A 57,671-nucleotide genomic window follows, 5' to 3' on the forward strand; every position below is an offset into this window, starting at 1 on the left:
ATTACTTTTTTTTCGGTTTGACACACTTTTTTGAACGTTCCCGAAAATTGCATAAACCTTTTCAATTTAGTGCTTTAATGTTTCTAACGCAGAGAAGGTACTATCTTTATTTTCTATAGAGGAAGGTAGACTATTTTGATTATCACCATCAATTGAAGTAATAGGGCGAGTTAAAGCAATTTTTATAACTTCATCAATATTCTTAGCAAAAATTACGTTGATCCCTTTTTTAATATTTGCGGGAATCTCTTGCATATCTTTCTCATTTTCACTTGGTATAATCACAGTTTTGATTGATCCTCTGAGCGCTGCAAGCAATTTTTCTCTTAAGCCCCCAATAGCTAAAACTCTACCACGCAATGTCACTTCGCCTGTCATAGCAACATTTTTGTTAACTGGTATATTCGTCATAAGAGAAACAATAGACGTACATACCGCGCTGCCAGCAGAAGGGCCATCTTTTGGCACAGCACCTTCAGGTACATGCAAATGTATATCATTATTTTGGAATTTTTCGGGCTTTATACCGAAAAATAAACAATTTGATCGCACATAACTATACGCAGCTCTTATAGACTCTTGCATAACTTCTCCAAGCTTTCCTGTATATTTTATCTCCCCCTTACCAGGAATTAGGACTGACTCTATCATCAAAATATCACCACCTGTTTCAGTATAGGCAAGACCAGTTACTATCCCTACCAAACTCTCATTTTCTGCAATGCCAAAGGTATACTTACGTACCCCTAGATAATCTTGTAAATTACCAACCTCTACGGATATTTTCTTATTTTTATCAGTTAATATTGCTTTAACTGCTTTTCTCATGAGTTTTGCAAGTTCCCTTTCCATGCTTCGCACGCCGCTTTCACGTGTATATAAACGTATCAACTCGTATAATGCTTCATTGCTTATTTCCCACTCCTTCTGATGCAAACCATGCTCTTTTTTTAATTTTGGAATAAGGTGATGTGTAGCAATACTGATCTTCTCGTCTTCGGTATAGCCAGATAATTGTATAATTTCCATCCTATCACGCAAAGGATGCGGTAAATTTAAGCTATTTGCTGTGGCTACAAACATTACACTTGAAAGATCAAACTCAACTTCCAAGTAATGATCTGTAAAATGTTTATTGTGCTCAGTATCCAAAACCTCAAGTAATGCAGATGCAGGATCACCACGCGAATCAGAACCCATCTTATCTATTTCATCAAGCAGGAAAAGCGGGTTGCATGAATTAGCTTTTTTCATGTGTTGAATGATTTTACCAGGCATTGAGCCAATATAAGTTTTTCTGTGTCCTCGTATTTCAGATTCATCATGTATACCACCAAGGGATATGCGAACAAAATCTCTCCCTACTGCTTTTGCCATAGACTTAGCTAAAGAAGTTTTACCAACACCAGGTGGTCCAACTAAGCAAAGTATAGGACCCTTTATCTCTTTTACTCTCTTTAATACTGCTAAAAATTCTATTATTCTATCTTTTACTTTCTCTATGCCATGATGATTTTCATCTAAGATTTTTTTAGCCGCATTTAAGTTAATTTTTGCATCTTTGTACTTTCCCCATGGCAAATCAAGCAACCAATGCAAGTAACTAGATATAACTGTTGCTTCAGGAGAAATGGGATTCATTTTCTTATATCTCTTTAAGTCAGTTATGGCTTTCTCTTTTGCTTCCTCAGAAAGCTTTGTTTCATTTATCTTTTTTTCAAATTCATTGAGTATATTCCCTTCATCTCCATTTTCAAACTCACCTAATTCTTTCTGTATAGCTTTTAATTGCTCATTAAGGTAGTAAACTTTTTGAGTACTTTCAACCTGTGATTTAATTGTCTTATACAAGCGGTTTTGTGCACTCAAAATACTTATTTCTCTCTCAATAAGAACAAAAACTTTTTTTAAACGCTCTTTTGGGTTATAAACTTCAAGTATGTTTTGCTTATCTGATACCTTTATATTTAAGTGCGAAGCTATCATATCTACAATTTGATTAACCTCTTTAACTTGATCAATGGGGTCAACAATAATCTCGGGTCGACTTTTCTTGCTTAGTTTACACCAATTGTCGAATGCATCTATAACAGAACGCCTTAAAGCTTCTAAATCAATATTATCTTCATTTTCTCCATACTCATAATGACCATCCAACTCTACTCTGGCCTGTAACAAAGTGTGAGAGCTAATATATTCTATAACTCTTCCCCTTCTTACCCCATGAATCATGACTTTTATTGCATTGTCAGGCAGTTTTATTAATGGTTGTATAATATTTGCTAACACGCCTACTTCATAAAGATTCTCTGGCTCTGGATTATCAATAGAACCATCTTTTTGTGCTATGAGAAAAATCTCGTTTTGGTGACTACTGCTACTTATTGCATACTCTAGTGCATGAACAGATTTTTCTCTACCTACGAATAAAGGCAACATTATATTTGGAAAAATTACTACATCTCTTAGAGGTAATACTGGTAACACAGTAGAATTAAAGTTTATAGCACGTCCAATACTCATAATATATGCCTCAAATTAATCATTAACCGTTATAACACTACCCTTATTATTATGATTAATCGTTGCTTTGCCTAATTCTACCATTTTCTTAGTAACCGTTATAGTGCTACCTTCAAAACCTCCGTTGCCGGATATATACATAACATCAAGCAAAAGTGACCCTAAGATAGTACGTAATATTCTTGCGCCTATTTTATAGCTCATAGCTTTTTTAGCAATAGCTGATATTGCTTCATCTGAAAACTCAAGGGTTACTTTGTTAAATGCAAGTAATGCTTTATATTGTTTTATTAGCGCATTTCTTGGTTCCGTTAACACATGTATTAAATCCTCATGATTCAGCTCATCTAAAACAGCAATTATCGGAACCCGTCCTACAAATTCGGGTATTAAACCGAATTTGATTAAGTCCTCAGGTTGAGCATCGCGTAAAGCATTTTTTTCCTTTTGTGCTTTAGACTGACTTATATCCGCTCCAAAGCCAACTGATGTTCCCTTTTTTCTTGCCTCAATAATTTTATTTAGGCCTTCAAAAGCTCCTCCACAAATAAATAGTATGTTACTAGTGTCTACTTGTATAAACTCTTGTTGCGGGTGTTTTCGCCCTCCTTGTGGAGGAACATAAGCAACCGTACCTTCCATGATTTTTAGTAGAGCTTGTTGGACCCCTTCACCTGAAACATCACGGGTTATTGAAGCGCTTTCAGACTTTCTTGTGATCTTGTCTATTTCATCGATAAACACTATACCATGCTGCGCCTTTGCAACATCATAATTTGCAGCTTGTAATAGACGTGATAACACGCTTTCTACATCATCACCTACATAACCTGCTTCAGTCAAAGTTGTTGCATCAGCCATAGCAAATGGTACATCTGAAACTTTGGCAAGTGTTTTTGCTAGCAAAGTCTTACCAGAACCCGTAGGGCCAATAAGCATTATATTTGACTTCTCGATTTCAACATCACTTATAGAATGAAGTTGCACCATGGATTGACAATGATTATACATAGCTACAGATAAAACATGTTGCGCATGTTCCTGACCTACAACATGCTTGCTAAGAAAATTTTTTATATCTTCGGGTTTCTTTATTGATAGCTTCATATCAGATATACGATCCGAATTAAAAGCCCTCTCTTTCTTTTGACTTATTGCTTTATGGGATAACTCTATGCATTCATTACAAATGAACACCTTTAAACCATCTGAAGAGTTAGTAATCAATTTATCTACTTCGTTTTGTGCCTTGTTACAAAAAGAACAGTAGTGTAAATCATTATTGTTATCCATTAAACTACCTTTTGTTTAACTTTAATATTTTCAATCTTCATATCTTTACGCTCAGCTATTACTCTGTCAATTAAGCCAATTTTCATTGCTTCTTCAGGACCCATGAATTTATCTCTTTCCATCATTCCTTCAATTTTCTTTAGTGAATTTCCAGTATGTTTTTCATAAATTTGATTTAGTTTTTTCTTAACTCGCAAAATTTCATTAGCATGTATCTCTATGTCAGTTGCTTGACCTCGATAACCACCAGATGGCTGATGTATCATAATTCTTGAATGAGGTAGCGAGTAACGTTTACCCTCCGCACCAGCTGTAAGCAACAAAGAACCCATAGATGCAGCTTGACCTATACACAAAGTTGAAACGTCTGGATTTATATACTGCATTGTATCGTAGATCGACAAACCAGCAGTTACAACACCACCTGGTGAGTTAATATACATACAAATGTCTTTATCGGGATTTTCCGATTCTAAAAATAAAAGCTGTGCTACTATTACGCTGGCCATGTTGTCTTCAATAGGGCCAGTTACGAAAATTATTCTTTCTTTTACTAGCCTTGAATATATGTCATAAGCCCGCTCACCGCGACTAGTTTGTTCAACTACAATTGGTATAAGAGTCATACCTTTTCCTATCAAATATTATCAAATAATTCCTTTAATTCTTTCACAGAAACAATCTGTTCTTCTTTACTAACTTTTTCTATCATATAATCTGTCACTTTATACTCAAGCGCTTGCCCTCTAACTAATTCCTGAAATTGTCTATCTGATTTAAAATGTTTAAATACTCTTTCAAATGATACATCTTTACTGACATATTGATTTACAATAACGTTCATAACATCATTTTGAGTTAATGATATTTCATGTTCTTTACTGAACTCCATAAATAGCATTGCAAGCTTTACACGTCTTTCAGCTTCTTTACAAGAATCACCTTGAGCATTCAACTCTCTTTCCACTCTCTGCTGTTCCTGTTTTACTACTTCTATAGGCAAATCAAAACTATAACTAGCATCCAAACAATCAAATAGCTCTTTCTTAATTAAGAGATCTTCCATTTCTTTACACTGATTATCAATTACTTCTTTTACATGATTTATTAGCGAAGAATGATCTTCAAAACCAATTCTCCTAGCTATTTCATTATCACTTTGCAAATCTTTGGCAATCTGAATATCATTAACTCGAACAGAAAAAGCAGCCTCCTGCCCCGCAAGGGAAATTACCTGGTAATCTTCAGGAAATCTCAACTTAAAGCTTTTTGTTTCCCCTTTTTTCATGCCAATTAATTGATCTTCAAAACCATTTATAAATGTTCCAGATCCTAAATTAACAGTAAAATTTTTGCCACTTCCACCTTGAAAGAGCTTATTTCTAATTCGCCCTTCAAAGTCAATTATCAGTTTATCCTCGTTTTTTGCTTGATAAGAAGCATCATCAACAGAGACAAAGTTAGGAAATTTTGTTTTTATAGAATCAATAAATTCTTTTATGTCTCCCTCTTTGATTTTTGCCTTAACTTTCTTCAAATTTATTTTATCAAGATCTATTACTGGCACTTTTGGCATCGATTCAAAAGATAATTTGTACAGAAAGTCACCTTTTTCATCCTTTTTATCCAGGTTTGGTAATGACATAATATCAACCTTAGGATGGATGTGAGACTTAACTTCGATTTTTTTCATTAAATCACTTGAGCAATAGTCAATCGTATCGTTTATCACATATTCCAAAGCTTCGTTTTTATAATTTGTAACAACAAGATCGTAAGGCATCTTTCCTGATCTAAATCCAGGCAATCTTGCATTCTTCGCTATTTCTTGTAATCTAGAGTTTATCTTTTGTTCTATATAATCACTACTAACTGTGATTTCATACTCATACTTTAGTTTATCTACACTAAGTTCCTTATAGGTATATATATTACTTAATGTATCTGCTTCGACTGCATTTTGAGGTATATTACTAGACATTACAACCTGTTATCAATATTTTATTTATGTTTTAATAAAGCCATTTTATCAGAATTTAAGTTAAATACAATCCTTAAGAACAGGTTCTTATACAAACAAAAGTGTACTTAGTGATTATAAATTTTCTCTTAAAACCTGAGTTACATGACTTTAAGTGCGGATAGAGGGACTTGAACCCCCACGAGCAAGCTCACCAGGACCTAAACCTGGCGCGTCTACCAATTTCGCCATATCCGCAAGAGCCCCTCATTAACTTATAGATAACCACTTCTGTCATCTTATGCAATTTAAAGATTAGATTTTAGTACCACAGACTGAACTTATAATACTGGTTAACTCCACTATGAATCTAAGCCCGAATTACTTTAACTAACACTATTAAGATAAGTACTGTCTTAGAAATATTCAAGGCTTATTCAATTTATAGTATTTACACAATAAAAAAAGCTTATTAATATTCTTTAATTAAGGCTCTAAACTCTGGAAATTAATAATGAGATTAATAGCAAGCTTCTTACTCGCAATTTTTCTGATTACACAGAGTGGCTGTACGACTCTTGTAAGTGGTATAGTGTTAACAGCAACTGCAGCGGCTACAGCAATAACAATGCAAGATAAATCCTTGGGAAACATTATTGATGATACAACTATAGTAATAAGAATCAATAAGGGACTCTTAAAACACGGACTGTTCTCATCTATAAAAGTTAAAGTGAGTGAAGGAAGAGTATTACTCATTGGAAATGTTGATAATCATGAAAAGCAACTCACAGCAGAGAAAATAGCTTGGCAGCAAAAAGAAATTAAAGAAGTGATAAATGAAATAAGAGTCACACCAATTAAAATGGCTTCTATGCTAGATGTTACTGTAGATGGTATGATAACAGCAGAGATAAGCACAAGGCTTTTGGGAAAAAGAAATATTAAATCAATTAATTATAGCGTTAATACAGTTGATAGAGTCGTTTATTTGATGGGCATAGCTCAAAATAAGGCAGAATTAAAAGCTGTAATAGCAATTGCAAGAAAAGTAAAAGGAGTAAAGCAAGTTGTAAGTTATGTGAGATATAGACATAGCAAATTGCGTCATTGATGAAAATTTACTTGAGTGTTAGTATCATGTAGCTAAGCCATAAAGCTACTTTACAAATTTCGTCAGTTCACTCTTATGGTATGTATAACAATGCTACAAAAAATAATATCATAGAATTCAATAGAATAATTTCTAGAAAATCTCTGCATACTAAAAAAAGTAAAATGCTATTTAAATAAGCTTAAGAATAAATAGCAAACATCTATATCTTGTGCGATATGGCGTTTTATTCCTGAGATTTTTTTACCAGCGTCATAGCCTTTTTCTTCATCAGTGTCTGCGTTCTTTACACTCTGAGCGTCAATTATGCAAAAGCTGTTTTTTCTTTCCAAACATTGTTTTGTCGGACCACACTAACTATTTTTTTTAACATGCACTCCAAAATACTTTTTTTTATTTCCTTTTACTTTTTCACTCCATTTTTGAAATAATCATAACAATTGCGCCGTTTTGGGAAACCCTTTTGGTAGCATCCTCCACTGATAACCACTTTTTAGGGCGTACAACACTCCGCAAAATATATCATACAAATCAAGTTTTCTTGGTTTTGTTTTTTCCACAAGACTCCAGATCTGGTGAAATAATCTCAAACTTCTCTCGACTTATGTCACTTGGGTATACACTCCTCATATGTCCTAATTTATACACTCTTTCTTACTTTATGCCTTTCTTGAGATTATGAACAGGTTCTTAGAAAGCTAGCGTTCTACTAGTCATGTTCTTTATCTTGCTTTACAACAATGCATCTTTTCATTCCAGCCAAGTCGTATACGTATTCCTGAAAAGCCAGTCCATATAAGGGTATTATTTTGTCAATATTGCTTTGATCTTCGCCTATTTCCAGTATCGCAAACCCATCTTTTTTAAGGCACTTTTTCAATATTGGAAAAATACTCAGGTAACAGCTCAATCCATCGATACCACCATCAAGAGCAATTCTTGGCTCTTTTTGCACTTCAGCTTGCAGATTTTTTAACTTACTTCTTTTAATATATGGAGGATTGCTTATTATGAGATCAAATAAATCTCTACATTCTGTCCACGAATTTGGAAATATTTTAGCTCTGTTGAGAAGATTATGTTTCTTTGTGTTCTGGCAGGTAATTTTGTATGCTTCCAGGCTTTTTTCAAAACCAACTCCAATAGCATATTCATACTCACTAAGTATGGAGATCAACAAACAGCCTGTGCCTGTGCCAAAATCTGCAATTTTTATTTTTTGCTTCTTATTTTGGTAATATTTTAACACTGTTGAAATTACTGTCTCACTATCTGGTCTTGGATCTAGAACATGTTGGTTAACTATAAAATTTTTACTCCAGAATTCACGATTACCTATTATTTGCGATATTGGATATCTTTCTGCTCTTTTTTTTGTTAATTTCCAGAATAGAAGCTCTTTGTTTCTTGGTACCTGATTGGTGTGATTCATGATTGTGAATGATCTTTCTACTCCAAGTACGTACTGCATGATGATTTCACAATCCAAATGTGGTGATTCAATTCTATGTGATGATAGTAGCTTTGACCCTTCTTTAATTAAAGCGCTGATTGTTTTCATTATTCTAAAAACGTGTTCCTTGTATGCAAGAACAGCAAAATTGAGTATAGAATTTTGAACTTAGGGTAGCTGCATTAAATCTAAGTGTCAAGAGTAGGATTGTAAAAATCATCTGGCTTTACTGGTAATTCGGTTAGTATTTTTGCATTAATGTTAGAAACTCTTGGCTCTATTATAAGGATTATTTTCTGCATATTCTTTGATAGCCATCACAGTATATTACTTGTTCCATATCTATATTAATTCGACCACAGCAAGTGATAATTTCTTAATATTAAAACCAATATGCGCTTTAGCATATAATTATCAGTAGCTTTCAAAGCAATTAGGTTGAGATTATTAGAGTAGTAATGTTTATTTTTATATTGACTATTGAGGTTTATTATTTTATAACTAAGACTTAGTTATTTTCAGAGTTTTAAATTTACAGTATATGCCTACGATAAATCAATTAATATGTAAGGGTAGATCAGGGTTAACTCGCAAGAAGAAGGTGCCAGCTTTGGGAAAATGCAATCCTCAAAGAAGGGGTGTTTGCACTAAGGTATATACTACAACTCCTAGAAAGCCTAATTCAGCACTACGTAAGGTAGCTAGAGTAAAGATTAGTGGATACGGTGAAGTGACGGCTTATATACCTGGCGAAGGTCATAATTTACAAGAGCATTCCGTTGTTTTAGTACGTGGTGGGCGAGTTAAGGATTTGCCGGGTGTACGTTATCACATAATAAGAGGTGCTCTTGATCTACGTGGTGTGCAAAATCGAAAGAAAGCCCGTTCAAAATATGGTGTAAAGAAATCTGGTTAAAATTTATGGCACGTCGTAATAAAGCAAAAAAAAGAACAAGCCCTGACTCTCGTTATGGTAGTGTCTTGCTTATGCGTTTTATTAATATAATTATGAAATGTGGTAAAAAATCTATTGCAGAAAAGATTGCTTATGGTGCTTTGTCCTTAGCTGAAAAGAAAATAGGCAAAGATGCCTTATCAATTTTTGAAACAGCAGTAGAAAATGTTACCCCTTCTATAGAAGTACGCTCTCGGCGTATTGGTGGTGCAACTTATCAAGTCCCTGTTGAAATTCGTCAAGATAGAGCAATTTCTTTGGCATTAAGGTGGATTGCTAGAGCAACTTCTGCTGCTCGAAAAAAGAGTGGTAGAACTACTGTTTATTGTTTGCAGTCTGAAATATTAGATGCTTATAATAAATGTGGTGGTGCATTTAAGATGTGTGAAGAAAAGTATAAAATGGCTGAAGCTAATAAGGCATTTTCTCATCTTCGTTTTTAATATTAGCTGATTGATTGTGGTATGGAAGTTTTAATATCTAGGTATAGAAATATAGGAATAATGGCTCATATAGATGCTGGCAAGACCACCACAACAGAGCGTATTTTATTTTATACTGGTAAACAAAATAGGATTGGTGAAGTGCACGATGGTGCGGCTTCTATGGATTGGATGGAGCAAGAGAAGGAGCGTGGCATTACAATTACCTCTGCTGCAACAACATGTTTTTGGAATGATCATAGGATTAATATAATAGATACTCCTGGTCATGTTGATTTCACTATTGAGGTTGAGAGATCTTTGAGGATTTTGGATGGTGCAGTTGCTGTATTTGATGGAGTTGCTGGAGTTGAGCCTCAGTCTGAGACGGTTTGGCGTCAAGCTGATAAATATACCGTTCCTCGTATCTGCTTTGTTAATAAAATGGATAGAATAGGAGCAAATTTTTATCGATGTGTCGATATGATAAAAACGAAGCTTGGCGCATCACCTTTAGTTATTCAGTTGCCAATAGGAAGTGAGAAAGATTTTAAAGGCATAATCGATCTTATTTCTATGAAAGCTATTATATGGCAAGAAGAAACATTAGGCGCTAAATTTTCTTATGAAGATATTCCTTCTGATTTGCTTGATAAGGCTCAAGAGTATCGAAATCTTTTATTAGATGCTGCAGCTGAAATGGATGATGAGGCGATAAATACTTACTTTGAATCTAACGATCTGCCAACTGATTTATTGAAAAAGTGTGTGAGAAGAGGGACCATTAAAGGAAAATTTGTCCCTGTATTATGTGGGTCAGCTTTTAAAAACAAAGGCGTGCAATCACTTTTAGATGGTGTGGTTGATTTTTTACCCTCTCCTATTGATGTTGATGTAATTATTGGAACTGATCCTAAAGATTCAGAAAAGAAAATTGAGATCAAACCTTCAGAAAAAGAGAAATTCGTTGCTCTTGCGTTTAAAGTGATGACGGATAAATTTGTAGGTAGCTTGACGTTTATTCGTATTTATTCCGGTAAGTTAAAATCTAAATCTGCTGTGTTAAATGCTGGAAAGAATGAGACTGAAGGAATTGGTAGAATGTTACTTATGCATGCAAATAACAGAGAAGATATAAACGAAGCTAAAGTTGGTGATATAGTTGCCTTAGTTGGATTAAAGAAAACAATTACTGGTGATACTTTGTGTTCATCTGATTTTCCTATACTATTAGAGCGTATGGAATTTCCTGATCCTGTTATTGAAACTGCTATAGAACCGAAAACTACCTCAGATCAGGAAAAATTAGGTGTTGCTTTGAATAGATTAGTTGCAGAAGATCCTTCTTTGAGGATGTCAGTAAATGCGGAGAGTGGGCAGACTATATTGAAAGGTATGGGTGAGCTGCATCTTGAGATTATTATTGATAGAATGAAGCGCGAGTTTAATGTTGAAGCTAACGTTGGTGCGCCTCAAGTTGCATATCGTGAAACTATCACTAAATCTGTTGAAATTGATTACACTCATAAAAAACAATCAGGTGGTGCTGGTCAGTTTGCTAAAGTTAAAATAAAATTCGAACCTCTTGAGCCTGGTTTTGGCTTTCAGTTTGAAAGTAAAATTGTAGGCGGTGCTATTCCAAAAGAGTATATACCTGGAGTGCAAAATGGCTTAGAGTTGATAAAAGAAGGTGGTATAATTTCTGGCTTTCCATTGATTGATTTTAAGGCTACTCTTCTTGATGGTGCTTTTCATGATGTTGATTCTAGTCCTTTGGCTTTTGAACTTGCTGCTAAAGGTGCTTTTAAGGAAATGGCAAATAAAGCTGGTCCAAAAATGCTAGAACCTATAATGAAAGTGGAAATCATTACTCCTGAAGAATATATGGGTGATGTTATGGGTGATATAAATGGTAGAAGAGGCAGTGTTGTTGATATGCTGGATTTAGGTAATAATAGCAAAATAATTACTGCTTCGGTTCCTCTTGCAAATATGTTTGGTTATATAAATGTTTTGCGTTCTATATCTCAGGGAAGAGCTCAGTATAGTATGCATTTTTCTTGTTATGAACAAGTGCCACAATATGTGGTTGATGAGTTAAAGTTAAAGTATAATTAAAGGTTAGTAATTATGACAGCGATAGTAGAAGCATTTGGAAAGCCGCATGTAAACGTGGGAACGATAGGACATGTGGATCATGGGAAGACAACGTTAACAGCGGCGATAACAAAGCATTATGGTAATTTTGTAGCATATGATCAAATAGATAAAGCGCCAGAAGAAAGAAAGAGAGGGATAACAATAGCAACAGCGCATGTTGAGTATCAAACAGAAAAGAGACACTATGCACACGTTGATTGCCCTGGACATGCTGATTATGTAAAGAATATGATAGTAGGTGCAGCACAGATGGATGCAGCGATATTGGTAGTGTCAGGGGTTGATGGGCCGATGCCACAAACGAGAGAGCATATATTGCTGGCAAAACAGGTGGGTGTTGGATATATCGTGGTATATATAAATAAAGCTGATGTTGCTGATGTTGATATGATAGATTTGGTAGAAATGGAAGTGAGAGAGCTGCTGAGTAAGTATGGATTTCCAGGTGATGAAGTGCCTATGATAGTTGGGTCTGCGTTAAAAGCATTAGAGGATGATAGTAGTGAGTATGGAAAGAAATCAATAGATAAATTGATGGAGAAGTTAGATGAGTATGTGGCAGTACCTCCAAGGCCTATAGATTTGCCGTTTTTGTTGCCAATAGAAGATGTATTTTCAATATCGGGCCGAGGGACGGTAGTAACAGGAAGAATAGAGAAGGGGGAGATAAAGACAGGGGATGAGATAGAGATAATAGGTCTGAAAGCGACGCAAAAGACGATATGTACTGGTGTTGAGATGTTTAAGAAGTTGCTAGATAAGGGAAGTGCAGGACTCAATGTAGGAATACTACTAAGAGGAACAAAGAGAGAAGAAGTGGAGAGAGGGCAAGTATTGGCAAAACCAGGGACAATAACCCCGCATAAGAAATTTAATGCGGAGGTGTATATATTGAAGAAAGAAGAAGGAGGAAGGCATACACCATTTTTTGGAAATTATCAGCCACAGTTTTATTTAAGGACAACGGATGTAACTGGGAGCATAAAATTGCTAGATGGAAAGGAGATGGTAATGCCAGGGGACAATGTAAGTATAGAAGTGGAGTTGCAAGTACCAATAGCAATGGATAAAGGATTGCGTTTTGCGATAAGAGAAGGTGGTAGAACTGTTGGTTCTGGCGTTGTTTCGGAAATTTTAGAGTAAACCCTTTGAATTATAGGAGTGTAGCTCAATTGGTAGAGCGCTGGTCTCCAAAACCAGAGGTTGTAGGTTCAATTCCTATCGCTCCTGCGTTAATATTATGGTAGAAATGTTAAAAAACCTGTATGTTTTTTTTTGCGATATAAAGCAAGAAATAAGGAGAATTGCTTGGATAAAAAAACAGCAGGTATTGTCATCTTTGTTTATTGTAATAACTGTTATATTATGCTTTTCGATTTTCTTTTGCTTCGTAGATTTTATGTCTCTTTACATAATTAAGACTTTATTTGGAATTATTTATGGAATATAAGTATAAATGGTATATCATTAAAGTCGATTACGGGTATGAGAAGGATATATGCGAGTTGGCAACCAATACTGTTTACTTTAAGGAGGTGTTTATTCCTTATCAGACAGTATGTGATGTAAAATCTGATATAAAAGAGTTATGTGAAGTATATATATGTATGCATCTGTGTGATGAAAGCAAAAATATTTTGAATCAAATGACTGGGTTTTGTGGTGATGAGTCTGGTCATTTTGAGATGATTTCAGATGATGAGGTAATTTTAAAACGTAAGGAATTTAATAGATATAAGTGGTACATTTTAAGAGTTGCCTCTAATTATGAAGAGAAAGTGCGCCAATATATATTAGAAAATTCTATGAGATTGAATATTAATAATTATTTTAATAGGGTTTTTATTCCTTGTGAAGAATTAAGTGAGATGGATTTAAAATCTAAGAAAAATGCTAAACGAAGGAAGTCCTTTCCTGGTTATGTCTTTTTATACATGAATTTATGCGATGAGGTATTAAATTTTATTAATAATATACCAAAATCTCTTAAGGTTTATGGATTTTTGAAAAATGGTAATGTTCCAAAGGTGATTGAGGATAATGAGATTCGCTTAATGTGTAGTGCGCTTTACAATGCTCAAGAAACGAAAAAGTTGAGTTATGGTTATGAGAAAGGTGAAAAAGTAAAAATTAATGATGGTCTTTTTCAAAATTTTACTGGTAAGGTAGATATGGTAAATGACGAGAAAAAAATTATTAATGTTGAAGTATCAATCTTAGGTAAGCCAACAATAATAGAGCTTGATTTGGCTCAAGTAGAGAAAATAGAGGATTAATTATGAGTAATATAGTTGCTAAGATTAACTTACTTATGGAAGCTGGGAAAGCAGTTCCAGGACCGAAAATTGCTTCAGTACTTGGCCCGCGTGGTATACCTGTTCCTAAATTTTGTGAAGCTTTTAATAAAGCTACTAGCGCTGCTAACGCTAGTTATAAAGTAGGTGATTTAGTAACGGTGAGAATTTCCATAAAGGATGATCGCTCTCATGATTTTACTGTCAGCGGTCCGCCTGTGGCTTATTTGCTTAAGCAGGAAGCTAAATTAAGTAAAGGTTCTGGTAATTCTGGTAAAGAATTAGTGGCTAAATTATCTATGTCTGCTATCATTAAAGTGGCAAAGTGTAAGATGGTTGATATGAAAGTGGATAATGAAGATTCAGCAGTGAAGATGGTTATAGGCACTGCAAAATCTATGGGTATAGAAGTTGTGGAAGGTTAGGTAAATGAGTACATATAATGATGATTCTAAGCAGTGTTTGGAGAAGATTGTTGAGTCTGCTTCAGCAAAATTTAATGAATCAGTTGATATCGCAGTCAATTTAGGTGTAGATTCACGTAAATCTGAAGAGCAGGTGCGTGGTACAGTAGTTTTGCCTAAAGGTATCGGGAAGAATATTAAAGTAGCTGTTTTTGCTCAAGATAAACATTTATTAGAAGCTGAAAAAGCTGGTGCTGATATTACAGGAGGAGAAGATTTAGTTGAAGAGATAAAAAAAGGTAGAAAGTTGAATGTTGATTGGTGCATCACTACTCCTGATTTCATGGCAAAAATCACTCCTATTGCAAAAGTATTGGGTGCTAAAGGGCTGATGCCTAACCCTAAATTTGGTACTGTGACTTCTAACATTGCGGAAGCTACTAAAACCATTAAGTCTGGTCAAATAAAATTCAGGACGGATAAAAATGGGGTTGTTCATGGTAAATTAGGAAGTATTAAATTTGATATTGATGATTTGCTGGAAAATTTAAAAGCCTTTCTTAAAGTAATTAGAGACAATAAACCTGCTTCTGTGAAAGGAGTTTACTTTAAAAGCGTTTTTTTAAATTCAACTATGGGTAAAGCTCATAAAATAAACAAAGTAGAAGATATAATTTAAGGGAGCGAAGTTGTGAAGCGTAAAGATAAGGATGAATTTATACAAAACATAATGAATGTGTTTGTAAATAATGATTTCTTAATATTGGTAAATTTCAAGTCTATGAATGTTAGCAATTCATTAATTCTTAGGAATAGTCTAAAATCTGTAATGGGTGGGATGTTAGTAGTTAAAAATACTCTAGCTTGCTTGGCTTTGGAAAGGACTGGTAAATTTTCTTATTTATCAGATAGATTTTCTGGTTCTGTTGCTATTATATACTCTAGCGCTATAGTAGAAGCTGCAAAGTTAATAGTTGATTTTATTAATGCTAACAAAGAAAAAATGTCTGTGATTTGTGCGGCTCACATAAATGAATTGTTAACAGTGGAAGATGTTAACAAATTGGCTAAGCTTCCCTCTTTGGATGAATTGCGTGTTAAAATTATGCGTTTAATATCTTATGATATTCCTGCTAGGTTAGCATTGTCTATTAATTCATCTTCTATGAGGCTTATGAGAGTTTTGGATTACTGTAGTTCTAAAAAATAAATTTGTTGTTAAATAAGGTGGTAAGTATGAATAATGTAACAAGTGATTTGGTTGATAAAATATTATCTTTAAATCTATTAGAGGCTTCTGAACTTGTAAAGGTTCTAGAAGAAAAAATAGGGTTGCCTAGTGGTTCTTTTCTTGGTGGAGCTGTTGGTGCTGGGGTGCCTATTAGTGATAATGCTACTGCTCCTGTTGCTCAAGAAAAAGCTGAATATAAAGTTGTAATCAAAGAGATTGATGCAAGCAAAAAAATAGGAGTGATTAAAGCTATTAGAGAAGTTAATTCTACATTGAATTTAAAAGAAGCGAAAGAATTAGTTGAGTCTTTACCCAAAGATTTGACTGCTAATGTTTCTAAAGACGAAGCAGAAAAAATAAAGCAAAAACTTATTGAAGCAGGAGCAACTAAAGTTGAGCTTGAATAAAATGTTAGTATATTAATTTTATGTTGATATAGCTCTTTTAATTAGTGAAGGTATTTTAATGGTTGATTCTTCTTATATGTGTGCTTCTAGTGCTTTTGTTCCTAGAGTTTCTTATTCCAGGTCGATTGATTTAAAAGATTCTTTGTTGGATTTGGTTAAAGTCCAAAAGGGGTCATATAATTCCTTTACTCCTAATAATGAGAGTAATGAAAGACTTGAAGCTATCTTTCATACAATTTTTCCAATATCTGATCCTTTGCATAGGGCTACTATCGAATTTTTGAATTGTAGGGTAGATGATCTTAAGTATAGTGAATCTGAATGTATAAAACGTGGTATAACTTTTTCTGCTCAGGTTATTGCTTCTATACGTCTTGTTATTATGCAGGATGGTGTTTCTCTTGAAAAATATCAAGAGATTAAAGAATATGATGATCATTCTAAGCTTGCAACTGTTATAAAATCTGCTGAAGAGCAGGAGGTTCGCTTTTGTGAACTGCCTATGATGACTGATAAAGGTACTTTCATCATCAATGGCGTAGAGAAAGTTATCGTTTCACAAATGCATAGATCTCCTGGAGTGTTTTTTGATAGTGATAAGGGAAAAACTTACAATTCTGGCAAATTGATCTATTCTGCTAGAGTTATTCCTTATAGAGGTTCTTGGCTTGATATTGAGTTTGATGTTAAAGATCATTTGTATTTTCGTATTGATAGAAAGAGAAAGTTGCCAATATCAGTTTTATTAAAGGCTTTAGGCTTATCAAATAATGACATACTTAATAAATTTTATGAAAAAATAGAGTATATAAAACATAAAAGTGGCTGGAAAGTACCTTTTTCCCCTGATAAATTCAAGGGAGTGAGGCTTCCTTTTGATTTAAAGAATGTTGAAGGCAATGTGTTACTTAAAGCTAATGTTCGTATTACTTCAAAATTAGCTAAAAATCTATATGATAACGGGTTGAAAGAGTATCTAATTCCTTATGATTCTATATGTGGTTTATTTCTTGCAGAAGATTTAATAGATAGTGCTAGTTCTACAAAAATCTTATCTGCTGGTGAATCTATAAAATTAGAGGATATAAAAAAGCTTGAATTATTATCTATAGATAAAATATCAGTGTTGAACATAGATAATGTTTCTGTTGGACCTTACATATTAAACACACTTTTCTTAGATGAAAACATGTCTTATGAGAACGCTCTATATGAAATATATAAGGTTTTGCGTCCAGGTGAAGTTCCTGTTTTAAAGATAGTAGAGGAGTTTTTTCGTAATCTTTTCTTCAGTCCGGAATATTATGATTTGTCTAACATTGGTAGATTGAAACTTAACTCTTGCCTTGGGTTAAATTATGAGGAAAATTTAACTACTTTAACACATGAAGACATTATTGAAATTATAAGAAAAATAGTATTGTTACGTGATGGTCAAGGATCTGTAGATGATATTGATCATTTAGCAAATAGAAGAGTCCGTTCAGTTGGAGAGTTTATAGAAAATCAATTTAGAACTGGATTATTAAAATTGGGACGGGCAGTAGTTGATTCTATGTCTACTTCTAGTTTAGATAAAGTCTCTCCATCTGATTTTATAAATCCAAAAGTGTTAACCAATGTCTTAAGAGATTTTTTCAACTCTTCCCAATTATCTCAATTTATGGATCAGACTAATCCATTATCTGAAATAACACATAAAAGAAGGTTGTCAGCGTTAGGTCCTGGTGGTTTAACAAGAGAGAGGGCGGGATTTGAAGTGCGTGATGTTCATCCAACTCATTACGGAAGAATTTGCCCTATTGAAACTCCTGAGGGGCAGAATATAGGCTTAATTAACAGCTTAGCTATATACGCTCGTATTAATAAATATGGGTTCATTGAAAGTCCTTATAGGAAAGTAGTTAATAAGGTTGTTACTGATCAAATTGAGTATCTGTCTGCTATAGATGAAGGTTTATATTATATAGCCGATACCAGCGCAAAGCTTGATGAGAACAACTGCTTTGTTGATGATATGTTATACTGTAGGTATGCTGGTACCTTTGTAATGGTAAATAGTAATCAAGTAAGTTACATTGATTTATCTCCTAAGCAGGTAATATCGGTTGCTGCTTCTTTAATTCCATTTTTAGAAAATGATGATGCTAATAGAGCGTTAATGGGTTCAAATATGCAGCGTCAAGCTGTACCTTTATTGAAGCCTACTGCTCCTTTGGTTGCTACTGGCATGGAGTCTTTCGTAGCTTCTGGCTCTGGTGCTGTAGTTTTAGCAAAACGTGGTGGCATAGTTGACAGCTCAGATAGTAACTCTATAGTTATACGTGCTTTTGACAAAGGAGGAATTAACTACTTGGATGTAGATATTTATCATCTAAGAAAATTTCAGCGTTCTAACCATAATACTTGTATTAACCAGAAACCACTGGTGCATGTAGGTGATTGTGTTAAGGAAGGTGATGTGATAGCTGATGGTCCTGCTATTAATAACGGTGAATTGGCACTTGGCCAAAACTTGCTAGTCGCTTTTATGTCTTGGCAAGGTTATAATTTTGAAGACTCAATCATTATTTCTAGTGAAGTTGTTAAAAAAGATCTATTTACTTCTATTCATATAGAAGAATTTGAATGTGTTGTACATGACACTCCTTTAGGGTCGGAAAAAATAACTCGTGCCATACCCGGTGTTAATGAAGAAAATCTTTATCACTTGGATGATAGTGGTATAGTAAAGGTTGGTACAAGAGTTGGTCCAGGTTATATTTTGGTGGGGAAAGTTACACCTAAGCATTCTCTTTCATTGCCTCCTGAGACAAAATTGTTAATGACAATTTTTGGTGAAAAGTCATTCGATTGTGTGGATTCCTCTTTATATACATCTCCAGATATTGAAGGGATAGTGATTGATGTGCAGGTCTTTACACGCAGAGGGGAAGAAGAAAACGAAAGGGCGTTTCTTATTAAGCAAAAAGAGGCAAACGACTTTGAGAAAGAACGAGACCATATAATCAATGTTATTAATCAATATTTCTATGATGAATTAAGAAAAATTCTTATTAATTCTGGCTCTCAAGATCGAGAAAGTATTAATTTTATTGAACGTGAGGGATGGTGGGATATAGGATTGAAAAACCAATCTATTTCTAAGCAAGTTGAGAGCTTAAAAAAAGATTTTGATGAAAAAGTATCACATGCAATAACAAACTTTAAGCGAAAAGTAGAAAAATTGCATGAAGGTTATGATCTGCCTCAAGGTGTGTCGATGTCAGTAAAAGTTTTTATTGCTGTAAAACATAGTTTGCAGCCAGGGGATAAAATGGCTGGTAGACATGGAAATAAAGGTGTGATTTCTCGAGTTGTTCCAGTAGAAGATATGCCTTATTTAGAAGATGGTACTCCTATTGATATTATTCTTAACCCTCTTGGCGTTCCTTCGCGAATGAATGTAGGTCAAATATTGGAAACGCATGTAGGTTGGGCTTGTAAAAAATTAGGAGAAAAAGTAGGCAATATTCTTGATGAGATCAATAAAATCAAACGTGCTTTTTGTGAGGCAATTAGATCTCTCAGTGATGATGATTTTGAAAAATTTGCAGCATTATATCTTGATAATAAAAAATTTGAGGATATTAATGATGATGAAATAACGGCTTCTATTTTAGATACGCCTAATAAGGATGAATTAAATAATGAATTGACTACATCAGTAGAGAATTATTTCAACTCTTGTAAAGATGCACACAGTAGTTTACGTCACTTCCTGATTGAGGTTTATAGTTGTGGCAGTAATTTATCTATTTGTAATAACATTCGCAATATTAATGATAATCACCTCATTGAATTTGCGTATAAGTTGCGTGATGGCATTCCTGTTACTGCACCTGTATTTGAAGGTCCAAAAGATGAACAAATAGTAAAGCTATTTGAACTTGCTGGATTGGATAACTCTGGGCAAGTTGTATTGTATGATGGTTGTTCGGGTGAGAAGTTTGATCGCAAAGTTACAGTTGGTTACATGTACATGCTTAAGTTGCATCACTTAGTAGATGGTAAAATTCATGCGCGTTCAGTAGGACCTTATAGTTTGGTTACTCAACAACCTCTTGGAGGAAAGTCTCATTTTGGTGGTCAGCGTTTTGGTGAAATGGAATGTTGGGCACTGCAAGCCTACGGTGCTGCTTACACTTTGCAGGAAATGTTAACTGTGAAGTCTGATGACATTAATGGCAGGGTTAAGATTTATGAATCGGTAATAAAAGGTGACAGTAACTTTGAATGTGGAATTCCTGAATCCTTTAATGTCATGATAAAAGAGTTGCGTTCCTTGTGTTTTAATGTGGATTTGAAGCAAAATGACATAGTAATTGAAGATATATCTCACACTAATATCGCACAATCTTTTAATGAGGTTAGCATTTCCATTGCTAGCCCTGAAAGTATTAAACGTATGTCTTATGGAGAGATAACAGATGTTTCAACTGCAAACTACCGTACATTCAAAGTTGAGAAAGGTGGATTATTTTGTCCTAAAATTTTTGGTCCTGTCAATGATGATGAATGTTTATGTGGAAAGTACAAAAAAAGAAGACATAGGGGCCGTATATGCGAAAAATGTGGAGTAGAAGTTACATCTTCTAAAGTAAGAAGAGAAAGAATGGGTCATATAGAGCTTGCATCTCCTGTTGCTCATATATGGTTTTTGAAGTCACTTCCTTCAAGAATTGGAGCATTATTAGATATGTCTCTTAGAGATATCGAAAGTATTTTATATAGTGATAATTATGTTGTAATAGATCCTCTTGTTTCCTCTTTTGAAAAAGGTGAAATTATTAGTGAGAAAGCTTATAATGAAGCTAAAGATAGCTATGGGGTCGATAGCTTTATAGCTATGCAAGGTGTTGAAGCTATAAGAGAATTGCTAATACGCCTTGATTTACATGAAATTAGGAAGAATTTAAGACAGGAGTTAGAGTCTGTTGCTTCTGAAATGAGAAGAAAGAAAATTATAAAGAGATTACGTATTGTTGAAAATTTTATCAAGTCTGGAAACAGACCTGAGTGGATGATACTTACAGCTATACCTATTTTACCACCTGACTTGCGTCCCTTGGTATCGCTTGAAAGTGGTCGACCTGCAGTTTCTGATTTAAATCATCATTATAGAACTATTATTAATAGAAATAATAGATTGAGAAAATTGTTAAGTTTAAATCCTCCTGAGATTATGATTCGTAATGAGAAAAGAATGTTACAAGAGGCAGTTGATTCTCTTTTTGATAATAGTCGTCGTAATGCTCTGGTAAATAAAGCTGGCGCTGCTGGATATAAAAAGTCTATTAGCGATATGCTGAAAGGAAAGCAAGGTCGTTTCCGTCAGAATCTTTTAGGAAAAAGGGTAGATTACTCTGGACGTTCTGTAATAGTTGTTGGTCCAACTTTGAAACTAAATCAGTGTGGATTACCGAAAAGAATGGCTCTTGAGTTATTCAAACCTTTTGTTTACTCAAGGCTTAAAATATATGGAATGGCTCCAACTATTAAATTTGCTAGTAAGTTAATAAGAGCAGAAAAGCCAGAAGTCTGGGATATGCTTGAAGAAGTAATAAAAGAGCATCCTGTTTTACTAAATAGAGCGCCTACGCTACACAGGCTTGGTATTCAGGCTTTTGAGCCAGTCCTTATTGAAGGTAAAGCAATACAGCTTCATCCACTTGTTTGTACAGCATTTAACGCTGACTTTGATGGTGATCAAATGGCGGTACATGTGCCAATTTCATTGGAAGCTCAACTTGAAGCTAGAGTGTTGATGATGTCAATTAATAACATTTTAAGTCCTTCTAATGGAAGACCGATTATAGTTCCTAGTAAAGATATAGTGCTTGGTATATACTACCTAACTTTACAGCAACTTAAGGAAGATGATTTACCGCTTCTCTGTGCTTTTTGTGAAGTTGAGCATTCCTTAAACAACGGTACTCTACGTATTCATTCTCATATAAAGTACAAAATGGAATACATCAATAGCGATGGAAACATTCAGTATAAAACTATTTTTACAACTCCTGGACGTTTAATATTATGGCAGATTTTTCCTAAACATAAGAATCTAAGCTTCGATTTAATAAATCAGGTATTAACAGTTAAGGAAATAACTAGCATTGTTGATTTAGTATATCGTAGCTGCGGTCAAAGTGCTACAGTGGTATTTTCTGATAAATTGATGACACTTGGCTTTGAGTATGCTACATTTTCTGGTACTTCTTTTAGTCGTTGCGATATGGTCATACCTGAAACTAAAGCTACACACGTTGATTATACAAGGGGTGAAATTAAGAAGTTTTCTGCACAGTATCAAGACGGACTAATCACTAAAAGTGAGAGGTATAATAAAGTTATAGATGAGTGGTCTAAGTGCACAGATATAATAGCGAATGATATGTTAAAAGCGATGTCTCTGTATGATGAAAATAGTAAGTACAATTCAATATATATGATGGTTAGCTCCGGTGCAAGAGGTTCTACTTCCCAGATGAAGCAGTTAGCAGGAATGCGAGGGTTAATGACCAAACCTTCTGGTGAAATTATAGAAACACCTATAATTTCTAATTTTCGCGAAGGATTAAATGTATTTGAATACTTTAATTCTACTCACGGTGCGCGTAAAGGTTTAGCTGATACTGCACTTAAAACTGCAAACTCTGGATACTTAACTCGTCGCTTGGTTGATGTATCTCAAAATTGCATAGTTACAAAACATGACTGTAAAACGAAAAATGGCCTTATTGTAAGAGCTATAGTTGAAGGTAGTACTATAGTTGCATCTCTAGAGAGTGTTGTACTGGGTAGAACAGCTGCAAATGATATATATAACCCAGTAACCAAAGAGTTATTATTAAAAGCAGGGGAATTAATTGATGAAGATAAAGTAAAGCAAATCAACATTGCAGGTCTTGATGCTATAAAAATTAGATCGCCTTTAACTTGTGAAATAAGTCCTGGTGTGTGTTCTTTGTGTTATGGAAGAGACCTTGCAACTGGTAAAATTGTTTCAATAGGTGAAGCAGTTGGTGTTATCGCTGCTCAATCTGTTGGAGAGCCAGGTACTCAGTTAACGATGCGTACTTTCCATATAGGTGGGGTAATGACTAGAGGTGTTGAATCCTCAAATATTATAGCTTCTATTAATGCTAGAATAAAATTAAACAATAGTAATATAATTATAGATAAAAACGGAAATAAAATTGTGATAAGCCGTTCCTGTGAAGTCGTTTTAATTGATAGCCTTGGTAGTGAAAAATTGAAGCACAGTGTACCTTATGGTGCTAAACTTTATGTAAATGAGGGTGAGTTAGTAAAAATTGGTGATAAAGTTGCGGAATGGGATCCGTATACACTACCTATTATTACGGAAAAGAGTGGTACAATATCTTACCAGGATTTAAAAGATGGAATTTCAATCACTGAAGTGATGGATGAATCTACAGGAATATCAAATAGAGTAGTAAAGGATTGGAAATTGCACTCTGGTGTAGCTAATTTACGTCCTCGTATTGCACTGCTTGATGATAATGAAAAAGTAATAACACTTTCAAGTGGTGTGGAAGCATGTTACTTTATACCAGTTGGTGCAGTGCTTAATGTACAGGATGGCCAAAAGGTTCATGCAGGTGATGTTATCACAAGAACGCCGAGAGAGTCAGTTAGAACTCGTGATATTACTGGTGGCTTGCCTAAGGTTATAGAATTATTTGAAGCACGTCGTCCTAAAGAGCATGCTATCGTTAGTGAAATAGATGGCTATGTAACGTTCTCTGAAAAAGACCGTAGAGGAAAACGCAGTATAGTAATTAAACCTGTAGATGAGCAAGCTTCTCCAGTTGAGTATTTAGTATCAAGAAGTAAGCATGTAATAGTCAATGAAGGTGATTTTGTGCGTAAAGGTGATTTATTGATGGATGGCGATCCTGATCTTCATGATATTCTACGTGTGCTTGGGTTAGAAGCGTTAGCACACTATATGATTTCTGAAATACAGCAAGTTTATAGATTGCAAGGTGTGCGCATAGATAACAAGCATTTAGAAGTGATCTTAAAGCAAATGCTACAAAAAGTAGAAATTACCGATCCTGGTGATACTATGTACTTAATTGGAGAAAATATCGACAGGCTGGAAATTGATAGAGAAAATGATGCTATGAATAACTCTGGAAAACGACCTGCTCATTATCTTCCTATTCTGCAGGGAATTACTAGAGCAAGCCTTGAAACTAATTCCTTTATTTCTGCTGCCTCTTTCCAAGAAACAACAAAAGTACTTACGGAAGCAGCATTTTGTGGAAAGAGTGATCCTTTGAGTGGGTTAAAAGAAAATGTTATAGTAGGAAGATTAATTCCTGCTGGTACGGGTTTAGTTATGAATAAGGTGAAAGCACTTTCGCTTTGTGAAAATATAGATAAATATGAAAAATATTTTGATATTGAGACTTATGACGAAAAATTGCTGAGTGATAATAGTTATCAATTACATTCTGATGAAGAAGAGAGTGTGGTGGCATCGCACTATGATCAGTCAAGTTGAATATAGCTAATGAGGTAGTATGTTTAATCTGTTTTTAACTAAAAAAATCAGTTATATTTTCTTTCACCTCTGTGCTGTCTATTATGTTATTTACTCTTACACGAAATTCAGATGAGTTTTGAAGCCCGCTACTGTACCATCCTATATGTTTGCGGGCCATCTTTATTCCTGTATCGCTTCCATAGTACTCAAGAATACTGTCATAATGCTTGAGTATTATGCTTAATCTCTCTGAGGCTGTTGGCTCAGAAACTTTATTTCCACTCAAAAAGTTTATTGCTTGATTAATCAGCCAAGGTTTGCCGTAAGCACCACGACCTATCATTACTCCATCTGCCCCAGATTCTTTAAGTGCACTTTGAACATCATTCAAACTCTTAATATCTCCATTTACTATAACTGGAATTTTTACCTGCTCTTTAACATTTCTAACGAATTTCCAATCTGCTTGACCATTATAAAGCTGTGCCCTTGTCCTTCCATGTACAGTAATCATCTTTGCTCCCAAATCTTCTGCAATTTTTGCCAAGCGCGGAGCATTACGATTTTCGTCATTCCATCCAGTACGCATTTTTACTGTAACTGGCACACTCACTGCCTTGACTACAGCTTCTATTATCTCAGCAGCCTTTTTTTCATCACGCATAAGTGCTGACCCTGCGTAACCGTTTACAACTTTTTTAACTGGACAACCAAAATTTATATCTATGATTTTTGCACCCATGCCCTCATTTAACTTTGCAGCTTCCGCCATAACATCAGGCTCACAACCAGCAAGTTGTACAGCGGTTAGTTCATCGACTTTTGCTTTTTGCATGCTCTGGCGAGTTTGCATGATCATAGCTCTGCTTGCAATCATTTCTGAGACTAGCAAACTTGCACCAAGTTTCTTTACAATACTCCTAAATGGATAGTCAGTCACTCCAGACATTGGCGCTAAAATAACTGGAGAATCAATAGTTAGATTTCCTACTTGGAGAGACACAGGCTTTCTAGTTGCTAAAAAATGTATTTTTGACACTGTTATAAGCCATTATTATAGCATCTTGCAGAGATGAACTTGTGGCAGGTTGTGTTTCCTCTTTCTTACTATCTTCAAGACTAAGCTGCTGTATAGTATCATGTAAAATTCCACCTTCAGCAATGGATTCTTTCCACTCTTCATCTTCCATAAGTGCTTTTGCGAACTCTCTTCTTTTTTCTTGCAATTCTTCTGGCTTAGGCTTGTACTTTGATAACTCTCTGTCAATTTCATCAAATGATTTATCCTCGTTGAGCATTTCCGTAATCCTATGAGCATTTTCTAAAGCAAATACTCCACAATTACAGCCATCTTTTTGCTGATCAACCGCAGAACTCTTTATGCTATCATTTCCTATCTCTAAGGTTTCCTGCAATATGCCCACTATATAACTAGTATCAATTGGCTTACTAACTAACTTATTTCTATCTTCTCTTGCATGACCTAATGTTTTTTCAACATCATCTTTTTTCTCTTTAAGGCTAGCATTATCTGGATTATTTTCTCTTTCCCGTATTAAACTTCCCACCTCATTACTTAAGGGTACTAGACACTTCTCAGCAATCTCATTAGCAAGACTTATATCGTCTTTTACCTTTCCTTCAATCTCATTTGGTAATAAATTACCAAATGAGTCACAATAATAAGCTCTAAATTGTCTGTTACCATTACATGTGACTATCAGTGTTACCCAGTGATTTCCTCCTAAATTAATAATCGAGGCAAAGATTTTTTTTGTGTTCCCTTGTTCTATTTTATACTCTTTCAGTTTTGAGTTTAAAGTACTCACATCACCAGGAATACAAAAAAGTACATTGCCACTTGAATTTTCTGAATAGTTATATACAGCTCTTGCAATATGAGAAATATCATGTTCTTGTAGCCAGTAATAGTAATTTTCTCTATTTGTCTGATGCATAAGAGTTTGTAAATCTTCATGAAACTCCTTGCCACCCAAACCACTATCTCCTGAAGCATTAGAATTTCTACGACTATTGTTACTTGAGGCAGGTTCACTTCCTGGTGCAATACCACTATCTGTAGATGGAGAATAGGAATTTCTACGTACCCTCTTATCCGAATCATTTGTTTGTCTTGATATAGTATCTAGTCCACTATCCAGTGATTTACTTCTTGTGAATTTTTGCTCTTTTGGACTCTTTTCTTCCTTTACAGTTCCTTTTTCATCAACATAATCTTTTACCAAGTAAAATAAAGGTTCAATAACCATCTTGTATGTTGCTGTAAGCACTATTCCCATTAAAATCCAAACTATAGGGTTGGAGATGAGCATAGCAAGTGGTAAGGTTAAGAGGAAAGATCCCATTATCAATCCCAAACAGCCAATGGTAAATGTAGTCGCCAAATATATACAAAAAGCGTAGACAGCAAATCTTCCACTAGCCTTAAGTTTAGTGAAGTGAGTACTCTCTTTAAATGTATTGTACTTTTCTCGGATGCCCAACATGTTATATTTTATGAATACTACGTTAACTAATTCTAGCAAATTATGAAGGTAAAATCAATATTAGCATTTATATGTAAAAATATTGAGCATTAAAAGCTTTTGAAGTACAGTAATGATGTTAGTAATAGCACAACATATGCATGATATAGAACATATACGCAAAAACCCTGAAGGATTTGAAAAAGCAATAAAAAGCAGAGGGGTGAAAGAATTTACTACAGAAGAAATATTAGAGATTGACCATAAAAAAAGATCACTGACTACTAAATTGCAAGCTTTAAATAAGCAACGCAATGAGATCACGGAAGAAATAAAGAGGCTTAAAATGAACAAAAGCTCCTGTGAAAATGAGGTAGAAGTGTCAAGAAACATAACAAATGAGATAGAAGCAATCAGCTTAAAAGAGCAAACGGAGAAAGATAACTTAATGAATATCTTATCTAACTTACCAAATATCTCTGCACAAAACGTGCCAATAGGTGAAGATGAGAGCTCTAACGTAGAAATCAGAAAATATGGAGAGAGAAGAAAATTTGATTTTACACCAAAATTTCATTATGAACTCGGAGAAAGGTTAGGCTTGATGGATTTTGAACAAGCAGCAAAAATTTCTGGATCAAGGTTTACAATATTAAAAGGACAGTTAGCTAAGCTTGGACGAGCATTAATAAATTTTATGCTGGAAACACATGTTAATGAATTTGCCTATACTGAGGTGCATCACCCAGCCCTGGTGAAAAACGAGGCGATGTATAACGTTGGTCAGCTACCAAAATTTTCTGATGACTCATATTTAACTACCGATAAATTAAGATTAATTCCCACAAGTGAAGTAGTTTTAACAAATTTAGTTGCTGACAAAATAATAGAAGAAAAAGAACTGCCTATTCGTTTTACTGCATATTCAGAATGTTTTCGTAAAGAAGCTGGCAGTGCAGGACGAGATACAAGAGGTATGATAAGGCAACACCAATTTGGTAAAGTGGAGTTGGTAAGCATCACAACTGAAGACCAGTCAAAAGACGAGCTTGAACGTATGACTAGTGTTGCTGAAGAGATATTAAAAAAACTAGAATTACCGTACAGAGTAATGCTACTTTGCAGTGGCGATATGGGTTTTGCTGCACAAAAGACTTATGACATAGAGGTATGGTTACCTGAGCAAAATAAATATAGAGAAATATCAAGCTGCTCAAATTGCGGTACGTTCCAGGCAAGAAGAATGAACACTAAATACTTCTTAGAAACTGACAGAAAAACAAAAAAATACGTTCACACTTTAAACGGCTCAGCTTTAGCCATAGGAAGAACAATTGTTGCCATAATGGAGAATTATCAAAATTCCGATGGGTCAGTTACAATACCAAACGTGTTGCAAAGATACATGAGTAATGATACTGTTATAAGCAAACAATAATTTTGACATATATAGAAAAGCGAGGAAATAAAGATGAAGGTTTTGGTTATAGGTTCTGGTGGGCGTGAGCATGCTTTACTTTGGGCTCTAAAGAAGTCTCCTACCTTGACTAAGTTATATGTTACTCCTGGTCGCCCGGCCATGGAGAATTTTGGAGTTCTTGTGAATATAAATATTCAAGATTCAGTGGATGTTACACAATTTTGCAAGAAAGAAAATATAGAGCTAGTAATTATTGGTCCAGAGCAACCGATAATTAATGGACTTGCTGATGATTTAACTGCAGAGGGAATAAATGTTTTTGCTCCAAGTCAAGCAGCTGCAAAACTTGAGGCATCAAAGTCTTTTACGAAGGAACTATGTAAACAATATGATATACCGACCGCCAAGTATGAACGTTTTATTGATGAAAGGTTAGCTAAAAATTTTGTCCGTAGTAATAAAATAAAATTGCCGCTTGTAATTAAAGCAAATGGAATTGCAGCAGGGAAAGGTGTCATAATATGCCACACAGAAAATGAGGCTTTTTCAGCAATAGATTCAATGCTAGTGGAGAAAAATCTTGGTGAGTCAGGTGAAGAAATAATCATAGAAGAGTTTTTAATTGGAGAGGAAGTAAGTTTTTTTGCTCTTATTGATGGGTTGAAGGTAGTAACCCTTGGGTGTGCAAAAGATTACAAGAGAGTTGGTGAAAATAACGAGGGACAAAATACTGGAGGCATGGGGTCATACTCATCACCTTCGATTATAAGTGAGGAGATGGAGCAAAAAATTATCCAAAAAATAATATATCCTACAATTCAAGCACTGACTAACATGGGAACATCCTATAAGGGAGTACTCTTTGCTGGTTTAATGATTTGCAAAGATAGTCCAAAGCTTCTTGAGTATAATGTTAGGTTTGGGGATCCGGAAATACAATCTATGTTACCTAGACTTGATCCAAATTGTGATTTGCTAAAGTTGATGTTGTCAGTTGCAGAAGGCAAGTTAAATACAAAAATGGTGGAGTTTAATCACAAAACTACAGTTTGTGTAGTTGTTGCAAGTAAAGGCTATCCTGGTGATTATCAAAAAGGAGAGGTAATTAAAGGATTGGATAAAATTGAAAACATTCCTGGTGTGCTAGTTTTTCATGCTGGTACTAAGCTAGATGAAAGTGGTAATTGGATTTCCGATGGCGGAAGGGTACTAAATATAGTAGGAGAAGGAAACACTGTGGAAGAAGCTAAAAGTAAAGTGTACTCAGCATTAAATTTTCTAGAATGGTCAGGTGGGTTCTTCAGGTATGATATTGGTAGTTAATTTAGCTCATGCAGAAACGAAAAAAGTCACTTTGCAAGCAGTAAACTAAAGAAAAACATGATATCTGTTCAGATTCATGTGAAACCAGTGCTTCTTTTCTTGTCATGAAAGTAGCTGACACTGGGATCCAGGTTGATGAAAGCACACTAGCATAGAAAGTGGTTACAATGTTTTCGATGAGATTATATGGAAAACTGGATTCCAGTGTCAAGCACTGGAATGACACCCTCTATTATGCAAATTACCTGCTAATTGCAATGTTCGTACAGATGTGGGTCACGCGCTGGAATAACACCCTTGGTGGTAACAACTAAAGAAAAATATCAACTAGGTTTATAGTCTATTACTACTGTTTTTGCAATTTTGTCGTGAAGAAATTGTTTACGCTGGTCAAGGATTGCAAATAATATGATTAAGATTGATACAACTATGAATAGACTAGAAATATTGAATAGTGTGTAGCAGATTATAAAATATAATACTCCAAAAACTGCTGTTCTGCTTATTGCTTGTATTAGAGTGATTTTTTCAAGTGTATTTTCGTCTTTTACACGCATGCGAAGTAACAATTGTCCTGGAGTACCACCAAATTCTATTATCGTAAATACATAAAATATTAATTCCAATATCAACCCTATTACTTGTATAGCTACTGCTTTATCTAAAATCATTTCAGTTACATTGAGTGATAGAGAATATGCTAAAGTAAATCCAATGATAAATCCGATAACAAACCCCATTCCCTGTACTAAAATATAATCGATTGCAAATGCAAAGATACGTCTTGTAATCCCTGCATAACTTATTTTAGTATCCATACACTTTCCATATTTTGCAATGCTATAACCAGTATAAAAGTTCATTATTAAATAACCGTAACTATACTAATTTGGGTAATATTAGCTACTTGTGTCACTCTATCATTTGAATTAACATTAAGTCATGTGTAATTAGGAAAGTTATGTCAACACCAATCACAGTTGCGTATGGTGACGGTATCGGACCAGAAATTATGGAAGCGGTGCTGTCGATATTGCGTGAAGCGAAAGCAGAGATCTCAATAGATATTATTGAAATAGGAGAGCGTGTTTATAGTAAGGAATGGTCTCATGGAATTTCTCCGAGTGGTTGGGAATCTATCGAAAGGACAAAGATATTACTCAAATCTCCAACAACAACCCCTCAAGGTAAAGGGCACAAAAGCTTAAACGTTGCGCTCAGAAAGAACTTAGGGCTGTATGCAAATATTAGACCATGCATTTCGTATCACCCTGTTATAGAAAATAAATTCGATAAATTTGATGTTGTTGTAATACGTGAAAATGAAGAAGACGTTTATACGGGAATAGAGCATAGGCTCACTGGTGATTCTTACCAATGCACTAAAATTATTACTAGATCTGGCTCAGAGAAGATATGCAGGTATGCTTTTGAATACGCGAAAAAACACAACAGAAAAAAAGTAACTTGCCTGACTAAAGACAACATAATGAAAATGACTGACGGCGCTTTTCATGCAGCGTTTGATCGTATTGCAAAAGAATACCCAAATATAAAGATAGAACATTATATAGTTGATATTGGAATGGCAAAAGTTGCTACAGAGCCCGAGAATTTCGATGTTATAGTAACTGAAAATCTATATGGCGACATATTATCAGATATAGTGGCACAAACCTCAGGTTCTGTAGGGCTTGCAGGAAGTAGCAATATAGGTAATGAATATGCAATGTTTGAAGCAGTGCACGGTTCTGCTCCTGATATTGCAGGAAAAAACATGGCTAATCCTTCTGGTCTTTTAAATGCCGCAGTACATATGTTGGTCTATATTGGTCAAGTGAGTACTGCAAAACTAATCTATGATGCATGGCTGAAGACTTTGGAGGATGGAATACACACTGCCGATTTATATAAGAAGAAAAGGAGTAAGCAGAAAGTTGGTACCAAAGAATTTGCAAAAGCTGTTATAGATAATCTAGGGAAAAAACCCACAACGTTATCTGAGCTTATAATTAGCAGTGATTCGGATAGTAAAATAAATAAAGTACAAGACAATTACGAACAAGATTACAAAGTTAAAAAGCTAGTGGGTAGTGATATAACGCTTGCCTGGGACAAATCCAACAATTTTGATCAAATAGTTAGGTTATTTGAATCGAGTAATCTGAAAATGATAGCAATATACTCAAAAGGACTTGCAATTTGGCCAGGAGGCTCAAAGTCTTCAAGTGACCAAATAACCTGCAGGTTCATTGCAAATAATGAAATTACAAATAGTGATGTGAATAACTTGCTAGTCAAATTTGAGGAACATAATTTTGATGTGGTGAGAATGGATAAGTTGTATTTGTATGATGGGAAAGAGGGTTTCTTCTCTTAGTGGTTGCTTGATATTTTTATGCTTGTGTGAAACATTAAATATATTATACTAATAGTATCGTGTATTTATGTGAGGCGTAGTAATGAGTCAACGTTTTAAGTTAACTGGTCAGGAGTTTTGTGATAATAATGATCTGTTTAACGTACTAGAGATAAAAGCTGAACAAATTGTAGGTAAGGATTATCAAGCTCTTAGCAAGTTTCTGAAAAAACAATATAATAAATTGATACTTGTAAACCATCCTGACAAAGGTGGAGACAAAAATAGATTTGATCAGATTTATAAAGCTTATCAAGGGCTAAAAAAGTACATTGAACCTTTGGAGTCAGGAAATCCTTGTGTTAAAGTCAGTGTTGGTGCTGAAAGTAATGGACGTTTAACGGCAAGAGAGTTTCACTATAGGAGAAAGTTGTTTAACGAGCTAAAAATCAGTGAGGAAGAAGCTATAGGTAAAGATTTTGATGGGTTGATTGCTATACTAAAAAGAAATGATTGTTCGTTTGGAGAAGACCTAAAAAGCTATAATGAACTTCAGGCTCAAATAGAGAGGATTTTGCTAAATCCAAATTTAGATAATTCTCAGAAGAGTGTACAAAGTGCAAAGTTAATGCAAGAGTTATATCAATATATAGCAAAGCCAAGCATACAATTATTCAATTATATTACTCCTCTAAAAGAAAAGAGAAGCCTAATTGAAGAAGATAAAAAGACATTAGCATTGAAATTTATAGAGCACAAAAATGCTCTAATGTTAGTACCAAAAATAAGTTTTCTGCCTTTAGCTATATTAACTACAATTACTATAGGTTGCTATTTTTCATGGTGGATCATAGCACTTAATATCATTATTAGTAACGCCTCTCGTTTATTAGTAGGTCATTATATGAAAAAGTATGCCAATTCAGAAATTTCTACTGATGAATTCATAAGTAAAATGAACTATATCGCGCTAGGCAGTAAGCTTCTTATCAACTATCCTTTAGCTGCTTTTTCTGTTTATTTAGTTACAATAAATTTCATTGCTAATGGATTAACTGTTGGTGGAGCTGTACTTGGTCCACTATTGTTATTGGCAGTATTAATTGAAATGTTAGCTCCTGTTTTCTCACAAGGCTGTGAAATATATGCTGACAAGCACACAAAAGATTTACTAGAAGAGGATCCAAGAGATAGAGTGCAAAAAAAGGAGACTGATCTGTTAGGACGGTATGATCCACGAAGGCTATTAATGCCGATAATTATGCCTCTTGTTAGAAAGTGTTTTGCAGAAGTGGCAAGCGAATTTGCTGAGAGGAATTTTGATGAGGTAAAAACTGATATGTCTGATGTTAATGCCGAAGGACTATCTAAGCCTAAAGGAATTGAATTTGCACAGCAACCAGTGTAGTATAAGCTTTTAGTTCTATGCATGGACTCAAAAAAAGTAGAATTAATATTTGAAAAATTCAAGCAATCAAATCCTGCACCAAGAATAGAGCTGAATTATACCAATGATTTTACGTTATTAGTTGCGATAGTTCTATCAGCGCGAACAACTGATATAAGCGTTAATAAAATTACAAAGGAGCTATTTAGTATCACTGATACTCCAGAAAAAATGCTGAATCTTGGGCAAAGTGAGCTGAGAAAATACATAAGCAGTATTGGTTTATATAATTCCAAAGCAAAAAATATAATCGGGCTCAGCAAAATATTGATTGAGAGGTACAATAGCAAAGTGCCTACTAATTTCGATGATTTGGTATCTTTACCAGGGGTTGGGAGAAAGAGCGCTAATGTGTTCTTAAATTCAGGGCTTGGTATTCCAACATTGGCAATTGATACTCATGTTTTTAGAGTAAGCAATAGAGTTGGGCTTGTGAAAGAAAAAGATATATTTAAAACAGAGCAATCTCTTTTAAATGTGGTTCCAAAAAAATACCTGCTTTATGCTCATCATTGGCTAGTTTTACACGGTAGATACATTTGCAAGGCACAAAAACCTTTGTGTGAAGCGTGCACAATTCATGATTTATGTGAGTTTGAATGCAAGAGGTATAAAGTCTAGCACAACACTTCGATATTTCTTGCTTTTATCACCCAAGTAGCTGATCTCTATGATGGTGTCAACCGAGTAGCTGACACTGGGATGGCTTTGTTGCATCGCTTATCGGATAGTGGGTAAAGGATAATAAATTCATGAAACTACCTCAAACTTAGCCATGCCAATATCAGTAAATTTATTGAGTAAGTAACATTTTATTAGCAACTCTTTTTCTCGATTTACTTCAGATCTATTTCTAAAACTAAACCCAAATATTTGCTTTAATCTTGAAAAAAATCCTTCAATATATGACCTTTTTCCATAAACTGCTTCCTTCTTCCACTCTTTCACACCGTCTTTACCACATAATCTAATGGCAGCATTCCTTTCAGCCATATAATCCAATTTTGTATGCTCCGCTGCACGATTTTTCGGTAAAATTTTTGTCTTTATATCATATTTTTTGCACAATTTATAAAGCTTGATAGGCTCTGTCTGCATATAATGCTTTTATAGCATGCTGAAAGCTGAGCAAGTCGCAAGCACCATAATGGTCGGAGTAGGCACCATTGCTATATTGTGCAGCTATAGCTTTTTTACTATTTATACTCAATATTACGTGTAGCTTTCTTACCTGTTTATAACTGCGATACTTCGCTATTTTCCTTACTGTGACCAGGTGTATTATCTGATACTTGTACTGTCTATGGCAATTTCAATATCTTCCATATTGTTTTTATCAACTCTGCAATCATTGATCTTAATATTGAAACCTTCTTGAAGCCTGCGAATAGCTAATGACTGCTAACTACTTGCTGCAAATATCCTTTTATAAACCCTACCGTTTGTCTTAAGCCAATTCTAAAGAGACTAGCGACTATATGCACTAAAATCACAACTTTATTACTATAAATATAATTTCCACCTCGCATTTTGGGGCTATTTTCGTACCAATTTTCTATTGCCTCATTAATAAAATGAAAAATATTTCCTCTTTCTTGCAGAAATCTGTTATATCCATGGCAGTTACTGACCTTCATTTTAGTTGGCATATTTTTCTTTCGTAGGTTAAATGCCTGTTTTATAGTGAATTTCGTCAGTAACTTCCAGTTCTTTTTATCTGAGCTATGCAACAAAGCCCACTGGAATCAAGAAATTTTTTGAGAACAAAAGTTATGCTAAGTTTTTGTTGGTAAGAAAGGCTGGTGTCTGGGCACTGGGATGACAGTAGTGTGAGATGGGGCTACTTGGATGATAGGACCTAATTTGCTATTCACAATCCAATTATTACCTTGTTTCAAATAAATATTGAATTTTTATTTTAATTATATAATAATTAAATATATCATTTAAGATTAAAGATGAGATTATGACAAGTGATCAATTACTAGCAGAAGTACTGAGTATAATTAACGATAAGACATATTTAAATGAAGATAATATAATTCAGGAAATACAAGAAGAACTAAAGAAACAGAATCAAGATCTACATGAAGAGTGGAGGAAAGTTGAATCTGATGTAAATCATTTATTTAGTCAAGAACTTACATTGTTGCACGTAGCTGCTAGAGGTGGCTTTGAAAACGCAGCAAAAGTTCTGGTAGTAGCAGGAGCTGATGTTAATAAGAAAGATAGTAGGCGCGAGAAGATTCCTTTACATTTAGCTGCTGAAAATGGTCATGTTGAAGTAGTAGAATTTTTCTTAAATAAAGGAATAAGTGTTAATGTAATGGATAAAGAGGGCAATACCCCTTTGCATTATGCTGCAGATAATGGAAGTAGAAAAACAATATCAATTCTAATAAGAAAAAATGCAGATCCTTGGTTAAAGAATTTTCATGGTAAAACTCCAGTGAATATTTATGCATTCAAGCATCCTAATGGCTCTGGATACTTAATGCAGCTGAAAAAAGCGAAAATTCAAGGTTATATCGTTTTTGGCTCAATGTTGTTGTTAGGTGCTGCTATGGCAACATCAATTGTTGCGGTTAATTTAATTGTACCTGATGTGCCTGTATTAAAGGTGTTATTGTGTGTAAGTATTTTGTATGCATTTGCATCTATAGCTAAATATATTACGTACAAAGCGGCTGAATTGGATGCTGAAAATGAGATTAAAAACGAGCAAGATTCAAACATAATAAATATTGAAGAAGTGAGTGATGAAAAAAAATCGGTTAATAAAGCAACGCGCTCAAAAAAATTAAATGATCTTGTTTGTGCAATAAAAGGCTCTTCTAGAATAGAGATAGTTGATCCAGACAAGCAGAAAAAAGTAACACTTGATGATGTTATTGTTTCAGATGAAGTAAGAAAAGAGTTAAAAATGATTTGTGGTCATATATCAGAGAAGAAGAAGAAAGCTCTTGAAATGCTAAGTTGCAAAATGCCAACAGGCTATATTTTATATGGTCCACCTGGAAATGGTAAAACTCTTATTGCTCGTGCAATTGCATGTGAAGCTAATGCTAAATTTATTAGCGTTTCTGGATCTGAATGTATGCAAAAATATGCTGGACACAGCGCACATTACATAAAAGATCTTTTTGCAAAAGCGAGAGAAAATGCTCCTTGCATAGTCTTTATAGATGAAATAGATGCTGTTTGTACAAAACGTAGTAATAGTGGACGAAGTGATGAAGAACACAACCGAATTGTAAATCAGTTTTTATGCGAGCTTGATGGTTTTAATCCTATAGAAGGCGTGACAGTCATTGCTGCAACTAATCGTCTAGAAAGTTTAGATGAAGCAGTAATTAGATCAGGTCGCCTCTCTAAACATATTGAAATTCTTTTACCAGATAAAAGCCTACGTGAAAAAATATTGGGTCTTTATACGAAGAAAGTGCCAATGGCACCAGATGTAAATCTAGCAGAACTTGCAGAAGAAACTAATGGTTTTTCAGGAGCTGATCTAGAAAATTTGGTAAATGAAGCAAAACTTCATGCTGTAGATCAGATTTGCGAAGAAGAGTCAGAAGATGAAGAGCTAAAAGTGACAGTGACCATAGATGATTTCAATAATGTACTTAAACGTCTTAAATCTAAAAAGATTGAAGTTGGGAATGAGAATAAAAAAGTGAGTAGCTTGATAGAAGGTTGGGGAAATATTTTGAATTTTAGAGAATTAAAAAAATATTGTGGCTTAGCTAAATAAAAAACATATGGATCTCCTTATTGTAAAGCAGGAAAGTGATTCAGCGAATGTAAATGCAAAAGTAGAGATAGAGTACAGAGAAAGCAGGTAAAATAGTGATTTTAATTGTGTTAGATAGATTTTGACTTTCTGTTCTTTTTCTTACTATTTATCACAAATCTCCCTAACATTTATCTCTCTCTTACAGATTCATTCAAACTTAATTAAGTGGGAGTATTGTTAATGCGAAAAGGGTTTAATTAAAATGGTATGGCGTGTGAGGAAGACATACATCAATTGGTAGAAAGTGGATTTGATATTAACTCAAAAGATGTAAGCGGAGTCACTCTCTTGCATAAGTTTACAAAAGAAGGCGATTTAGTTGGAGTAAAATCATTATTAGAGCACGAAGCTGACTTTAATGTTGTGGACAACGAAAATAGAAATCCACTCCATTATGCTATTATGCATGGACACAAAAAAATTGCTAAACTTCTTGTTAATCAACTGACAATTAATTCTAGAGATAAAAATGGATTTACTCCACTTCACCTTGCTACACTACAAGATGACACAGAATTAATGGATTTTTTAATAACAAAAGGCGCAAAAATTAATGAAAAAGATGCTGAGGAAGGCTATACTCCTCTTCACATAGCTTCATTATACGGTTCTAAAAAGAGCGTCCAGATTTTAATTGATAGCGGAGCAAATCTTGAATGTGAAGATAACAACTTTCGTACTCCTTTATTTTTGACCATTTATCAATGTACTACACATTATGAAAGTAGAGCAGAGATTATAGAATATCTGATAAAGAAAGGTGCAAACATAGAAGCAAAAGATGCAGAAAATAATACTACGCTTTTTCTAGCAGCATATAACAACAAAATGCAACTGGTAAAGCTTATTGTAAAGCAAGCAAAAGCTAGGTTAAAAGAGTTTATTTGCACAAAAAACAAACATGGTTTTGATGCACTGGATTGCGCTATTAAGCATAATAATAGGCAAATGGTAACATTTCTTGTTTCAAAGGGAATAGAAGCAGATGACCAAGATTGTAGCGGTAACACCAGGTTACATAAAGCTAGCTATAATGGTGATACTAAAGCAGTTAAGTTCTTATTGGAGCTTAAGGTAAACGTTAATGCCGTCACTAGATGCAACAGAACTCCTCTGCTACTTGCAGCTAAAAAAGGCCATGTAGAAATTGTAAGAATGTTGTTAGCAGTAAAAGCCAATATGAATATTTGTGATCAACAAGGTTTTTCACCTCTGCATCTTACTATTCAAAAGGATTATTTTGATATAGCTCAGCTATTAATAGAAAAAGGGGCAATTAATTGTAGTAATGATTATACTGCAATAGATATGTTTATTGACAAGGCTCATAGCAAAAAAAATATTGAAGAAAATTACAAAAAATTTTGTAGGTTTTTGATGCTTTACTTGAAAGAGCTACATAGTAAACACAAAGCCTTTTGTGTACTTTCAATCCTAGCTCTAAGCTTAACAATTATAGGCTTACCATTTATTTTCAAGCCTATTATTAAATATAGAGAAAGAAGTAAAATATATAAAAAAATTAGGGCTATGCTGATTTATATTTAAGTATAACAGGAGAACTAAGCTAATATATGACAATTATCTGCTCGATAAAAATGGAATTAAATGTATCCGTTTAGCAGAGTGGCAAAATAAAATAGACAAAACCATAAAAATAAATGGTGTCATGCAATTTGAGCTTCGGCATAGATCCCACATAAATTTTTTGGTACATATTTTTTCAACATTAATTTCGTATTCCATGCAGTCGAAAAAGCCCTCTATTTCTAAGCTTTATTGACTCAGATAATCCATAACTGGGGTATATAGCATTTCTGCTTACATTGATCCTGTCTAAATTTAATCCCTATATCTTTGTTTGATGCTTGTTGTTCCATAATATTCTTCAATTCAAAGAATATTAATATTGGCATATAAGTATGAATATTATGCTAATATAATTACTTTTTAGGTATACATGGCAAATTTATGCCTGGAAACAGTTTTTGGTTATTTCCTATACTTTCTTTATAAAAATCACAGGCGCCTGTTATTAGCTAAAGTAAAGGTCAAGTATCTGGAATTCTGGACATAAAATCCTCCTGTATAAAAAGATTAGAAAAAAATGCAGCGCACATATGACAGACGTGTGTATACGCTGAAAAAGATACGCTACGTTTTTTATTGAAAAGTTAACTGAAAGTCTGCAGACAAAGACAGATTTTGAGCTCTTAAAATATCTCTAATTGTCATTATAATCAGATTCAAAATATGCGGAAGTAATTTTTTTTGACAATAGATTTCTTGCATAACCAAGTGTCATTCTAGCTGGGATCCAACTAAGTTGGTAAACACTTTACAACGTTTTTTGCGCGAAAAGGCTGGATGCCAGTGTCAGCTACTTGCATGACATCGTCTTGGATGAAAATCAGTACGTGATGCACCAAAAATTGTGCATCAAAAGGGTGTCATTTGAGTAACTTTTTTGTTTGCCAGTGTCAGCTACTTTCATGACACCTATTTGTTCCTATGATAGTCTTATCTGTCTATCTTATTTTGCTACTCTGCTGAACAGATACGTTTCTTTTACCTTTTTTATTCTGTAAATTTTTTAGTATTTGTATGTTTAACATAAGAACTACACAAGACTACAAATGGTGAATCAGCATTACCTTAAAGAGAGTACCCATATTTTCAGTTAACCTTAAAAATTCACTGAAGATCTTATTCTTCTGTTCATTACTTGCATTTTCCATTAAAGCTTGCGCTCTTTCCTTTATACCAAACAAATATAAAAATTCTCTTTGAGTTAAAATCTCACAATTTAAGTATTTTAATGAATCTTTTAACGCTTGAAAGTTCACAAGTGCAGTGATGTCACTATTACCGACGTTTTCAAGAAAATTAGTATATTTATGCTGCCTTATCGATTGCAAAGTGCTCTTATATTCAGGATATACATAACCATAATCTATAATCAGGGCAGCTCCTCCGTTATTGACTATCTTATTCTCAAGTTTCTTTAATATTTCGATTCCGGCTAGGCATACTTCCACTACTGCACCATTGAAACCCCCTGTCATTCCAGTCTGGAATCCAGTTTTTGGTCTGGTTAAGCACTGGAGTGACAATGAAAGACTGCCATCATCTTGTTTTATTACTCTATTTTCATACCACTGCTCATCACGATAAATAAATTGGTCAATTGGAAGGGCGTCAAATAACTCATTTGCAAAAAAAATAGTTGGCTGATTTGGTAAGTTGTCGACATCTGTGTGCCAATTAATATCTAATCCCTTTAATTTTTCCTTTTGTATTTTCTGTAAAAGAGGACTTATTTCAACTAGGTGAATGTTCATTGAGCTAAAAAAACAGCTGTATTTTTTAGTAACTCTTATTATATCGTGAATGAGTGTTCCTTTACCTGGTCCAAGTTCAACTAGAGAAAATTTTGATGGCTTTCCTAATTTTTCCCATGTATTCATTATCCACACTGCAATTGTTTCACCAAATAGCTGACTAATTTCAGGTGCAGTAATGAAGTCACCATCTTTGCCAAGTGGTAATTTACTCATGTAATAACCATACTCTTTGTGATATAGAGCAGCATTCATAAAATCACTGATTGATATTGACCCTTGTCTTTTATCAATTAATTTGTGTATATAAGTGAGCATATTATTAATAAATGTTTAACTATAGTGTGCCATACTATAAAATAGTGGAGTATTTATGTACATAATATAAGTTTAAAGGCGATAGTGCTTTGGTTATGAATAGTCAAGATACGGATTATGTTACCCTTATACCTCAAGATGATGGTATTGAATATAAATTTAAAGAAGCTATCAATTTTGTAGAAAATAAGGTTGTAGGTGCCGACGGATTAACTTTAGCAGAAATATTTCAAGTACTAGTTCGAATGTTGAATGGTGACCTAGAGTTAGTAAAAAAAGTGCTAGCATATGCTAATATTATGGTAAAGCATGGAATGAGGTTAGCACAAGAGTCACAATTGAGCAGAGCTGATGTTCGCAGAGCTTTGGAAGGGAAAGAAAGTGTTTTCAATAGGCAAGATTTTATCAAAAAACCACCTCTTGTACCTTCTATAAAATCGGTCAAAAAGAAAAGCAGAGGTCTTTAAATGGTTGAGTCTATAAAAAAATTTACTGTACAGTGTGATTTCAAAGGGCAAAGTTCACCTTTTGCAATATACATAGGAGATCCAAAGGGTGATACTCATCCAATTCACCATCAAGATTCCTGGCTTGCAAAGGAGCGTGGAGGAAACATACCTAATAAAGTCAAAGAAAGTCTGCAAAAATTATATAAGTTATCTAAAGAAAATGGAGTCTCTTTTTCAGAATTATGTGCATATGCTATTACTGTAGTTAGTAATAATGATAAAAAAAATAATGGCAAATAGTTAGGTTCTCAATATTTCATTTATGGAGGTTTTTGATCTTGTCTTCTCGTCTACTTTTTTTACTATAATTGCGCAATAGGTTGAAATGTTATTTTTAGATGGAATGGATCCTGGCACTACTACAGAATAAGGTGGCACTTCACCGTAAGATAGTTTACTCGTTTCTCTATCAATAATTTTTGTTGATGCTCCAATAAACACCCCCATACTAAGGACTGATCCTTCCCTTATTATGACGCCTTCGGTTACCTCACTTCGTGCTCCAATGAAGCAGTTATTCTCTATAATGACCGGAGAAGCTTGAATAGGTTCAAGAACTCCGCCTATTCCCACTCCCCCGGAAATATGGCAATTTTTTCCTATCTGTGCACAACTACCAATTGTTGACCAGGTGTCTATCATTGTACCAGAATCAATATATGCACCAACGTTGATAAAGCTTGGCATTAGAACAACATTTTTACCTATGTAAGCAGATTGGCGGACAAAACACCCAGGAACTGCTCTAATTTTTGAATGGTAAAATTTTTCTTCATTCCATTCACTAAACTTACTACCGATTTTGTCAAACCAGCAATTGGTGTTGTCTATTATTTTGCTTTCCTCAGTGAGGAAATGTAATAATATTGACTGCTTTATCCACTTATGTACTATCCATTCTCCACTTGATAGCTTTTCTGCTACTCTAATTTTACCACTGTCAAGTAACTTAATTACCTCTTTGATTATTAATCTTGCTTCGTGTTTTAGATTATAGTCGTTAAGTTTTTCTTTATCTTTCCAAATATTTTCTATCTCATCTTGTAATTTTTTAGTTGCAAATTTTTCATTTATTATATACATATTGATATCAAATTTATATTATTTTATACGTAAGCACTATGAAAATACAATGTCATAATTGTACTAAAACTTACTTAGTATCTCGTGGGCAAATAGGTGAATCTGGAAGAAAAGTGAAATGTACAAACTGCAATCACATGTGGCATGAGTATCTAAAAGAAATGTCAAGTGAATTGTGCCCTGCTGTTATACAAGAAAAAAAAGCTAGCTGGAGGCAAAGTTTAACTCTAGCTTTTGCAACAGTTGCAGGGTTATGCGTTATAATTGTTGGTGGTATCTTTCCAGGAGAGGTAAGTAAGATATATAAAGCAGTTAGTTCATATAAAGATTCAATAAGCCATAAATTAGGATACAAAAAAGTGCAAACGGAAAATTCAAATGCGAGAGAACTTGTTGTAAATGAGTTTTATCAAGATTACCTTTTTCTATCTAATTTTAGATCTAGTTAAATAGGCATGAGTCATCAATGTTATGCAAGTAACTACACTTACTCCTTTATGGTAGTGTCAGCTACTTTCATAACACCCTATGGTTGTTATGAATCGTTTACTATAGGTTTGTTTTAGAAGCTTACATCCAGAAAACTTGTATAGATTTTTCCTACTTATGTGCTACTATAAGCCTGTAATGATAAAATAAGTGGATATGGATAAGTTAGCATACGAAATCATAGAACATGAATATGATGTGGTAATAGTAGGTGCAGGAGGAGCGGGACTTAGAGCAACACTTGGAATGGCTGCAACTAATTTTTCAGTTGCCTGCATTTCTAAAATTTTCCCTACACGAAGTCATACAGTTGCAGCGCAAGGCGGAATTAGTGCAGCTTTGAGCAATATTGCTGAAGATGATTGGCGCTGGCATGCGTATGACACAATAAAAGGTTCAGACTGGCTTGGCGATCAAGATGCAATAGAGTATATGTGTAAAAATGCTGCCAAAGCTGTTATCGAACTTGAAAATTTTGGCGTACCTTTTTCTCGTACGGAAGATGGTAAAATATACCAGCGTGCCTTTGGTGGAATGACAACTCACTTTGGTAAAGGAAAATCGGCTCAGCGTACTTGTGCAGCAGCAGATAAAACTGGGCATGCAATTCTTCATACTCTATATCAGCAATGTCTTAAATTTAACGCTGAATTTTTTGTCGAATATTTTGTAATCGATTTGATTATGGACAAAGGGACATGCTGTGGGGTGATAGCTTGGTCGCTGTGTGATGGTACGTTGCATAGATTTCGCGCACACTCTGTGGTAATAGCAACAGGTGGTTATGGACGTGTTTATTTCTCTGCAACAAGTGCACACACCTGCACAGGTGATGGTAATGGCATGGTGGTAAGAGCTGGGTTGCCACTTGAAGATATGGAATTTGTGCAATTTCATCCAACAGGAATATATGGCTCAGGGTGCTTGATGACGGAAGGATGCCGCGGTGAAGGTGGGTACCTCGTTAATTCTCAGGGTGAGAAGTTTATGGAACGTTATGCGCCAAAGGCAAAAGATTTGGCTTCTCGTGATGTAGTAAGTCGAGCAATGACAATTGAAATTAGAGAGGGAAGGGGAGTTGGGCCAAAGAAAGATCACATGTACTTGAATATAGCTCATCTTGATCCGGAAGTAATAAAGCTCAGATTGCCAGGTATTAGTGAAACAGCAAAGACCTTTGCAGGAGTTGATGTTACTAAAGATCCGATACCTATTATTCCAACTGTTCACTATAACATGGGAGGTATTCCAACCAACTATCATGGGGAAGTGATCACGTTGCAAAAAGGTAAAGAAGAAGTGGTAGAAGGATTATTTGCAATAGGAGAGGCAGCATGTGTTTCTGTACATGGTGCAAATCGACTAGGTTCCAACTCGCTTCTTGATCTTGTGGTTTTTGGTAGAGCTGCCGCGCTTAGGGCAAAAGAAAAATTGAAACCTGATACACCACATAAAAAATTGCATTCAGACTGCACAGACTTGATAGTAGATAGATTTAATAAAATGAGATTTGCTTCCGGAGAGTTCAAAGTAGCAAAAATACGAAGTGAAATGCAGAACACTATGCAGAAATATGCATCGGTATTCCGTGTTGCTGAAGTTTTAGAGGAAGGTAAAAAAGCTATAAAAGAAGTAGCAAAAATGATGCCTAACATTGCAGTTGAAGATCGTAGTATGATATGGAATAGTGATTTGGTTGAAGCTCTGGAGCTTGCCAATATGATTCCACAAGCAGTTATTACCATGGAATGCGCATCTAATCGCGAGGAAAGCAGAGGTGCTCATGCTCGTGAAGATTTCCCTGAACGTGATGATAAAAACTGGATGAAACATACTATGGCATGGCTTAAAGAAAAGAAAAACCAAGTCAGTGTAGAGATTGACTATAAAAAAGTTGCTGAAAAAACTCTGAGCGATGAGATTGATTTCATCGCCCCGGAAAAGAGAATTTATTAGTTAACCCATCTGGTTTATTTATAAATTGACGTAGTATTGATACATGGCTCATTTGAGTAGCTGGGCTTTCTGTATGCTCCGATTGATTTGACGATCTTTGTACTTCTTGCTCTGCTGAGTTGTTAGCTAAATTTTGTTGTTCAGTAATATTTTCAGGTTGTTTTGCAGCTAGGTGATCATCTTTACGGCTTTGCTTATCGTTGGTTAATTCCTTAACGGACTTCCTAATGCCGCTAAGTCCCAAAGTGAATATCAGACAGACCACTCCTGTTATAGCTATGATGGGTAACGCTGCTCCCATTGCAATTTGTCCTTGAAAGCAAGAAAATGTTACCATTGTAATAATAGTAGTTGCTACTGTGATTGCTAACAATACACTAGCTCTTCTGCCAGGATCAATGCATTTCCATGCAGCTTTGAGGCCATCTCCTGTTTTGTGTAGAATATGCTGACATTTTTTTGAAAAAGTTCTAACGTTATATTTTTTTTCAAGTTTTTTCCTTAGTTCTTTAGCTTTTACCTTTCCTTCTTGTGGAGTTTTTGAGTAATTTTCTAAATTACGTAAAGTGCAATAATATTTTTCAGTATGAAATTCTCGATCTTTTAGTTTCAGAGAACGGGAATCAGCACCTATTTCTAGCAGCTTTGCACAAAACTTTGTTGTATTGTCGTACTTTTTCCCTAGATCAAAAATTGTTTTCATTTGCGAAAGGTGGTTGCCTTTTTCTGCTTTTTTTGTTAGTGATACTTGTAGCGGTGTTTGTCCTTCTTCGTTAATGGCCTTTATGGCCTTACCCAACTGATCTTCAGATATTTCTTTTTCTTTTACTAAACTGGAAATCAACTCCAAACATGCAACCTTTTGTTCTCCTTTTAGCGAAGCAATGTGATGCAGAATATTATTACCCTCTTTATCTTGAGCAGTGATATCAGCGCCATTTTGGAGAAATAACTCTAAGGCTTTATATCTATTTGTTTTTTTCAAATTTTTTATCTGTACATGATCGATTCTCATTTTTTTCTTTTATATGCTGGAATAACTGATGTAGAGGTGTTTGTTTTGCTGTATTTTCAGCATTTATAGCTTTTTTAAACTGTGCTTTAAGATACTCTTTTTCTTCCTCCTTACTTACATTTAATATTATATTTGAAAATTCAAACTTTCGTTTTTGCTTTAATTCTAAAACTATTAGATGTAAAGCATTATTACCATCTGTATCTTTCAGGCTAATATCTGCCCCTTTTTGCAATAACTCTTCAAAACGTTCTTTATCATTATCTTTAATTGCTAAATGTAGTTGATAATTATCATTACTATCTGGAGTATTTATGGTATGGGCTATAACTTCTTCAACTTTTGTTTTTATTTCTGGTTTTCGCTCAGCCAATTTTTCTAAAAATTTAAGATAGTATTCATTTTGCTTTTTAGATAATTTTTCTAAATCCTCTGTAGGTAAGCTTAGCTTGGCTCTATACTTTAACAATTTTACAAGAAACTTAAGTGTGTTATCGTTATCTTGGATTGTGTGAGAATCATGTTTCCCTTTTTTTATCTTGTTAATTAGTGCTACCTGAAAAGGAGTCTTTCCTTCTTGATTTTCACTATCAACAAGTTGTACTAAATTTTTCTCGTTAGCTATTTTTATCAAGGTATCTAGAAACTTAAGCTTTTGTTTCTTTTTGAGCGATGCAATAAGGTGTAAAATATTATTTACTTTTTTATCTGTTATGCCACTGACATTTGTGCAATCTTTTAGGTATTTTCTAAATTTCCTGTTGTTTCCATTTTGGATTGCATTTAGTAACTGGTCATTATCAGAATCCGATATTCCATTTATTCTATCTTCAAAATCGCTATCAGAATCTGATATTCCGTTCATTTCATCTTCAAAATCGCTACCGTAGCCACTGTCTTGTTCATTGTATCTACTCAAACAACTTTTAGTGATTTCAGAAATTACTTGGTTTTTTGTTTCATTTGATATTCTTTTTGATCGTTCTATTACTTCACCTAGCACTGGAAGGAAACATTGGACATAATATCTGTGATATTTTTCCTGTTCTCTAAGCGATTCTTCTAATTTAGTTAATACTTCAGGACTAGCGCCTTCCTTAAATAACCTTTTACATTCCTTGAGTGTTCCATCTCGACTTCTTGGTTTTTCATGCTTATGTTTTTCTTTTTTTACCTTTCTCTCTATAATATTAGACAATTGCTTGCCTTTTTTATCTTGCTCTGGTTTTTCATTTTTGTTTATACATTTGTCTAGTTTATTTGCATTACTAACTAATACACTTGAATCTATAACCATATAAAAACCTCAATATTAAAGCTATTTGGCGTTAGCGCTTCAACTAACAGCCTATTGAATTGGACTTTTAAATTGAGCTAGATGTTATCGAAATATAGGTGGAAAGCTAGTTTCTATTAGAAAATCTGTTGTCATAATTAAATCCCCACTTTAGCACTTGTCTACTATTTTAACTATTTTATCTTAAAAAATAATAAATGTGGCTAAACTGTGAAGCGTGAATGCTGCTAAAAGAGATAAACAAATATTTTTATAGATCTTTCGGGCTTTGTTTTTCTTCTAATTTTTTAATCCTTTCTTTATTTAGTATTGATTTTATCTCTTCTACGCTTTTATCAAGATCATCATTAACTATGACGTAATCATATTTATTACTTTTACTTATCTCTTTTTGGGCTTCGGATAATCTTCGCTCTATTTCAATTTCATCATCACTATTACGCCTTTGTAGACGCAGTCTAAGCTCTTCCATTGAGGGAGGTAGTATAAAAACACTTACAACTTTTTCTCTTAAGATTTCAAATAAATGAAATGCTCCTTGCCAATCTATATTCAGTAAAACACTTATGCCACTACTCAGGTTTTGTTCTATAAAATCTTTTGGTATACCGTAAAAATTTTCAAAAACTTTAGCATATTCAAGCATTTGACCAGCCTTACATAGTTCATGAAACTTTTCTTCAGTAACGAAAAAATAGTCTTTTCCATTTACTTCACCGGGACGAGGTTTGCGTGTAGTTACAGAAATAGACATAACTAAATCGGTTGATTGCTCAAGTAATTTTTCTGATATAGTAGTTTTTCCAGCTCCAGAAGGAGAGGATAGAATCAGTAGTATGCCCTCATTTTTTACGGTCATTTTTCTTTATTTAACAAGTACATTATAGAGCTTTTTTAAGACTTTGTATTTTTTGAATCAAAGTTTAAAAGACTAGAGCCCTCTAAATTAGAATTTGATAAATTGGCATCAATAAGAGAGGAATTATCAAAGACAGTATAACGTAAATCGGCTTTTTCAAGATTTGCCTTATTCAAATTAACGTTTACAAACTTTGCTCTACTTAATATTGAATTAGAAAAATTAGCATTTTCTAAATTCATGTCTTTAAACTCAAAGTAAGAATAATTTACATCAAATTTTTCACCCTGCGATATTTTCTCTTGCAGATCTTTAATTGAAGTTATAGCACTCTCTAGACCTGTAATTTTGCTCTGTCCCTGATTGTCAATCAAAATTGAATTATCAAATTTGCAATCTGTTAAATGAATATCAGCAATTGAACTTTTATATATGCTTGAAGAGAGAAAAGACATATCACTTATTGTCGAATCACTCAAATTGCTAAGAAAAAAACTAGTCTTTCTAAAGGTATTATCATAAAACACGGAGAATTTGAAATCACTTTCAATAAAATTTGAATTAGTGACTTTTAAGTTAGACCAGCTCGAATTATCAGCTAATAATTTGAAGAATATTGAATTTTCTATCTCACTGAAGTCAATACTATGGTGGGAAAGAGTACTATTATAAATTTGAGAGTCTTGAATTTTTGTCTTATACATTGAAGTTGTGGAAAGATCTGAATCTTCTATTTTTGCAGAGGCAAACAATGAATGGTCAAAGAACGAACCATTCATGTCAGAATTCACAACTTTAGTATTATGAAACTTTCCATGACAAATGTTAGCGTTATAGGTATTAACTTTATGCAATTCACTAAAACTAAAATCAATATTAGATAAATCAGCATCCTGAAGGTCTGATTCGAAAACATATGCATGTTTTATCTTGGAACCATTTAGTATAGATTTAATGAAGTTTGAATTATCCCCTTTCACATAGGAAATTTGTGAATTGCTTAAATTGGCTTTTTCAAAGTTACTATCAACTATAATAGAAGCATTAAAATAGGCGTTCGAAAGATTGCTACCTGTAAAATCCAATTTTTTTATTTTAGCACCGTATATATTAGCGTTTTTTAGTGAAGAGAATTGTATCTTGAGCTTGTGTGCATCCACTCCAAAGAAACTTGCATTGTCGAAATTATTCTTCTGCATAACAGTGTCGTTTATTTCACTATCACTAAAATTGATGTAGCTGGCACTTGAGTTTGATAAATTGGAGAAATTCATTTTTACATTTAAGAATTTGGTATGCAAACCAATTATATTACGCATACTTACTTTGTTGAGATTAGAATTGACAAAATCAGCATAACTGATATTAGATTGATCAAATATGATATCTGTTAGATTTGTAGAAGCAAATTTTGAAAAACTTAAATTTGTGCCTTGTATTTTAACACCATGTAAATTAGCATTGGAAAAATTAGCACCACGCAAATCAACATCGATAAAAGACACATCTGATAAATCGGTGTTAGAAAAATCGGCACCAATTAAACTTACTCCATCAAAAATAGATTTGCTTAAATACAATTGACTAAAATTAGCACCATTTAAATTAGGACCAAAACCTTTCTTAAAATCTTGTGGTATGCCTGCTTTGTTGCACTGTACTAAAAATTTAGCAAAATCTTTTGTATTGTAAGATACGTATTTTACATCGTGCAGAGCACTTAAAAAATCATTGATTGCATCATCTCCATAGCATAAATGACCAACTAAAATTAATATCAAAAGTCTAATTATCTTTTGCATCGCAGGTACTTTCTTTTGTTTTTATAGCAAAATTATACATCTCTGAGTCTTCTTCATTGTTTATTTCTTTATCCTCTAAAAGGTATGGCATCATTTCAGCAATTGCATTTATTATATCGATCTGCTTTTTCTCAATTGCTATGTCAATAGGGGACTTAAAATTATTATCAACTACTCTAGGATCAGCACCTTGTAATAAGAGAAAGCGAACTGTGTCTATTTGACCTTGTTTCACTGCATAAATTAGAGGAGTATCACCCAATTTATTTCTAAATCTTAGTATTTCTTGAATTGTTAATCCAATTTTTTCTAGCTTATTTATTACTCCTCTTAGACAAATTAAGTTGCCCTTCTTGATGCAGTAAAAAAATTGCTTACTGTAATCATCAGTAAATATAGTTTTAGGAAGGTGCTCGTTTAGGCTATCATATTGTCTTTTATATATAGACTTGCTTTTATGGTTCCATTCTTTTTTTATTTCTTTGTTTAGCTTTGTCCATTTTTCGCTTTCTTCATTTTCTTTGTTCACAGGTGTTATATTGTCAGGCTGTTCTTCTTTCTTTTTCTCTGTGAATTGGCTTGTTGAAAGTAGTTCGGTGTCTTTTTTGCTAATCTCCTCTTCAGGCTGTAGGTTTGTTTGATTATTGTGACTGATTTTCTTCTCTTCAGGTTCTTCTTTTTTTTCTTCCAATAAAGGACTTATTGAAAATTCGGTATCTTTTATATTAGTCTCCTCTTCAGACTGTAGGTTTGTTTGATTACTTGAAGGTACTTCTTCATTGATTACATTTGTTGGGTCTGTGCTTTCTTTGAGTTCGCCCAGAAGCGGAGAAGTTTTTTCAGCATCAGTGTTGCTTTTCGATACGTCTTCTTGATTTATATTTTCTTCAGGTTGCTCTATAGCAAACAGGTTAGATGATAAAAATATAGCAACTAATAGTATGAAATATAAAGTATTCTTCATAAATATTATGATTAATTAAAATGATACTATAATCAAATGATTAATCTACAGTAAAAAATGCCTTAGGGTTTTATTTATAAAAAACATTTGTATTACCTTTTCTATACGAGTAGAATTTTGCAAAGACTGAATATCAAAGTTTTTCCCATTTATTTAGGTTTTACCTTAAATTGTCATTGGAGTAGCTGACACTGTTTTTTTTCTGGATTCCAGCGTCACGCGCTGGAATGACACCTTCATAATGTTATTCCATTTCTCTTGTCATCCCAGTACTTGATACTGGGATCCATTTTCCATCATCATTAGAAACGTTATATTTTAGCATAACTTTTATGCTCGCAAATTTAACTGGATGCCAGTGCTGGCTACTTTTATGACATCTATCATTTTATGTTTATAGTATTTTTTGCAAATAAACGTTCGTAGTTGTAAATTAAATGCAAAAAAATACTTGACACATTTGGTAGTTTAATTATTATTAGTGAGAATGAGGGTATTTTAGAGCTCGAAATTCACCTTGTTCAAGTCTGCAGACTTTTCAATTAATCTCTCAATAAAAAAATATAGCACAGTCTACTTCAGTGCATACTTAATTTCTGTCATGAGGTGTGTTATATTTTTCTAAATCGTTTTTTATAGGAGGATCATTATGCCTAAAATTCCCTAAAATTAATTAAAGTTAAACATTAATTAAATAGTGCAGTACTGCCTTACGCGTTGCTAATCCAAACTTTACTTGCCGTAAAATAACACAATCTGCTATATCATTGCTAGTTTCGATACCTCTATTTATTGGTCCTGGGTGCATAACAATTGCATCGGGTTTTGCATGCGATAGTTTTTGTGCATCAAGTCCATACAAATGAAAATATTCTTTTTCTGAAGAATTATTATTCATACGCTCTTTCTGCAACCTCAAGAGCATAATTACATCAGCATCCTTTATACCTTCGATTAATGAATAATGAAGTGAATCTACTTCAGAAAAATGCTTACACATCAAAGCTGGTGGTGCAACTAAGCTTATTTTTGCTCCAAACATTTTTAGCAATCTTATATTTGATCTTGCAACTCTACTGTGCAAAATATCTCCACATATAACAATTTTGAGGTTTTTTATTTGCTTTTTATGATTGATAATTACAAGATAATCTGCAAGAGCTTGAGTTGGATGTTCACTGCTTCCATCGCCTGCGTTGATTAGCGAGCAGTTGACATGCTTTGCCAATGTATTAATAATACCACTACTTTTATGCCTGATTATCATATAGTCAGGATTCATTGCATTTAGTGTTTTTATCATATCTTTTAGATCTTCCCCTTTGTTAATAGAAGAAGATTTTATTGGTAAAGTTATAACATTTGCTCCAAGGCTTTTTGCTGCTATTTCAAAAGATGCGAGCGTACGTGTTGAATCTTCAAAGAATAGGTTTATGACTATTTTATTTTTCAGAACATGACTATTTTCAACTTTTTCTTCAAGGTATTGGTTGGCTAATTTAGTTATATTTTCTACATCACCGATTGTGAGGTCTGAGATATTTAATAAATTCCTTCTTTTGTCCATAGCTCCTTTTTTGAGCTTATTCTACTTTCTTAATTTCAATTACACAACTGTAAAGTAAAGTAGAAGGAAGCTATAAAATTTTATTTCCACTTACATTCATCTGCTATCATCACAGCCTCAAAAAGGTGCTTCTCAAGCTCACTTATAGGTAGATCACTTTGTGGATAATTTCCCCAAGATTTTAATGTATCAGAAGTTTCAATACCTTCAACAATGGGATATTCTTGATTTTTTTTAGCATATAATTCTTGAGCCTGCCTGCTTACAAAAAACTCCAATAAAGCTATGGCATTTTCTCTGTGTTTTGCGTTTTTTGTTACTGCTGCACCACTAAGATTCACCATTACACCATCACTCGGGAAGAAAGCTCCTAACTTTTCTGTGATATTCTTTTCATTTTCTGATGAAAGGATTCTTGCAAAGTAGTAGCTGTTTACTATTGCAACATTGCCTTCATCAGCGGCTACAGCATAAATTTGATCTGTGTCACCACCGCTTGGTTTTCTTGCCATGTTGCTTACAATTCCACTAACCCATTCTTTTGTTTTTTCAAAACCATTTTTTGCAATCATAAAAGCGATCAATGATCGGTTATATGGACTTGTGGAAGAGCGTACTAATATTTTCCCTTTCCATTTTTCATCCGCTAAATCTTCATAGGTACTTAATTCCTTAGGATCTACTGATTCTTTATTATAAACCAATATTCTAGCTCTTTTTGTGAGACCAAACCAATAATCTTCATTATCTCTAAATTTTGCAGGTATGGCATTTTTTAGAGTCTCTGAATCCACTCGAGATAAGAGCCCTCTTTTTTTGGCTAAAATCAAATTCACCGCATCTGCAGTTAAAAACAAATCAGCTTCACCACCATTTTCCATGCGTGAAAGCAATTGAGAATAATCGTCAATGATATAACGTACCTTGATGCCAGTGGTTTTTGTAAAATCATCAAATAAACTATGTACTAATTCTTCTTTACGTGATGAATAAACGTTTACTACTTGTGAATCATCAATTCCGCTATTTTTATATAAAAAATTAACGACTATCAATACAGCCGCTACTAAAAATATAAATATTAAACCTTTTTTCATAAACAAACCCCTTTAGCTTAAGGTACTCAAATAGCGAGGCCTGAGCAAGTATAAAAATTCCAATCAATGGACATTGTAGGAGATTTATTTCATCCACCTATACTATAGATAGCATCCTTATAATTGTGAGATTGAACTACAACCTGCTCAAGCGTTAAACTGCTGCGTTTAGCGTCTTTGCTATGATTTTCTCCAAGAACGTTTGTTCTTTCTCGTTTTATTTCCTCAATGAATTTCCCATTAACATTTTTAGGATCAATCGTTTCTTCAGAATATACAAGATTAGTGCAATTTGTTTTTCTATAGTAATGCACGCCAAGATACACAGCTAATAATGCAACTATACCTAAGCCTGTAAGTGGTAATAATTTTATGTGATTGGTCAAAGGATTCTGGTAAAATTTTTGTATATTATTAACACCACCTTCCATATACAGCAATAAAGGGAGCGCTATATTTGCAGCAACTACACCAGTTAATAATGCAGTAAATAGTGGCCTATTATTAATTACAGACTCTATTTTATTAGTTTTACTGATTACTTTCTCATCAATATTGACGAAGCCTTTTTTAGATTCCCAAGCATTGAGTACAAAATTTGAATGAGTGCCATTGCTATATTCCAGCCTTACAGACTTTATAACTTTACCTTCTGGCTGGTTCATCAAAACATTATCTAAAACTTCATCTGCATTTTTTACTTGAGTTTGATATTCTTTGGTATTTACAAACTGTTTTATTCCAAGCAGCATTGGGCTAATTGCGAGCAATGAAGCAACTGCAATGATCGGTACGACGGTATAGAGCGGACTGTTTGTAAAGAACGTAATAAATTTTGCTTTATCTTGTAAATACGCTAAAGCTGTAGATGTGCCAAGCACGATAGTGGCCGCACCAAAAATTACAACGCCTTTCTGCTCCATAGCATACTGCGCTTTGGGCCAGAATCTGTTTTTTTGCAGTTTAAACTCCCTATCTGTAGGCGAAGACTCTTGAGAACTACTTCTGCTCGTGTATGATGGCGGAGAAGTTGAAGGTGTATCGCTATGCTGACTGAGATTTTCAAAAGGTTTTTTTTCACTTTCATTCCTATTACAAGGTTCATTAAATTCCGTTTCTTGTGAAACTGATCTGCTTAGAGTTGGATGTTGACTATCTGTTTGATTATCAGGAGTTTTTTTACTTTTATCTATAACTGCATAAGCAGGTTTTTCTGGTTTACTGTCAGCTGATCCGCTACTAGACGATCTTTCTAAAGATGGTGTTGTTGACATGATAACATCAGTTGAATCATCTGTCATCCAAACTCCTACTTCATCTAAATAATCACCATCCGCTGCTTTGTCTGTTGTTTGTTCACCAGATACGTTAATCCCTTTAAATGTGATATTTTCTAATTCTGCTTCACTGATATCAACTTCTGCTATTTCTTGATCTATATTTTCTAAGAGACTATTCATATCTTTTTCTAGTAATTCCTTTATGTTTCTACAAAAGTCATCAACAGGATTAGTGTTCCGCATATTACCATCAACTAACATTGCTTTTTGTGGTAACATACCTTTATCTTTCTTATATGCTTTTAAAAGATATAAAACACATAGATGTTTTCCAATTTGTGGATCTTGAGGCTCAGTTGTTTTTGCTGGATCTGCAATTCGTGAGGTTTGACGCTTAGTTACTCCTTCAAATATTTTGATACTTTGTGCCTGATCTTCTGCTAAGCCTAAATGATTTTTTACTACATACTCTACTGCTTTGGGGTATGTAGTTGATACAACGGCAACTTCTACTCCGCTTGAAAGTGCAGATTGTAATACAGACTTTAACTTTTCTTTATTTTTAATTCCTGAGTTTTGTAAAAATTCTTTTATTTTTTCGTCAGTTACTGCATTTTCTTTGCCAGAACCATAATCACTATAATTTTTGGATGCAAATTGATTGCAAATGGGACTCTCGACAATTGTTTGATTAAAATCAAATATTAATAGTGCGCTATTGCTTGCAGGTATATTTGAGATAATTTTCTCTACTTTTTCAGGTGGTAATGTATTTTTGCCATTTTGTTTTGGAGTACTTGTTCTGGGAGTTGGTATTGGTGAAGTTGCTGCACCATTTTCATTCACTGCTGTATGAGAAAGCAGTGTGACGTTTTGTTCATTCCCAGGCATATTTGCTCCAAAATTAATTACAATGTTACATTAATTACTCTGTATTTACTAAGATATGGTAAATACTAATTTAAAGATAAATATGAAGAATTTAGTATAAAAATTGCTTATCAAAAATCCTCTCGTCTAATGAGCAATCTTTATCAAAAAGCAGAGTGACTGTGTTTTCGTGATCTTTCTGCATTTTTATCTGCGATATATCAGGAAATTCCTTGTAATCTGATACTACAAGTGCTGGACGATTTTCCACGTCGTTGATATCAATTTGCACTATTGTATCATTTGAGATTAGAGCTCCATTCCAACGCCTTGGGTAGTAACTATTTATGGAAGTAAGTGCAAATAAATTTGAATTAAGTGGTAATATTGGCCCACCGGCAGAGAAGTTATATGCAGTGCTGCCTGTGGGAGTAGACAATATAATTCCATCTCCTCTGAATTTTTCTACTTTTAGCTTATCATTAATGGTAATATTCATCTCCACTATTTGATTTGCATTTCTAAAGACATACACTTCATTTACTGCGATGTAACGGTGTTTTTTGCCACTTATGTCTGTGGCTTCCATTTTTAGTAAAGTTAGCTGAGTAGGAACTGCATGTTCTATATGATCAATTAGATCTTCAAAGCATTTATTCATTAAAAACCCGACATTACCGGTATTTATTCCATACACATGTGTATCTTTATTTCCTATGACGTAGTCGTGCAGGGTGCGTAGCATAAAACCATCACCACCAACAACTATCAGCAAATCAACTTCAGACTTACTTTCTTCTGTTATATTGATAAAATTGAGTTTCTGTAGTAGTTTAGATACTTCCTGAGACTTGGGTAGCAAAGAAGCAATATAGCCTACATTTTTATATTTATACATGTTAAATTAAAGAGGGAAGGAACTAAAAAAGACTCCCGTATTTATCATTAAACTTAGCTATTTTACTATCCTTCTCCCCTGAACCGCTTGTCAAACTTCCAGTCCATGCAGGATGAGTAAGAGGATCTCTATCAAGCTTTATTCTTTGACCTTCTTTTCCATAAGTGGAATAAGTTTCAAACTCTTGACCATCTGTCATAACTATAGTAACTTTGTGATAATCGATTTCTGCCATTGTTCTTACAAATTTCTTACCAGCTAAGATTTTAGTGAATCTGGTTCATTTGGTCAATCATTATTGTGAAATATTGACAAAAAATAAATAAAGTAGTATTCTCAATGAAGAATGAAAAATTTTTTATGATTTTTGCTTTTCCTGGTCAGGGCTCCCAATTTGTAGGAATGGGAAAGAGCTTATATGATGAATTTTCAGTTGCAAGGAACGTATTTGATGAAGTAGATGACATATTGGGTAGAAAGCTGTCTCATTTGATTTTCAATGGCCCTATTGAGAAATTAACCATCACGGAAAACGCTCAGCCAGCTATAATGGCAGTGTCAATTGCAACGCTACGTGTTATGAAGCACGTATTTGGTGAATCTCTTTACAGCGTTCAGTATGTTTGTGGGCATTCAGTTGGCGAGTACGCAGCGCTATGTGCTGCAGGAGCATTGACGCTTGAGTCTGCAGTCAAGTTGCTAAAAGTTCGTAGCGAAGC

43 protein-coding genes, 2 tRNA genes and 5 pseudogenes (1 of these 50 running past the window's edge) are annotated in these 57,671 nt (G+C 34.1%); 27 read left to right on the forward strand and 23 right to left on the reverse strand.

The features are described from left to right. Positions 1-66: 66 nt before the first annotated feature. The 5 genes from lon to JR312_RS00450 form a co-directional block, all read right to left on the reverse strand. Positions 67-2,523 (reverse strand): endopeptidase La, encoded by a 2,457-nt coding sequence (gene lon, locus JR312_RS00430; protein WP_416647450.1) that lies wholly within the window; start codon positions 2,521-2,523, stop codon positions 67-69. Positions 2,524-2,538: 15 nt separating this feature from the next. Beyond that, the gene (clpX, locus tag JR312_RS00435) at positions 2,539-3,816 is read right to left on the reverse strand and encodes an ATP-dependent Clp protease ATP-binding subunit ClpX (RefSeq protein WP_416647451.1); all 1,278 of its coding nucleotides are present in this window, start codon (positions 3,814-3,816) and stop codon (positions 2,539-2,541) included. Beyond that, positions 3,816-4,442: an ATP-dependent Clp endopeptidase proteolytic subunit ClpP gene (gene clpP, locus JR312_RS00440; protein WP_416647452.1), complete on the reverse strand. Its 627-nt coding sequence runs from the start codon at positions 4,440-4,442 to the stop codon at positions 3,816-3,818. Before clpP ends, clpX begins: the two co-directional genes overlap by 1 nt. An 11-nt stretch (positions 4,443-4,453) precedes the next feature. Further along, entirely contained in the window at positions 4,454-5,797 is a 1,344-nt protein-coding gene (gene tig, locus JR312_RS00445; protein WP_416647453.1) for a trigger factor, read from the reverse strand. A 155-nt stretch (positions 5,798-5,952) separates the two neighbouring features. Next, positions 5,953-6,034: transfer RNA gene (locus JR312_RS00450), tRNA-Leu, on the reverse strand. 256 nt (positions 6,035-6,290) lie between these two features. On the opposite strand from JR312_RS00450, the gene JR312_RS00455 reads away from it, so the two are divergent. Then, complete coding sequence (locus JR312_RS00455; protein ID WP_264331275.1) at positions 6,291-6,890, forward strand: BON domain-containing protein; 600 nt, start codon at positions 6,291-6,293, stop codon at positions 6,888-6,890. 206 nt (positions 6,891-7,096) lie between these two features. Here JR312_RS00455 and JR312_RS00460 read toward each other — a convergent pair. Then, positions 7,097-7,520, reverse strand: a pseudogene (locus JR312_RS00460) (transposase); the annotation flags it as partial. A gap of 79 nt (positions 7,521-7,599) precedes the next feature. Beyond that, entirely contained in the window at positions 7,600-8,451 is an 852-nt protein-coding gene (gene prmC, locus JR312_RS00465) for a peptide chain release factor N(5)-glutamine methyltransferase (protein WP_019236648.1), read from the reverse strand. A 433-nt stretch (positions 8,452-8,884) separates the two neighbouring features. Between prmC and rpsL the strand changes: the two genes are divergently transcribed. From rpsL to JR312_RS00525, 12 genes are all read left to right on the forward strand, one after another. Continuing rightward, positions 8,885-9,259: a 30S ribosomal protein S12 gene (rpsL, locus tag JR312_RS00470; protein ID WP_416647454.1), complete on the forward strand. Its 375-nt coding sequence runs from the start codon at positions 8,885-8,887 to the stop codon at positions 9,257-9,259. A gap of 5 nt (positions 9,260-9,264) precedes the next feature. Further along, complete coding sequence (gene rpsG, locus JR312_RS00475) at positions 9,265-9,741, forward strand: 30S ribosomal protein S7 (protein ID WP_416647455.1); 477 nt, start codon at positions 9,265-9,267, stop codon at positions 9,739-9,741. A gap of 21 nt (positions 9,742-9,762) precedes the next feature. Beyond that, positions 9,763-11,838 carry an elongation factor G gene (fusA, locus tag JR312_RS00480; RefSeq protein ID WP_264331277.1) on the forward strand — a complete coding sequence of 692 codons (2,076 nt, stop codon included), beginning with the start codon at positions 9,763-9,765 and terminating at the stop codon, positions 11,836-11,838. Positions 11,839-11,850: 12 nt separating this feature from the next. Beyond that, entirely contained in the window at positions 11,851-13,023 is a 1,173-nt protein-coding gene (gene tuf / locus JR312_RS00485) for an elongation factor Tu (RefSeq protein ID WP_416647432.1), read from the forward strand. 14 nt (positions 13,024-13,037) lie between these two features. Then, positions 13,038-13,110, forward strand: a tRNA-Trp gene (locus tag JR312_RS00490). Positions 13,111-13,129: 19 nt separating this feature from the next. Next, positions 13,130-13,330 (forward strand): preprotein translocase subunit SecE, encoded by a 201-nt coding sequence (gene secE / locus JR312_RS00495; RefSeq protein WP_264331333.1) that lies wholly within the window; start codon positions 13,130-13,132, stop codon positions 13,328-13,330. Continuing rightward, a complete protein-coding gene (nusG, locus tag JR312_RS00500; RefSeq protein ID WP_319606769.1) occupies positions 13,320-14,156 on the forward strand; it encodes a transcription termination/antitermination protein NusG in 837 nt (278 codons plus the stop codon). The genes secE and nusG overlap by 11 nt, the downstream gene beginning before the upstream one ends. A gap of 2 nt (positions 14,157-14,158) precedes the next feature. Next, a complete protein-coding gene (locus JR312_RS00505) occupies positions 14,159-14,599 on the forward strand; it encodes a 50S ribosomal protein L11 (RefSeq protein WP_143689749.1) in 441 nt (146 codons plus the stop codon). Between the two features lie 4 nt (positions 14,600-14,603). Beyond that, positions 14,604-15,257 carry a 50S ribosomal protein L1 gene (gene rplA, locus JR312_RS00510; RefSeq protein WP_416647456.1) on the forward strand — a complete coding sequence of 218 codons (654 nt, stop codon included), beginning with the start codon at positions 14,604-14,606 and terminating at the stop codon, positions 15,255-15,257. 12 nt (positions 15,258-15,269) lie between these two features. Continuing rightward, on the forward strand, positions 15,270-15,788 hold the full coding sequence (gene rplJ / locus JR312_RS00515) for a 50S ribosomal protein L10 (protein ID WP_416647457.1): 519 nt from the start codon (positions 15,270-15,272) through the stop codon (positions 15,786-15,788). 26 nt (positions 15,789-15,814) lie between these two features. Then, positions 15,815-16,216 carry a 50S ribosomal protein L7/L12 gene (rplL, locus tag JR312_RS00520; RefSeq protein WP_264719581.1) on the forward strand — a complete coding sequence of 134 codons (402 nt, stop codon included), beginning with the start codon at positions 15,815-15,817 and terminating at the stop codon, positions 16,214-16,216. 58 nt (positions 16,217-16,274) lie between these two features. Beyond that, the gene (locus tag JR312_RS00525) at positions 16,275-24,794 is read left to right on the forward strand and encodes a DNA-directed RNA polymerase subunit beta/beta' (RefSeq protein WP_416647458.1); all 8,520 of its coding nucleotides are present in this window, start codon (positions 16,275-16,277) and stop codon (positions 24,792-24,794) included. Positions 24,795-24,828: 34 nt separating this feature from the next. Here JR312_RS00525 and dusB read toward each other — a convergent pair whose 3' ends face one another. Beyond that, a complete protein-coding gene (gene dusB / locus JR312_RS00530; protein WP_416647475.1) occupies positions 24,829-25,779 on the reverse strand; it encodes a tRNA dihydrouridine synthase DusB in 951 nt (316 codons plus the stop codon). Between the two features lie 7 nt (positions 25,780-25,786). Then, positions 25,787-27,283, reverse strand: a complete 1,497-nt coding sequence (locus JR312_RS00535; RefSeq protein WP_416647459.1) for a hypothetical protein — start codon at positions 27,281-27,283, stop codon at positions 25,787-25,789. A 136-nt stretch (positions 27,284-27,419) separates the two neighbouring features. Here JR312_RS00535 and serS point away from each other — a divergent pair, with 136 nt between their 5' ends. The 3 genes and pseudogenes from serS to JR312_RS06355 form a co-directional block, all read left to right on the forward strand. Then, positions 27,420-28,700, forward strand: a complete 1,281-nt coding sequence (gene serS / locus JR312_RS00540) for a serine--tRNA ligase (protein WP_416647476.1) — start codon at positions 27,420-27,422, stop codon at positions 28,698-28,700. A 33-nt stretch (positions 28,701-28,733) separates the two neighbouring features. Beyond that, positions 28,734-30,005 carry a phosphoribosylamine--glycine ligase gene (purD, locus tag JR312_RS00545; RefSeq protein WP_416647460.1) on the forward strand — a complete coding sequence of 424 codons (1,272 nt, stop codon included), beginning with the start codon at positions 28,734-28,736 and terminating at the stop codon, positions 30,003-30,005. Between the two features lie 183 nt (positions 30,006-30,188). Beyond that, positions 30,189-30,254 (forward strand): annotated as a pseudogene (locus JR312_RS06355) (WPE palindromic element domain-containing protein); the annotation flags it as partial. Between the two features lie 74 nt (positions 30,255-30,328). On the opposite strand, the gene JR312_RS00550 reads toward JR312_RS06355, so the two are convergent. Further along, positions 30,329-30,823, reverse strand: coding sequence for an RDD family protein (locus JR312_RS00550; RefSeq protein WP_353281250.1), 495 nt, complete (start codon positions 30,821-30,823; stop codon positions 30,329-30,331). Positions 30,824-30,966: 143 nt separating this feature from the next. Here JR312_RS00550 and icd point away from each other — a divergent pair, with 143 nt between their 5' ends. From icd to nth, 3 genes are all read left to right on the forward strand, one after another. Beyond that, positions 30,967-32,385: an isocitrate dehydrogenase gene (gene icd / locus JR312_RS00555; protein ID WP_416647461.1), complete on the forward strand. Its 1,419-nt coding sequence runs from the start codon at positions 30,967-30,969 to the stop codon at positions 32,383-32,385. Between the two features lie 82 nt (positions 32,386-32,467). Further along, positions 32,468-33,772 (forward strand): molecular chaperone DnaJ, encoded by a 1,305-nt coding sequence (locus JR312_RS00560; protein WP_416647462.1) that lies wholly within the window; start codon positions 32,468-32,470, stop codon positions 33,770-33,772. Positions 33,773-33,793: 21 nt separating this feature from the next. Further along, on the forward strand, positions 33,794-34,432 hold the full coding sequence (nth, locus tag JR312_RS00565; protein WP_416647463.1) for an endonuclease III: 639 nt from the start codon (positions 33,794-33,796) through the stop codon (positions 34,430-34,432). A 129-nt stretch (positions 34,433-34,561) separates the two neighbouring features. Here the strand turns inward: nth and JR312_RS00570 are convergent. Beyond that, a pseudogene (locus JR312_RS00570) lies at positions 34,562-35,460 on the reverse strand (IS5 family transposase). Positions 35,461-35,777: 317 nt separating this feature from the next. Between JR312_RS00570 and JR312_RS00575 the strand changes: the two are divergent. From JR312_RS00575 to JR312_RS00585, 3 genes and pseudogenes are all read left to right on the forward strand, one after another. After that, the gene (locus tag JR312_RS00575) at positions 35,778-37,565 is read left to right on the forward strand and encodes an AAA family ATPase (RefSeq protein ID WP_416647464.1); all 1,788 of its coding nucleotides are present in this window, start codon (positions 35,778-35,780) and stop codon (positions 37,563-37,565) included. Between the two features lie 249 nt (positions 37,566-37,814). After that, on the forward strand, positions 37,815-39,155 hold the full coding sequence (locus JR312_RS00580) for an ankyrin repeat domain-containing protein (protein ID WP_264330679.1): 1,341 nt from the start codon (positions 37,815-37,817) through the stop codon (positions 39,153-39,155). 136 nt (positions 39,156-39,291) lie between these two features. Further along, positions 39,292-39,390 (forward strand): annotated as a pseudogene (locus JR312_RS00585) (IS982 family transposase); the annotation flags it as partial. Positions 39,391-40,237: 847 nt separating this feature from the next. On the opposite strand, the gene JR312_RS00590 reads toward JR312_RS00585, so the two are convergent. Continuing rightward, positions 40,238-41,266 carry a class I SAM-dependent methyltransferase gene (locus JR312_RS00590; RefSeq protein ID WP_264330680.1) on the reverse strand — a complete coding sequence of 343 codons (1,029 nt, stop codon included), beginning with the start codon at positions 41,264-41,266 and terminating at the stop codon, positions 40,238-40,240. Positions 41,267-41,361: 95 nt separating this feature from the next. Here JR312_RS00590 and JR312_RS00595 point away from each other — a divergent pair, with 95 nt between their 5' ends. After that, entirely contained in the window at positions 41,362-41,733 is a 372-nt protein-coding gene (locus JR312_RS00595; protein WP_341813139.1) for a hypothetical protein, read from the forward strand. After that, positions 41,734-42,015, forward strand: coding sequence for a DUF2610 domain-containing protein (locus tag JR312_RS00600; protein WP_341813140.1), 282 nt, complete (start codon positions 41,734-41,736; stop codon positions 42,013-42,015). Here the strand turns inward: JR312_RS00600 and dapD are convergent, their stop codons facing one another. After that, positions 42,016-42,858, reverse strand: a complete 843-nt coding sequence (dapD, locus tag JR312_RS00605) for a 2,3,4,5-tetrahydropyridine-2,6-dicarboxylate N-succinyltransferase (RefSeq protein ID WP_416647465.1) — start codon at positions 42,856-42,858, stop codon at positions 42,016-42,018. 38 nt (positions 42,859-42,896) lie between these two features. Here dapD and JR312_RS00610 point away from each other — a divergent pair, with 38 nt between their 5' ends. Together JR312_RS00610 and sdhA are read left to right on the forward strand one after the other, a co-directional pair. Continuing rightward, positions 42,897-43,307 (forward strand): zinc-ribbon domain-containing protein, encoded by a 411-nt coding sequence (locus tag JR312_RS00610; RefSeq protein ID WP_006013614.1) that lies wholly within the window; start codon positions 42,897-42,899, stop codon positions 43,305-43,307. A gap of 196 nt (positions 43,308-43,503) precedes the next feature. Next, complete coding sequence (gene sdhA / locus JR312_RS00615; protein WP_416647466.1) at positions 43,504-45,303, forward strand: succinate dehydrogenase flavoprotein subunit; 1,800 nt, start codon at positions 43,504-43,506, stop codon at positions 45,301-45,303. Here the strand turns inward: sdhA and JR312_RS00620 are convergent. The 10 genes and pseudogenes from JR312_RS00620 to rpmE form a co-directional block, all read right to left on the reverse strand. After that, a complete protein-coding gene (locus JR312_RS00620; RefSeq protein ID WP_416647467.1) occupies positions 45,275-46,288 on the reverse strand; it encodes a hypothetical protein in 1,014 nt (337 codons plus the stop codon). The genes sdhA and JR312_RS00620 overlap by 29 nt on opposite strands. 180 nt (positions 46,289-46,468) lie before the next feature. Then, a pseudogene (locus JR312_RS00625) lies at positions 46,469-47,615 on the reverse strand (ankyrin repeat domain-containing protein); the annotation flags it as partial. 250 nt (positions 47,616-47,865) lie between these two features. Then, positions 47,866-48,474, reverse strand: coding sequence for a guanylate kinase (gmk, locus tag JR312_RS00630; protein WP_264331306.1), 609 nt, complete (start codon positions 48,472-48,474; stop codon positions 47,866-47,868). 35 nt (positions 48,475-48,509) lie between these two features. Continuing rightward, entirely contained in the window at positions 48,510-50,276 is a 1,767-nt protein-coding gene (locus tag JR312_RS00635; RefSeq protein WP_416647468.1) for a pentapeptide repeat-containing protein, read from the reverse strand. Then, positions 50,260-51,240: an ankyrin repeat domain-containing protein gene (locus tag JR312_RS00640; RefSeq protein WP_264331304.1), complete on the reverse strand. Its 981-nt coding sequence runs from the start codon at positions 51,238-51,240 to the stop codon at positions 50,260-50,262. Before JR312_RS00640 ends, JR312_RS00635 begins: the two co-directional genes overlap by 17 nt. Before the next feature lie 679 nt (positions 51,241-51,919). Beyond that, positions 51,920-52,807: an aspartate carbamoyltransferase catalytic subunit gene (locus JR312_RS00645; RefSeq protein WP_416647469.1), complete on the reverse strand. Its 888-nt coding sequence runs from the start codon at positions 52,805-52,807 to the stop codon at positions 51,920-51,922. Between the two features lie 80 nt (positions 52,808-52,887). Beyond that, complete coding sequence (locus JR312_RS00650) at positions 52,888-53,904, reverse strand: extracellular solute-binding protein (protein WP_416647470.1); 1,017 nt, start codon at positions 53,902-53,904, stop codon at positions 52,888-52,890. Positions 53,905-53,993: 89 nt separating this feature from the next. Further along, positions 53,994-56,075 (reverse strand): HAD family hydrolase, encoded by a 2,082-nt coding sequence (locus JR312_RS00655; protein WP_416647471.1) that lies wholly within the window; start codon positions 56,073-56,075, stop codon positions 53,994-53,996. Positions 56,076-56,166: 91 nt separating this feature from the next. Further along, a complete protein-coding gene (locus JR312_RS00660; protein WP_264331300.1) occupies positions 56,167-56,952 on the reverse strand; it encodes an NAD kinase in 786 nt (261 codons plus the stop codon). A 22-nt stretch (positions 56,953-56,974) separates the two neighbouring features. After that, a complete protein-coding gene (rpmE, locus tag JR312_RS00665) occupies positions 56,975-57,187 on the reverse strand; it encodes a 50S ribosomal protein L31 (RefSeq protein ID WP_006013575.1) in 213 nt (70 codons plus the stop codon). 125 nt (positions 57,188-57,312) lie between these two features. Between rpmE and fabD the strand changes: the two genes are divergently transcribed. Continuing rightward, positions 57,313-57,671, forward strand: the 5' portion of a protein-coding gene (gene fabD, locus JR312_RS00670; RefSeq protein ID WP_416647477.1) for an ACP S-malonyltransferase. 622 nt of this gene lie beyond the right edge of the window; the window shows 359 of its 981 coding nt (coding positions 1-359); its start codon is at positions 57,313-57,315; its stop codon lies beyond the right edge, outside the window.

Origin of the sequence: Wolbachia endosymbiont of Nasonia giraulti (assembly GCF_048054155.1) — a bacterium.
GTDB lineage: Bacteria > Pseudomonadota > Alphaproteobacteria > Rickettsiales > Anaplasmataceae > Wolbachia > Wolbachia pipientis_C.

Excerpts from the sequence above, each read along its gene's own strand:
- JR312_RS00455 (WP_264331275.1), top strand. The coding sequence starts at position 6,291 with ATGAGATTAATAGCAAGCTTCTTACTCGCAATTTTTCTGATTACACAG.
- JR312_RS00640 (WP_264331304.1), bottom strand. The coding sequence starts at position 51,240 with ATGAAGAATACTTTATATTTCATACTATTAGTTGCTATATTTTTATCA.
- tuf (WP_416647432.1), top strand. The coding sequence starts at position 11,851 with ATGACAGCGATAGTAGAAGCATTTGGAAAGCCGCATGTAAACGTGGGA.
- dapD (WP_416647465.1), bottom strand. The coding sequence starts at position 42,858 with ATGTATATAATAAATGAAAAATTTGCAACTAAAAAATTACAAGATGAG.
- JR312_RS00550 (WP_353281250.1), bottom strand. The coding sequence starts at position 30,823 with ATGGATACTAAAATAAGTTATGCAGGGATTACAAGACGTATCTTTGCA.
- sdhA (WP_416647466.1), top strand. The coding sequence starts at position 43,504 with ATGGATAAGTTAGCATACGAAATCATAGAACATGAATATGATGTGGTA.
- serS (WP_416647476.1), top strand. The coding sequence starts at position 27,420 with ATGCATGATATAGAACATATACGCAAAAACCCTGAAGGATTTGAAAAA.
- JR312_RS00600 (WP_341813140.1), top strand. The coding sequence starts at position 41,734 with ATGGTTGAGTCTATAAAAAAATTTACTGTACAGTGTGATTTCAAAGGG.
- JR312_RS00525 (WP_416647458.1), top strand. The coding sequence starts at position 16,275 with ATGGTTGATTCTTCTTATATGTGTGCTTCTAGTGCTTTTGTTCCTAGA.
- JR312_RS00535 (WP_416647459.1), bottom strand. The coding sequence starts at position 27,283 with ATGTTGGGCATCCGAGAAAAGTACAATACATTTAAAGAGAGTACTCAC.
- JR312_RS00655 (WP_416647471.1), bottom strand. The coding sequence starts at position 56,075 with ATGCCTGGGAATGAACAAAACGTCACACTGCTTTCTCATACAGCAGTG.
- JR312_RS00595 (WP_341813139.1), top strand. The coding sequence starts at position 41,362 with ATGAATAGTCAAGATACGGATTATGTTACCCTTATACCTCAAGATGAT.
- rpsL (WP_416647454.1), top strand. The coding sequence starts at position 8,885 with ATGCCTACGATAAATCAATTAATATGTAAGGGTAGATCAGGGTTAACT.
- JR312_RS00650 (WP_416647470.1), bottom strand. The coding sequence starts at position 53,904 with ATGAAAAAAGGTTTAATATTTATATTTTTAGTAGCGGCTGTATTGATA.
- lon (WP_416647450.1), bottom strand. The coding sequence starts at position 2,523 with ATGAGTATTGGACGTGCTATAAACTTTAATTCTACTGTGTTACCAGTA.
- JR312_RS00590 (WP_264330680.1), bottom strand. The coding sequence starts at position 41,266 with ATGCTCACTTATATACACAAATTAATTGATAAAAGACAAGGGTCAATA.
- JR312_RS00645 (WP_416647469.1), bottom strand. The coding sequence starts at position 52,807 with ATGGACAAAAGAAGGAATTTATTAAATATCTCAGACCTCACAATCGGT.
- rpmE (WP_006013575.1), bottom strand. The coding sequence starts at position 57,187 with ATGGCAGAAATCGATTATCACAAAGTTACTATAGTTATGACAGATGGT.
- JR312_RS00575 (WP_416647464.1), top strand. The coding sequence starts at position 35,778 with ATGACAAGTGATCAATTACTAGCAGAAGTACTGAGTATAATTAACGAT.
- JR312_RS00560 (WP_416647462.1), top strand. The coding sequence starts at position 32,468 with ATGAGTCAACGTTTTAAGTTAACTGGTCAGGAGTTTTGTGATAATAAT.
- JR312_RS00610 (WP_006013614.1), top strand. The coding sequence starts at position 42,897 with ATGAAAATACAATGTCATAATTGTACTAAAACTTACTTAGTATCTCGT.
- nusG (WP_319606769.1), top strand. The coding sequence starts at position 13,320 with ATGGAATATAAGTATAAATGGTATATCATTAAAGTCGATTACGGGTAT.
- prmC (WP_019236648.1), bottom strand. The coding sequence starts at position 8,451 with ATGAAAACAATCAGCGCTTTAATTAAAGAAGGGTCAAAGCTACTATCA.
- JR312_RS00580 (WP_264330679.1), top strand. The coding sequence starts at position 37,815 with ATGGCGTGTGAGGAAGACATACATCAATTGGTAGAAAGTGGATTTGAT.
- clpX (WP_416647451.1), bottom strand. The coding sequence starts at position 3,816 with ATGGATAACAATAATGATTTACACTACTGTTCTTTTTGTAACAAGGCA.
- icd (WP_416647461.1), top strand. The coding sequence starts at position 30,967 with ATGTCAACACCAATCACAGTTGCGTATGGTGACGGTATCGGACCAGAA.
- purD (WP_416647460.1), top strand. The coding sequence starts at position 28,734 with ATGAAGGTTTTGGTTATAGGTTCTGGTGGGCGTGAGCATGCTTTACTT.
- rplA (WP_416647456.1), top strand. The coding sequence starts at position 14,604 with ATGAGTACATATAATGATGATTCTAAGCAGTGTTTGGAGAAGATTGTT.
- secE (WP_264331333.1), top strand. The coding sequence starts at position 13,130 with ATGTTAAAAAACCTGTATGTTTTTTTTTGCGATATAAAGCAAGAAATA.
- rpsG (WP_416647455.1), top strand. The coding sequence starts at position 9,265 with ATGGCACGTCGTAATAAAGCAAAAAAAAGAACAAGCCCTGACTCTCGT.
- clpP (WP_416647452.1), bottom strand. The coding sequence starts at position 4,442 with ATGACTCTTATACCAATTGTAGTTGAACAAACTAGTCGCGGTGAGCGG.
- gmk (WP_264331306.1), bottom strand. The coding sequence starts at position 48,474 with ATGACCGTAAAAAATGAGGGCATACTACTGATTCTATCCTCTCCTTCT.
- JR312_RS00660 (WP_264331300.1), bottom strand. The coding sequence starts at position 56,952 with ATGTATAAATATAAAAATGTAGGCTATATTGCTTCTTTGCTACCCAAG.
- rplL (WP_264719581.1), top strand. The coding sequence starts at position 15,815 with ATGAATAATGTAACAAGTGATTTGGTTGATAAAATATTATCTTTAAAT.
- JR312_RS00505 (WP_143689749.1), top strand. The coding sequence starts at position 14,159 with ATGAGTAATATAGTTGCTAAGATTAACTTACTTATGGAAGCTGGGAAA.
- tig (WP_416647453.1), bottom strand. The coding sequence starts at position 5,797 with ATGTCTAGTAATATACCTCAAAATGCAGTCGAAGCAGATACATTAAGT.
- JR312_RS00635 (WP_416647468.1), bottom strand. The coding sequence starts at position 50,276 with ATGCAAAAGATAATTAGACTTTTGATATTAATTTTAGTTGGTCATTTA.
- fusA (WP_264331277.1), top strand. The coding sequence starts at position 9,763 with ATGGAAGTTTTAATATCTAGGTATAGAAATATAGGAATAATGGCTCAT.
- nth (WP_416647463.1), top strand. The coding sequence starts at position 33,794 with ATGGACTCAAAAAAAGTAGAATTAATATTTGAAAAATTCAAGCAATCA.